The organism is Microbacterium sp. WCS2018Hpa-23 (assembly GCF_031843845.1).
In the GTDB taxonomy this organism is placed as follows: Bacteria; Actinomycetota; Actinomycetes; order Actinomycetales; family Microbacteriaceae; genus Microbacterium.
In genome coordinates this window covers 56,278-112,166 of record NZ_JAVTIZ010000011.1, presented here as the reverse complement: position 1 = coordinate 112,166, position 55,889 = coordinate 56,278, and the positions used below count along the sequence as shown (strand labels likewise).

At 68.0% G+C, this 55,889-nt stretch carries 54 protein-coding genes and 1 tRNA gene (2 of these 55 only partly in view); 30 read left to right on the top strand and 25 right to left on the bottom strand.

The window, feature by feature from the left end:
• The 10 genes from RQG77_RS17440 to RQG77_RS17395 form a co-directional block, all read left to right on the top strand.
• Positions 1 to 437, top strand: the 3' portion of a protein-coding gene (locus tag RQG77_RS17440) for a mannose-1-phosphate guanylyltransferase (protein WP_311245863.1). It extends 679 nt beyond the left edge of the window; only the last 437 of its 1,116 coding nucleotides appear in the window; its start codon lies off the left edge, out of view; the stop codon is at positions 435 to 437.
• A 148-nt stretch (positions 438 to 585) separates the two neighbouring features.
• Entirely contained in the window at positions 586 to 1,698 is a 1,113-nt protein-coding gene (locus RQG77_RS17435) for a BMP family ABC transporter substrate-binding protein (protein WP_311245862.1), read from the top strand.
• Positions 1,699 to 1,859: 161 nt separating this feature from the next.
• A complete protein-coding gene (locus RQG77_RS17430) occupies positions 1,860 to 3,374 on the top strand; it encodes an ABC transporter ATP-binding protein (RefSeq protein ID WP_311245861.1) in 1,515 nt (504 codons plus the stop codon).
• Positions 3,371 to 4,690 (top strand): ABC transporter permease, encoded by a 1,320-nt coding sequence (locus tag RQG77_RS17425; RefSeq protein ID WP_311245860.1) that lies wholly within the window; start codon positions 3,371 to 3,373, stop codon positions 4,688 to 4,690. The genes RQG77_RS17430 and RQG77_RS17425 overlap by 4 nt, the downstream gene beginning before the upstream one ends.
• Positions 4,687 to 5,973, top strand: a complete 1,287-nt coding sequence (locus RQG77_RS17420; protein WP_311245859.1) for an ABC transporter permease — start codon at positions 4,687 to 4,689, stop codon at positions 5,971 to 5,973. The genes RQG77_RS17425 and RQG77_RS17420 overlap by 4 nt, the downstream gene beginning before the upstream one ends.
• Before the next feature lie 7 nt (positions 5,974 to 5,980).
• Positions 5,981 to 6,379: a cytidine deaminase gene (locus RQG77_RS17415; protein WP_042536471.1), complete on the top strand. Its 399-nt coding sequence runs from the start codon at positions 5,981 to 5,983 to the stop codon at positions 6,377 to 6,379.
• Complete coding sequence (locus RQG77_RS17410; RefSeq protein ID WP_311245858.1) at positions 6,376 to 7,668, top strand: thymidine phosphorylase; 1,293 nt, start codon at positions 6,376 to 6,378, stop codon at positions 7,666 to 7,668. Before RQG77_RS17415 ends, RQG77_RS17410 begins: the two co-directional genes overlap by 4 nt.
• A 51-nt stretch (positions 7,669 to 7,719) precedes the next feature.
• Complete coding sequence (locus RQG77_RS17405) at positions 7,720 to 8,835, top strand: adenosine deaminase (protein WP_311245857.1); 1,116 nt, start codon at positions 7,720 to 7,722, stop codon at positions 8,833 to 8,835.
• 18 nt (positions 8,836 to 8,853) lie between these two features.
• Complete coding sequence (locus RQG77_RS17400; RefSeq protein ID WP_311245856.1) at positions 8,854 to 9,957, top strand: polysaccharide deacetylase family protein; 1,104 nt, start codon at positions 8,854 to 8,856, stop codon at positions 9,955 to 9,957.
• A 31-nt stretch (positions 9,958 to 9,988) separates the two neighbouring features.
• A complete protein-coding gene (locus tag RQG77_RS17395; protein ID WP_311245855.1) occupies positions 9,989 to 10,840 on the top strand; it encodes a PfkB family carbohydrate kinase in 852 nt (283 codons plus the stop codon).
• A 25-nt stretch (positions 10,841 to 10,865) separates the two neighbouring features.
• Here the strand turns inward: RQG77_RS17395 and RQG77_RS17390 are convergent, their stop codons facing one another.
• From RQG77_RS17390 to RQG77_RS17355, 8 genes are all read right to left on the bottom strand, one after another.
• The gene (locus RQG77_RS17390) at positions 10,866 to 11,615 is read right to left on the bottom strand and encodes an alpha/beta hydrolase (RefSeq protein WP_311245854.1); all 750 of its coding nucleotides are present in this window, start codon (positions 11,613 to 11,615) and stop codon (positions 10,866 to 10,868) included.
• Between the two features lie 48 nt (positions 11,616 to 11,663).
• Positions 11,664 to 12,971 carry an NAD(P)/FAD-dependent oxidoreductase gene (locus tag RQG77_RS17385; protein WP_311245853.1) on the bottom strand — a complete coding sequence of 436 codons (1,308 nt, stop codon included), beginning with the start codon at positions 12,969 to 12,971 and terminating at the stop codon, positions 11,664 to 11,666.
• An 85-nt stretch (positions 12,972 to 13,056) separates the two neighbouring features.
• Positions 13,057 to 14,214, bottom strand: coding sequence for a mannitol-1-phosphate 5-dehydrogenase (locus tag RQG77_RS17380; protein WP_311245852.1), 1,158 nt, complete (start codon positions 14,212 to 14,214; stop codon positions 13,057 to 13,059).
• Entirely contained in the window at positions 14,214 to 14,645 is a 432-nt protein-coding gene (locus tag RQG77_RS17375) for a PTS sugar transporter subunit IIA (RefSeq protein WP_311245851.1), read from the bottom strand. The genes RQG77_RS17380 and RQG77_RS17375 overlap by 1 nt, the downstream gene beginning before the upstream one ends.
• Positions 14,646 to 14,712: 67 nt before the next feature.
• Entirely contained in the window at positions 14,713 to 16,344 is a 1,632-nt protein-coding gene (locus tag RQG77_RS17370; protein ID WP_311245850.1) for a PTS mannitol transporter subunit IICB, read from the bottom strand.
• Positions 16,341 to 17,966 (bottom strand): phosphoenolpyruvate--protein phosphotransferase, encoded by a 1,626-nt coding sequence (gene ptsP, locus RQG77_RS17365; RefSeq protein ID WP_396653428.1) that lies wholly within the window; start codon positions 17,964 to 17,966, stop codon positions 16,341 to 16,343. Before ptsP ends, RQG77_RS17370 begins: the two co-directional genes overlap by 4 nt.
• A gap of 56 nt (positions 17,967 to 18,022) precedes the next feature.
• Positions 18,023 to 18,304: an HPr family phosphocarrier protein gene (locus RQG77_RS17360; protein ID WP_311245848.1), complete on the bottom strand. Its 282-nt coding sequence runs from the start codon at positions 18,302 to 18,304 to the stop codon at positions 18,023 to 18,025.
• Positions 18,301 to 18,618 (bottom strand): hypothetical protein, encoded by a 318-nt coding sequence (locus RQG77_RS17355; protein ID WP_311245847.1) that lies wholly within the window; start codon positions 18,616 to 18,618, stop codon positions 18,301 to 18,303. Before RQG77_RS17355 ends, RQG77_RS17360 begins: the two co-directional genes overlap by 4 nt.
• A gap of 169 nt (positions 18,619 to 18,787) precedes the next feature.
• Here RQG77_RS17355 and RQG77_RS17350 point away from each other — a divergent pair, with 169 nt between their 5' ends.
• Complete coding sequence (locus tag RQG77_RS17350) at positions 18,788 to 20,710, top strand: PRD domain-containing protein (RefSeq protein WP_311245846.1); 1,923 nt, start codon at positions 18,788 to 18,790, stop codon at positions 20,708 to 20,710.
• Between the two features lie 34 nt (positions 20,711 to 20,744).
• Here RQG77_RS17350 and RQG77_RS17345 read toward each other — a convergent pair whose 3' ends face one another.
• Genes RQG77_RS17345 through RQG77_RS17335 form a run of 3 tightly spaced genes read right to left on the bottom strand, consistent with a single transcriptional unit; the run spans position 20,745 to position 23,514 of the window.
• Complete coding sequence (locus tag RQG77_RS17345) at positions 20,745 to 21,008, bottom strand: HPr family phosphocarrier protein (RefSeq protein WP_311245845.1); 264 nt, start codon at positions 21,006 to 21,008, stop codon at positions 20,745 to 20,747.
• Positions 21,009 to 21,013: 5 nt separating this feature from the next.
• A complete protein-coding gene (locus RQG77_RS17340) occupies positions 21,014 to 22,684 on the bottom strand; it encodes a phospho-sugar mutase (protein ID WP_311245844.1) in 1,671 nt (556 codons plus the stop codon).
• On the bottom strand, positions 22,681 to 23,514 hold the full coding sequence (locus RQG77_RS17335) for a purine-nucleoside phosphorylase (protein ID WP_311245843.1): 834 nt from the start codon (positions 23,512 to 23,514) through the stop codon (positions 22,681 to 22,683). Before RQG77_RS17335 ends, RQG77_RS17340 begins: the two co-directional genes overlap by 4 nt.
• Before the next feature lie 48 nt (positions 23,515 to 23,562).
• Here RQG77_RS17335 and RQG77_RS17330 point away from each other — a divergent pair, with 48 nt between their 5' ends.
• Positions 23,563 to 25,017, top strand: a complete 1,455-nt coding sequence (locus RQG77_RS17330; RefSeq protein WP_311245842.1) for an NAD(P)H-quinone dehydrogenase — start codon at positions 23,563 to 23,565, stop codon at positions 25,015 to 25,017.
• 75 nt (positions 25,018 to 25,092) lie between these two features.
• Here RQG77_RS17330 and RQG77_RS17325 read toward each other — a convergent pair whose 3' ends face one another.
• The 4 genes from RQG77_RS17325 to RQG77_RS17310 are packed head-to-tail and all read right to left on the bottom strand — an operon-like array spanning position 25,093 to position 27,253.
• A complete protein-coding gene (locus tag RQG77_RS17325; protein WP_311245841.1) occupies positions 25,093 to 25,389 on the bottom strand; it encodes a WXG100 family type VII secretion target in 297 nt (98 codons plus the stop codon).
• A gap of 10 nt (positions 25,390 to 25,399) precedes the next feature.
• The gene (locus tag RQG77_RS17320; protein ID WP_311245840.1) at positions 25,400 to 25,831 is read right to left on the bottom strand and encodes a hypothetical protein; all 432 of its coding nucleotides are present in this window, start codon (positions 25,829 to 25,831) and stop codon (positions 25,400 to 25,402) included.
• A complete protein-coding gene (locus RQG77_RS17315; protein WP_311245839.1) occupies positions 25,821 to 26,189 on the bottom strand; it encodes a hypothetical protein in 369 nt (122 codons plus the stop codon). Before RQG77_RS17315 ends, RQG77_RS17320 begins: the two co-directional genes overlap by 11 nt.
• Positions 26,189 to 27,253, bottom strand: coding sequence for a hypothetical protein (locus tag RQG77_RS17310; RefSeq protein WP_311245838.1), 1,065 nt, complete (start codon positions 27,251 to 27,253; stop codon positions 26,189 to 26,191). The genes RQG77_RS17315 and RQG77_RS17310 overlap by 1 nt, the downstream gene beginning before the upstream one ends.
• 115 nt (positions 27,254 to 27,368) lie before the next feature.
• Here RQG77_RS17310 and RQG77_RS17305 point away from each other — a divergent pair, with 115 nt between their 5' ends.
• On the top strand, positions 27,369 to 28,250 hold the full coding sequence (locus RQG77_RS17305; RefSeq protein ID WP_311245837.1) for a hypothetical protein: 882 nt from the start codon (positions 27,369 to 27,371) through the stop codon (positions 28,248 to 28,250).
• A 54-nt stretch (positions 28,251 to 28,304) separates the two neighbouring features.
• Here the strand turns inward: RQG77_RS17305 and RQG77_RS17300 are convergent, their stop codons facing one another.
• Entirely contained in the window at positions 28,305 to 30,071 is a 1,767-nt protein-coding gene (locus RQG77_RS17300; RefSeq protein ID WP_311245836.1) for a biotin carboxylase N-terminal domain-containing protein, read from the bottom strand.
• 78 nt (positions 30,072 to 30,149) lie between these two features.
• A complete protein-coding gene (locus RQG77_RS17295) occupies positions 30,150 to 30,788 on the bottom strand; it encodes a Maf family protein (RefSeq protein ID WP_311245888.1) in 639 nt (212 codons plus the stop codon).
• A 23-nt stretch (positions 30,789 to 30,811) separates the two neighbouring features.
• Between RQG77_RS17295 and RQG77_RS17290 the strand changes: the two genes are divergently transcribed.
• The 5 genes from RQG77_RS17290 (at position 30,812) to RQG77_RS17270 (ending at position 36,469) form a co-directional block, all read left to right on the top strand.
• Complete coding sequence (locus RQG77_RS17290) at positions 30,812 to 32,041, top strand: TRAM domain-containing protein (protein WP_311245835.1); 1,230 nt, start codon at positions 30,812 to 30,814, stop codon at positions 32,039 to 32,041.
• A gap of 38 nt (positions 32,042 to 32,079) precedes the next feature.
• Complete coding sequence (locus tag RQG77_RS17285) at positions 32,080 to 32,742, top strand: response regulator transcription factor (protein ID WP_311245834.1); 663 nt, start codon at positions 32,080 to 32,082, stop codon at positions 32,740 to 32,742.
• Positions 32,732 to 33,964, top strand: a complete 1,233-nt coding sequence (locus tag RQG77_RS17280; protein ID WP_311245833.1) for an ATP-binding protein — start codon at positions 32,732 to 32,734, stop codon at positions 33,962 to 33,964. Before RQG77_RS17285 ends, RQG77_RS17280 begins: the two co-directional genes overlap by 11 nt.
• Complete coding sequence (locus RQG77_RS17275) at positions 33,961 to 34,971, top strand: hypothetical protein (protein WP_311245832.1); 1,011 nt, start codon at positions 33,961 to 33,963, stop codon at positions 34,969 to 34,971. The genes RQG77_RS17280 and RQG77_RS17275 overlap by 4 nt, the downstream gene beginning before the upstream one ends.
• A 298-nt stretch (positions 34,972 to 35,269) precedes the next feature.
• On the top strand, positions 35,270 to 36,469 hold the full coding sequence (locus RQG77_RS17270) for an ROK family transcriptional regulator (RefSeq protein WP_311245831.1): 1,200 nt from the start codon (positions 35,270 to 35,272) through the stop codon (positions 36,467 to 36,469).
• Positions 36,470 to 36,679: 210 nt separating this feature from the next.
• Here RQG77_RS17270 and RQG77_RS17265 read toward each other — a convergent pair whose 3' ends face one another.
• From RQG77_RS17265 to RQG77_RS17250, 4 genes are all read right to left on the bottom strand, one after another.
• Complete coding sequence (locus RQG77_RS17265) at positions 36,680 to 36,925, bottom strand: acyl-CoA carboxylase subunit epsilon (protein ID WP_311245830.1); 246 nt, start codon at positions 36,923 to 36,925, stop codon at positions 36,680 to 36,682.
• Positions 36,922 to 38,511 carry an acyl-CoA carboxylase subunit beta gene (locus tag RQG77_RS17260; RefSeq protein WP_396653427.1) on the bottom strand — a complete coding sequence of 530 codons (1,590 nt, stop codon included), beginning with the start codon at positions 38,509 to 38,511 and terminating at the stop codon, positions 36,922 to 36,924. Before RQG77_RS17260 ends, RQG77_RS17265 begins: the two co-directional genes overlap by 4 nt.
• Positions 38,512 to 38,613: 102 nt before the next feature.
• Positions 38,614 to 39,615 (bottom strand): hypothetical protein, encoded by a 1,002-nt coding sequence (locus RQG77_RS17255; RefSeq protein ID WP_311245829.1) that lies wholly within the window; start codon positions 39,613 to 39,615, stop codon positions 38,614 to 38,616.
• 80 nt (positions 39,616 to 39,695) lie between these two features.
• On the bottom strand, positions 39,696 to 40,388 hold the full coding sequence (locus RQG77_RS17250; protein WP_311245828.1) for a phosphocholine cytidylyltransferase family protein: 693 nt from the start codon (positions 40,386 to 40,388) through the stop codon (positions 39,696 to 39,698).
• A gap of 252 nt (positions 40,389 to 40,640) precedes the next feature.
• Between RQG77_RS17250 and RQG77_RS17245 the strand changes: the two genes are divergently transcribed.
• Genes RQG77_RS17245 through RQG77_RS17235 form a run of 3 tightly spaced genes read left to right on the top strand, consistent with a single transcriptional unit; the run spans position 40,641 to position 44,273 of the window.
• Positions 40,641 to 42,425 carry an ATP-binding cassette domain-containing protein gene (locus RQG77_RS17245; RefSeq protein ID WP_311245827.1) on the top strand — a complete coding sequence of 595 codons (1,785 nt, stop codon included), beginning with the start codon at positions 40,641 to 40,643 and terminating at the stop codon, positions 42,423 to 42,425.
• Positions 42,401 to 43,966 carry a hypothetical protein gene (locus RQG77_RS17240; protein ID WP_311245826.1) on the top strand — a complete coding sequence of 522 codons (1,566 nt, stop codon included), beginning with the start codon at positions 42,401 to 42,403 and terminating at the stop codon, positions 43,964 to 43,966. Before RQG77_RS17245 ends, RQG77_RS17240 begins: the two co-directional genes overlap by 25 nt.
• A 40-nt stretch (positions 43,967 to 44,006) precedes the next feature.
• Positions 44,007 to 44,273 carry a DUF3039 domain-containing protein gene (locus tag RQG77_RS17235; RefSeq protein ID WP_046013003.1) on the top strand — a complete coding sequence of 89 codons (267 nt, stop codon included), beginning with the start codon at positions 44,007 to 44,009 and terminating at the stop codon, positions 44,271 to 44,273.
• A 22-nt stretch (positions 44,274 to 44,295) separates the two neighbouring features.
• On the opposite strand, the gene RQG77_RS17230 is transcribed toward RQG77_RS17235, so the two are convergent.
• Positions 44,296 to 45,621 (bottom strand): nicotinate phosphoribosyltransferase, encoded by a 1,326-nt coding sequence (locus tag RQG77_RS17230; RefSeq protein ID WP_311245825.1) that lies wholly within the window; start codon positions 45,619 to 45,621, stop codon positions 44,296 to 44,298.
• 75 nt (positions 45,622 to 45,696) lie between these two features.
• Between RQG77_RS17230 and murI the strand changes: the two genes are divergently transcribed.
• The 5 genes from murI to RQG77_RS17205 all read left to right on the top strand — a co-directional run bounded on the left by murI (position 45,697) and on the right by RQG77_RS17205 (position 49,547).
• A complete protein-coding gene (murI, locus tag RQG77_RS17225) occupies positions 45,697 to 46,530 on the top strand; it encodes a glutamate racemase (protein WP_056513305.1) in 834 nt (277 codons plus the stop codon).
• 48 nt (positions 46,531 to 46,578) lie between these two features.
• On the top strand, positions 46,579 to 47,313 hold the full coding sequence (gene rph / locus RQG77_RS17220; protein ID WP_056312237.1) for a ribonuclease PH: 735 nt from the start codon (positions 46,579 to 46,581) through the stop codon (positions 47,311 to 47,313).
• Positions 47,313 to 47,906 carry an RdgB/HAM1 family non-canonical purine NTP pyrophosphatase gene (gene rdgB, locus RQG77_RS17215; protein ID WP_311245824.1) on the top strand — a complete coding sequence of 198 codons (594 nt, stop codon included), beginning with the start codon at positions 47,313 to 47,315 and terminating at the stop codon, positions 47,904 to 47,906. Before rph ends, rdgB begins: the two co-directional genes overlap by 1 nt.
• A gap of 61 nt (positions 47,907 to 47,967) precedes the next feature.
• Positions 47,968 to 48,543, top strand: coding sequence for a dihydrofolate reductase (locus RQG77_RS17210; RefSeq protein ID WP_311245823.1), 576 nt, complete (start codon positions 47,968 to 47,970; stop codon positions 48,541 to 48,543).
• Positions 48,544 to 48,626: 83 nt separating this feature from the next.
• Positions 48,627 to 49,547, top strand: coding sequence for a cation diffusion facilitator family transporter (locus RQG77_RS17205; RefSeq protein WP_056312233.1), 921 nt, complete (start codon positions 48,627 to 48,629; stop codon positions 49,545 to 49,547).
• Between the two features lie 4 nt (positions 49,548 to 49,551).
• On the opposite strand, the gene ligD is transcribed toward RQG77_RS17205, so the two are convergent.
• Positions 49,552 to 51,534 (bottom strand): non-homologous end-joining DNA ligase, encoded by a 1,983-nt coding sequence (gene ligD / locus RQG77_RS17200; protein WP_311245822.1) that lies wholly within the window; start codon positions 51,532 to 51,534, stop codon positions 49,552 to 49,554.
• Between the two features lie 59 nt (positions 51,535 to 51,593).
• Between ligD and RQG77_RS17195 the strand changes: the two genes are divergently transcribed.
• The gene (locus RQG77_RS17195; RefSeq protein WP_311245821.1) at positions 51,594 to 52,448 is read left to right on the top strand and encodes a Ku protein; all 855 of its coding nucleotides are present in this window, start codon (positions 51,594 to 51,596) and stop codon (positions 52,446 to 52,448) included.
• Positions 52,449 to 52,481: 33 nt separating this feature from the next.
• On the opposite strand, the gene RQG77_RS17190 is transcribed toward RQG77_RS17195, so the two are convergent.
• Positions 52,482 to 53,252 carry a VTT domain-containing protein gene (locus RQG77_RS17190; RefSeq protein WP_311245820.1) on the bottom strand — a complete coding sequence of 257 codons (771 nt, stop codon included), beginning with the start codon at positions 53,250 to 53,252 and terminating at the stop codon, positions 52,482 to 52,484.
• Between the two features lie 66 nt (positions 53,253 to 53,318).
• A tRNA-Leu gene (locus RQG77_RS17185) sits at positions 53,319 to 53,400 on the bottom strand.
• Between the two features lie 68 nt (positions 53,401 to 53,468).
• Between RQG77_RS17185 and RQG77_RS17180 the strand changes: the two genes are divergently transcribed.
• The 3 genes from RQG77_RS17180 to RQG77_RS17170 form a co-directional block, all read left to right on the top strand.
• Positions 53,469 to 53,714, top strand: coding sequence for a hypothetical protein (locus tag RQG77_RS17180; RefSeq protein WP_311245819.1), 246 nt, complete (start codon positions 53,469 to 53,471; stop codon positions 53,712 to 53,714).
• Between the two features lie 136 nt (positions 53,715 to 53,850).
• Positions 53,851 to 55,725, top strand: a complete 1,875-nt coding sequence (locus RQG77_RS17175; protein ID WP_311245818.1) for an N-6 DNA methylase — start codon at positions 53,851 to 53,853, stop codon at positions 55,723 to 55,725.
• Positions 55,722 to 55,889 carry the 5' end (the start) of a restriction endonuclease subunit S gene (locus RQG77_RS17170; RefSeq protein WP_311245817.1) on the top strand. Its footprint extends 786 nt past the window's final position, so the window shows 168 of its 954 coding nt (coding positions 1-168); its start codon is at positions 55,722 to 55,724; its stop codon lies beyond the right edge, outside the window. Before RQG77_RS17175 ends, RQG77_RS17170 begins: the two co-directional genes overlap by 4 nt.

Sequence of the window (55,889 nt, the reverse complement as noted above, 5' to 3'; positions counted from 1 at the left end):
GTCTGCTGGAGCTCGCCGAGGCGTGGGACGACCGCGACCGCCGCGGCCCGGCCGTCGACCGCATCTGGCCCGGGCTCAAGAAGATCGCGATCGACTACGCGGTCGCCGAGCCTGCCGCGCGGCGCGGACGGCTCGCCGTCGTGCCCGGCCACTTCGACTGGGATGACGTGGGCGACTTCGCCTCGCTCACGAAGCTGATCAACAACGGCCGCAAGAACGACCTCGCAGTGCTCGGGCCGAAGGCCCGCGTGCTCTCGGATGCCGCCAGCGGCATCCTGGTCAGCCAGACCTCTCGAGTGATCAGCCTCATCGGTGTGCAGGACATCGTCGTCGTCGACACTCCCGACGCGCTGCTGGTCACCACGGTGCAGCATGCGCAGCGGGTGAAGGGCGTCGTGGAGTCGCTCAAGCTCACAGGCCGGGGCGACGTGCTCTGATGAGCAGCGACGGCCGCTCATCGGCTGTCTTGGTTTCAGCTTTGTAACCATTCGATTGCCGCTCGGGTACTGGCATGCACAAAAGTCGAAACAGTAGGTAACTTTGATCGATCCGCGAGGGCCGCGGGATCGTTGAGGGAGGCATGAGTTGACCATCTCCACCACCAAGAAGCTGCTCGGCGCGACCATCGCCGCGGGCGTCGTCTTCGCACTCGCCGGCTGTGGCCAGGCTCCGACCGAATCGGGCGGCAACGGGGGCGGGGATGCAGCATCCGACTTCCTGCCCTGCCTCGTCTCCGACGCCGGCGGTTGGAACGACAAGTCGTTCAACCAGTCCGCCAAGGAGGGCATGGACGCCGCCGCTGACGAGCTCGGCGTCAAGCCGCTCGAGTTCGAGTCGGCCAACGACAACGACTACGCGCCGAACCTCGAGACCGCGGTCTCGGAGGGATGCTCGCTGATCGTCTCGGTCGGGTTCAAGCTCTCGGCCGCGACCGTCGAGTCGGCACTCGCCAACCCCGAGATCAACTACGCGATCATCGACGACTACGCGGACAACGACTTCGACGGCACCACCGATGCCCCGAACATCAAGCCGCTCGTCTTCGACACGGCTCAGGCCGCCTACCTCGGTGGCTACGCCGCCGCTGGCTGGTCGTCGGCCGCCGGCGTGAACAAGGTCGGCACCTTCGGCGGAATGCAGATCCCGTCTGTCGCCGTCTTCATGGACGGCTTCCAGCTCGGCGTCGAGAAGTACAACGAGGACAAGTCGGGCGCCGTCGAGGTCTTCGGCTGGGACACCGCGACGCAGAAGGGCTCCTTCACGGGCGGCTTCGACGCGAACGACACGGCCAAGCAGACCGCTCAGGGCGTGCTCGACCAGGGCGTCGACGTCATCCTCCCGGTCGGCGGTCCCGTCTACCAGAGCGCGGCTGCGGCGATCGCCGACAGCGGCAAGGACACGCTGCTCATCGGCGTCGACAGCGACCTCGCGGTCGCTGACGAGTCCGTGGCGGACGTCACGCTCTTCTCGATCATGAAGGCGATCGACGTCGCGGTCCAGGATGCGACGATCGCAGCTTCGAAGGGTGACTTCGATCCGGCTCCGTACGTCGGCACTCTCGAGAACGAGGGCGTGAAGCTCTCGGGCTTCGGCTCGTTCGAGGGCGACCTGCCCGAGGGCCTGCTCGACGAGATCACCGCTCTGCAGGAGCAGATCATCGCCGGCGACATCACGGTGGAGTCCCCGAACTCCCCGTAAGTCATCGAGTTCCAGCGCGGGGCGAGTGGTGCAAGCGGCCACTCGCCCCGCGCCGTGGATGGACGACGATGACTGTTCACGGCGCACCCGGGCGATCCCCGAAGGATGCGCCGCAGATTCTTCAGACTCTTCTGGATGACACTTCTGGATAAGGTGCAGATATGAAGCTCGAACTCCGCGGCATCACCAAGCGGTTCGGAACCCTGGTGGCCAACGACCACATCGACCTGGTCGTCGAACCGGGGCAGATCCATGCGCTGCTCGGCGAGAACGGCGCAGGCAAATCGACCCTGATGAACGTCCTCTATGGCCTCTATCAGGCGGACGAGGGCGAGATCCTTCTGGACGACGTGGTCCAGCGGTTCCGCGGCCCCGGCGACGCGATGAACGCCGGCATCGGAATGGTGCACCAGCACTTCATGCTCGTCCCCGTGTTCACGGTGGCCGAGAACGTCATGCTCGGTCACGAGCAGACGAAGGGCGTCGGCACCCTCGACATCGCGAAGGCGCGTGAGCATGTCCGCGCCGTCGCCGCGCGCTTCGGCTTCGACATCGACCCTGACGCGATCGTCGGCGATCTGCCCGTCGGTGTGCAGCAGCGCGTCGAGATCATCAAGGCCCTCTCGCGCGACGCGAAGGTGCTCGTGTTCGACGAGCCCACCGCCGTGCTCACCCCTCAGGAGACCGACGAGCTGATGGGCATCATGCGTCAGCTCCGCGACGAGGGCACCGCGATCGTCTTCATCACCCACAAGCTGCGCGAGGTCCGCGAGGTCGCGGACACCATCACCATCGTGCGTCTCGGCCGCATCGTCGGAGAGGCATCGCCCACGGCGACCAACGGCGAGCTGGCCTCGCTCATGGTCGGCCGTGCGGTCGAGCTCACCGTGCACAAGGACGCGCCGCACCTGGGTGACGGCGGCCTCGAGGTGAAGGGCCTGCGCGTTCTGACCTCCGCCGGCGCGATCGTCGTCGACAACGTGGACTTCACCGTGCGACCCGGCGAGGTCCTCGCCGTCGCCGGTGTGCAGGGCAACGGACAGACCGAGCTCGTCGAGGCCATCGTCGGCCTCGCGGCCAGGGTCGAGGGATCCATCTCCCTCGACGGCACCCAGCTCGTCGGCAAGAGCGTGCGAGCGATCCTCGACGCCGGTGTCGGCTTCGTCCCCGAGGACCGCACCGAAGACGGCCTCGTCGCCGCCTTCTCGGTCGCCGAGAACCTCATCCTCGACCGCTCAGGCGACCCCGAGTTCAGTCGCGGCGGCACTCTGCGCCGCGCGGCGCTCGAGGAGTTCGCCCACGCGCGCATCAAGGAGTACGACATCCGCGCGCAGGGACCGCACACCCCGGCGGGGACTCTCTCCGGCGGAAACCAGCAGAAGGTCGTGATCGCTCGCGAGATGAGCCGCGAACTCCGACTGCTCGTGGCTGCGCAGCCGACCCGTGGAGTCGACGTGGGATCGATCGAGTTCATCCACAAGCGCATCATTGAGACGCGTGACGCAGGCATCCCCGTCGTCGTGGTCTCGACGGAGCTCGACGAAGTCGCGGCTCTCGCCGACCGCATCGCGGTGATGTACCGAGGCACGATCGTCGGGATCGTTCCCGGCGACACCCCGCGCGAGACGCTGGGTCTGATGATGGCGGGCGCCGCCGAGGGAGAGGTGGCCGCATGAGCGGTTCGACGCCACATGCCGGGGGACCGGGCACCGAGGACTCCGGTGACCAGCTCTCGGTGAACACCACCACGACCCTCCGCGATCCCGTGGATGTGCCGCCGCCCCCTCGCGGCAACGTGATCCTCAAGGAGATGCTGCGCGGCAGCGCGGTGACCACCATCCTGGCGATCTTCCTCGCACTCGTCGTCGGAGGCATCCTGATCGCCTTCACCAACGAAGACGTGATCGAGGCCTCCGGCTACTTCTTCTCGCGTCCGACCGACACGATCGCCGCCGCGTGGAACGCGGTCTACAACGGCTATGAGGCGCTGTTCCGCGGAGCGATCTTCAATGCGCGAGGTGCCGACTTCGCCGCGCAGATCCGCCCGCTCACGAACACCCTCGGATTCGCGGCCCCGCTGATCGCCGCCGGTCTCGGCGTGGCACTCGCCTTCCGCGTCGGCTTGTTCAACATCGGTGCACGCGGCCAGATGCTCATCGGTGTCGCGGTCGCCGGACTGCTGACGTTCCAGCTCGACCTGCCGTTCTGGCTGCACATCCCCGTCACGCTGATCGCCGGCATCGCCGGCGGTGCTCTGTGGGGAGCGATCGCCGGTCTGCTCAAGGCGAAGACGGGCGCCCACGAGGTGATCCTCACGATCATGCTCAACTACGTGGCCTACTACCTGCTCCTGTGGATGATCCGCACCCCTGGCCTCCTGCAGAAGCCCGGCACGAACCAGGCGCTCGGATACGCGACCCCCGAGAGCGCGCAGTTCCCCTCGCTCCTCGGCCCGCAGTTCCCCCTGCTCGACCTCGGCTTCGTCATCGTCATCATCGCGACCCTGTTCGTCTGGTGGCTCATCGAGAGGTCGTCGCTCGGCATGCGCATGCGCGCCGTGGGTGAGAACCCGCATGCGGCTCGCGCCGCGGGCATCAGCGTGCAGCGCGTGTACGTCTACGCCATGCTGCTCGCCGGTGCTCTCGCCGGCCTCGCGGGGATGAACCAGGTCCAGGGTTCGGTCACGACCGGAATCACCGAGACCATCGATGCCGGCATCGGCTTCGATGCGATCACGGTCGCCCTGCTCGGACGCAGCCGGGCCTGGGGCACGTTCGCCGCCGGCATCCTCTTCGGCGCGCTCAAGGCCGGATCGTTCTCGATGCAGGCACAGGACATCCCGGTCGACATCGTGCTCGTCGTGCAGTCGCTCGTCGTGCTGTTCATCGCCGCGCCGCCGCTGCTGCGCACGGTGTTCTTCCTTCCCAAGACCGACGCGGAGAAGGCTGCCAAGGCGAGAGCCAAGGCCGCGAAGAAGGCGGTGACCGCATGACCTCCCTCGTCCAGAGTGAAGCCGCCGACGGAACCGTGCAGCTCGCCACCGTGCGCGAGCGGCACCTGAAGGCGCCGATCGTCCTCGCCGCAGCCACCGTGCTGCTGGCGCTGCTGTTCCTGCTGGTGCCGCGCACCGGCACCAGCAGCTTCCGCCTCAACGACCCGTCATCGCCGTTCGCGCTGCCGGATGTGGCGCTGCCGACCGGGCCGACCAGCTGGGTCGTCATCGTGATCCTGGCGCTGCTGTCGGTGCTCGCATTCCTGCGGGCCTGGTCGTATCGCAAGGCGTCGATCTGGCTGGTGATCGCGTTCAGCGTGCTCGCCGTCTTCGGGTTCCTCGTCTGGGCCGGCGCCGGCGGGCTCGTGCCCGTCAGCAGCCTGCTCTTCGGAGCCGTCTCGCTCTCCGTCCCGCTCGTGTTCGGTGCGCTCGGCGGCGTGATCGGCGAGCGTGCCGGTGTCGTCAACGTCGCGATCGAGGGTCAGCTGCTCCTCGGAGCGTTCTCGGCCGCGCTGCTCTCGAGCGTCACCGGGAGCCCGTTCATCGGACTCCTCGGCGCGATGCTCGGCGGCGTGCTCGTGGCCGCCGTGCTCGCCGCATTCGCCATCAAGTACCTCGTCGAGCAGGTGATCGTCGGTGTGGTGCTCAACGTCCTCGTCAGCGGTCTCACCGGATTCCTCTACGGCGCGCTGCTCGCGCCGAACGAGGCAGCCCTCAACACGCCGGTGCGCTTCAGCCGCATCGAGATCCCGCTGCTCAGCGACATCCCGATCATCGGCCCGGTGCTGTTCAACCAGACGTTCATCGTCTACCTCATGTTCATCACCGTCGCGATCGTCGCCTGGGGTCTGTACCGCACGAAGTGGGGACTCCGGGTCCGCGCCGTGGGTGAGCACCCGCAGGCCGCCGACACCGTCGGCATCAAGGTGAACGCGACGCGATTCTGGAACGTGCTGCTCGCGGGTGCGATCGCGGGCATCGGAGGCGCGTACTTCACGCTCGTCTCGGTGCCGCAGTTCGGCAAGGACATGACCGCCGGCCTCGGCTTCATCGCCCTCGCCGCGGTGATCTTCGGCCGGTGGGACCCGATCCGCGCGACGCTCGCGGCGCTGCTGTTCGGCTTCGCCACGAACCTGCAGAACCTGCTGTCGATCCTGAAGACGCCGATCCCGGGTGAGTTCATGCTGATGCTGCCGTACGTCGTCACGCTGCTCGCGGTCGCAGGCTTCGCCGGTCAGATCCGCGGACCCGCAGCCAGCGGCAAGCCGTACATCAAGTCCTAGGAGCGACATGACAGACATCGACTGGGATGAACTCCGCCAGGTCGCGACCGACGCCATGACGAAGGCGTACGCGCCGTACTCCCGTTACCGGGTGGGCGCGGCCGCTCTCGTCGGGGACGGACGCATCGTCGCCGGCTGCAACGTCGAGAACGCCTCCTACGGCGTGACGCTGTGCGCCGAGTGCGCTCTGGTCGGCGACCTGCACATGTCGGGCGGCGGCCAGCTCGTCGCCTTCGTCTGCGTCAACAACGACGGGCAGACGATCATGCCGTGCGGCCGCTGCCGCCAGCTGCTCTACGAACACGCGATGCCCGGGATGCTGCTGGAGACCGTCTCCGGCATCCGGACCATCGATGAAGTACTGCCGGATGCGTTCGGCCCCCGAGACCTGGAGGACGCCCGATGAGCGTTGAGCCCTTCGACGCCGTCGACGTGATCCGTGCCAAGCGCGACGGAGGCGTGGTGCCCGAGAAGGCGCTGCGCTGGATGGTCGACGCGTACACGCGCGGCTACGTGTCGGACGCGCAGATGGCGTCGTTCGCGATGGCCGTATTCCAGCGCGGCATGGAGCGCGATGAGATCCGCGTGCTCACCGACGCGATGATCGCGTCGGGGGAGCGGATGAGCTTCGCGACGCTCGGCAAGAAGACCGTCGACAAGCACTCCACCGGCGGGGTCGGCGACAAGATCACCCTGCCGCTCGCGCCGCTCGTCGCCGTCTTCGGCGTCGCTGTGCCGCAGCTCTCGGGCCGCGGCCTCGGCCACACGGGCGGCACGCTCGACAAGCTCGAGTCGATCCCCGGCTGGCGCGCGGCCCTCAGCAACGAGGAGATGTTCGCCCAGATGCAGGGCGACGTCGGAGCGGTCATCTGCGCCGCAGGCTCCGGCCTCGCGCCCGCCGACAAGAAGCTCTATGCGCTCCGCGACGTCACCGGCACGGTCGAGGCGATCCCGCTCATCGCCTCGAGCATCATGTCGAAGAAGATCGCCGAGGGCACCGACGCCCTGGTGCTCGACGTGAAGTTCGGCTCCGGCGCGTTCATGCAGGACATCGACCGCGCCCGCGAGCTGGCCCGCACGATGGTCGCTCTCGGCACCGACTCGGGTGTCGCCACGACCGCACTGCTCACCGACATGAACGTGCCGCTCGGCCTCGCCATCGGCAACGCGAACGAGGTTCGCGAATCGGTTGAGGTACTCGCCGGTGGCGGCCCCGCAGATGTTCGCGAGCTGACGATCGCCCTGGCGCGCGAGATGCTCGCCCTGGCCGGACAGCCGGATGCCGATGTCGAGGCCGCTCTCGACGACGGCCGCGCGATGGACAGCTGGAAGGCCATGATCCGCGCGCAGGACGGCGACCCGGATGCTCCGCTGCCGACGGCCCGCGAGACCCACGTGGTCACGGCTCCGTCCGACGGCGTCGTGTCGCAGATGGACGCGCTGCCGTTCGGCATCGCCGCCTGGCGTCTCGGTGCGGGGCGCGCTCGGGCGGAGGATCCTGTGGTCTTCGAGGCGGGCATCGATCTGCACGCGAAGCCCGGCGACCGCGTCGTGGCGGGTCAGCCGCTGTTCACTCTCTCCGCGGCTGACGAGGCGCGGTTCCCGCGGGCTCTCGAGGCGCTGGAGGGATCGTGGGCCATCGGCGACGAGGCTCCCGCCGCGGGCCCGATCGTGCGTGAACGCATCACGGCCTGATCCGCTGACCGCTAGCCTGAACTGAGCGAATCAGCGACCGAGAGGATTTTCATGTCGATCGACGCGAACGGTGATGTCACCATCCAGGGAGCATCCCTGCGCAGCCTTCCCAAGGTGTCGCTGCACGACCATCTGGACGGTGCCGTGCGCCCGTCGACGATCATCGAGCTGGCGGATGCGATCGGTCTCGAGGTGCCGGAGTCGAAGCCCGCAGCACTCGGCACCTGGATCGCGAAGAAGAGCGACTCCGGCTCGCTCGTCGAGTACCTGAAGACGTTCGATCTGACGACCGCAGTCATGCAGACGCAAGAGGGGCTGACCCGCGTCGCACGCGAGTTCGTGCAGGACCTCGCAGCCGACGGCGTGATCTACGGTGAAGTGCGCTGGGCTCCTGAGCAGCACCTCACCCGCGGTCTCACTCTCGAGCAGACCGTCGAGGCCGTGCAGCAGGGCATCGAAGAGGGTGAGGATGCCGCGGATCGCGCCGGCCAGAGCATCCGCGTCGGTCAGCTGATCACCGCGATGCGCCACACCGACCGTTCGCTCGAGATCGCAGAGCTCGCAGTGAGCTTCCGCGGTCGCGGGGCCGTCGGCTTCGACATCGCGGGCCCGGAGGACGGCTTCCCCGCCTCGAACCACCGCAAGGCCTTCGACTATCTCGCCGCGAACTTCTTCCCCGTCACGGTGCACGCCGGTGAGGCCGCAGGCCCCGCGTCGATTCGCTCGGCACTGCTCGACGGACGTGCGCTGCGTCTCGGCCATGGTGTGCGTATCGCGGAGGACCTGCAGGTCATCACGCAGGAGGGCGACGAGGTGCAGGTGCAGTTCGGCGACCTCGCCCGGTGGGTGCGCGACCGCGAGATCCCGCTCGAGCTGTCTCCGTCGTCTAACCTCCAGACCGGAGCGATCGCGGCATGGGGTGACACGCTCGCAGACCACCCGTTCGACCTGCTGTACCAGCTCGGCTTCGCCGTCACGGTCAACGTCGACAACCGCACGATGAGTGCGACCTCGCTCACGCGTGAGCTCGCGAACCTGGTCGAGACTTTCGAGTACGACCTCGACGATCTCGAGACCTTCCAGTTCAACGCCGCGGCAGCGGCCTTCCTGCCTGTCGAGGAGCGCGAGGAGCTCGTCGAGATGATCGCAGAAGGATTCGACGTCTGAGAGATGGTCAACTGAGTCATGGCTTCCGGGGGGAAGCGACGCCGAGCAGGCATCGCAGTCATCATCAGCGCCGTCATCGTGCTCGCAGGGGGTGCGGCCGCAGCATACGCGTGGGTCACCCGCGAGCCTGAGGAGGTCGTCCCGAGAACGACCGCGGCGGTCATCGAGCGTCCGCTGACAGCGGCCCAGCAGATCGTCGCCGATGCCGACGATCCGCTGGCGTGCGCCGTGAGCTTCATCGGTGACGGTGCACCGCTGGACCCGATGCTGCAGTGGCAGAACGCGCTCTACGCAGGCCTCCCGATCCCGGCGCAGGACGGACGCGTGTTCGCGGGCTGGTACGCGAGCGAGGCGGATGCGGCGGCGTTCACCGTCGCGGCACGGATCAACGGCGCCGACCCCGTCGTCTGCGTCGATCAGCAGGTCGACCTGTTCGCGGGGTGGACGACGCCTGAGGCGAACGCCGCGGCCGCCGTGCAGGTGCCGATCCTGATGTACCACCAGTTCACGGCGAACCCCGAGGGCGAGACGGGGTGGCTGCGAGGCAACTACGCGTACATCGGCGACTTCGACGCGCAGATGAACCACATCGCGACGACCGGCTTCTACCTCCCGACCTGGGACGAGCTCAGCGCGTTCATCGACGGTCGGCTCTCGCTGCCCGCGCGTTCGGTGATCATCACCGACGACGACGCCGATCAGACGTGGTTCGACCTGGCCGTGCCCGTGGTCGACAGGTACGGGCTGCTCTCGACGTCGTTCATGATCACCGCCTACCGTCAGGATCCGCCTCCCTCGATCTACGTGCTGCGCCGCTCGCACACGAACGACATGCATCAGGCCGGCGAGAACGGCAAGGGCCGGATGACGAACTGGACGGCCGACGAGATCGCCGCAGACCTCAACGCCTCGGGCGATGTGCTCGGCGTGCGCGAGGTGATCGCCTATCCGTTCGGTCACTACAACGACACCGCGAAGCAGGGCGTCGCCCAGGCCGGGTTCGAGATGGCCAGGACGATCGAGCCCGGCTACGTCGAGATCGGGACGGACAAGCTCGCGCTGCCCGTCGTCCGCATCGACTACGGCATGGGGCTGGACTCACTGATCAAGCGGATCGGCTGAACAGGCGCTCGGGCGCGGCATGATGGAGCCCATGACCGCATCCGTCTTCATCGCGGGCCCTGTCTCGTGGAACTCGATCGTCGTGCTCGACAGGCTTCCCGAGCCCGTACCTCACATGCAGTTCGCCGAGGAGAGCTGGGAGACCGTCGGAGGCACAAGTGCGGGCAAGGCTCTCAGCCTCACGGCTCTGGGCCGCCCGACGCTGCTGTATGCGCTGACGGCTGCGGATGAGCCGGGGGAGCGCGTGCGCGGCGCGCTCGGTGGGGCAGGCGTGCGCACGCTGTGGGGTGAGGGCGATGCCACCGAGCGACACCTCAACCTCATGACAAGAGAAGGCGGCAGGGTATCGCTCTACCTCGCGTCGCCGTCGGCCTCGGACGGAGCCGATGACGGCGCGATCGAGGCAGCGATGGCCGCATCCGACGTGATCGTGCTCGATCTCGCCGCGGAGCCGCTGAGGCTGCTGCCCGCGGCGAGGTCCACGGGTCGCCCGATCTGGGTCGACGTGCACGACTACGACGGGGAGGCCGACTTCCACCGTCCGTTCCTCGCCGCGGCCGACGCGGTGTTCTGCAACGCCGACCGGCTCGACGACCCGGTCGCGTTCCTCCGCTCGCGCATCGAGGCCGGGGCGTCGCTCGCGGTGTGCACTCTCGGCGCCGAGGGCGCGGTGGCGATCGATGCCGACGGTGCGGAGCACCGGGTGGCGGCGGCGCCCGCCGACGTGGTCGACACGAACGGCGCCGGTGACGCATTCCTCGCGGGTGTGCTCGACGCCCACCTCGAAGGTCTCGACGTGCCCACAGCGCTCGCGGCGGGGGCACGGACGGCATCCCTCGTGCTCGGCACCAGACACCTGCATCCGCTGCTCGAGCGCGACTGACGTCCTGCCCCTTCCGCCGGTTCGATCAGCGCGGCGGCAGCTCGGCCATGAAGGAGTTCAGGATCTCGGCGACCTGGGCGTGCATCTCTTCGTCCGTGATCGTCGGCTCGCCATCGCCCGACTGGGGGCCATAGTCACCGAAGGACGCGTGCGATGCGCCCTCGACCTCGACCATCTCGGCGTCAGCCGGGAGCAGGTCACGGGCCGCGTCGACCTTCTCGGGCGTCGACAGGCCATCCTCACTGCCCGAGATGCTCAGAACGGAGAGGTCGGTGTCGGAGACGTCGTTCGAGCAGTACGACCCGAACAGAACGAGCGCCTCGGCGTCTGCGGCGAGCTGGCATGCGCGCACGCCGCCGAGGGAGTGTCCGCCGATCGCCCAGTCGTCGATGTCGGGCGCAGCGGAGGTGAAGGCGTCGAGCCCGCGCAGGTCGAAGAATGCGAGGTTCAGCCACGGGCGCGTGATGACCACCGTGACGCCCTCCTCGGCGAGGCTCTGGAGGATCGCGGCGTACGCCCACGGGTCCACCTTCGCCCCGGGGATGAACACGAGACCCGTCTCGGACTCGCCATCCGCAGGCGTGAGCACGATGCCCTCATCGGCATCTTCGACGTGGATCGCGGGATTCTCGCGGACGCTCGCCAGGGGTGCCTTCTCGGCGGGCATCACCCCGATCTGGCTCCAGGCGACGATGCCGCCGACTCCGAGCACGAGGACGGCGACGAGCCCCCAGACGATCACCTTCAGGACACGACGGCCACGCTTCTTCTGCACAGGATCAACGTTAGGGCCTGCGCATGTGAACAGCCTCGGGGCCGAGGATCACCCGCGACCGTGAGGCACGGGGCTCTCGAGCGCTTCCCGCTCGCGGCGGACCGCAGCGCGGTAGGCGTCCTTGTTGACGTAGTAGGCCATCCGCGCGAGCCCGAGGTAGCGGTAGCCGCCGGTGAGGTCGGGCCACGGCTGCGTGGTCACCCGCTCGCGGAACCGTGCCGCGTTCGCGGCATCGTGCTCCACGGCATCGAGATAGCCGGCCAGCAGGTCGGCCTGCTCGTAGCGGCCCTGCCAGCCGATGCCGGAGGCCTCGATCATGCCCATCACGTACAGGCCGTTGAACGAGGCGGGGAAGACGTTGAGGAACAGTCGGGGCGCGGCACCCTGCCACTGCAGATGCCGTCGATCGACGAACGGGTAGTCGAGGGTGTAGCCGGTCGCGAGCATCACGAGGTCGTAATCGTCGGCCGTGCCGTCCCGGAACCGCACTGTCGATCCGTCGAAGCGGTCGATGTCCGGCCGGATCCGCAGATCACCCTGCCCCAGGTGGTTGAGGACCATGGTGTTGACGATCGGGTGCGATTCGTAGATGCGGTAGTCCGGCTTCGGGAACCCGAAGTGCACGGGGTCGCCCGTGAACGCCTTGAGCACACGGCTGTCGACGGCCTGCTTGATGCGGGCGGGAAGCGGTCTGCCCTGATTCAGCGTGTCGCTGGGCCTTCCGAACAGGTAGCGCGGCACGAAGTAATAACCTCGGCGCACGCTCATGTCGACGGAGGCGGCATGGTGCACGGCGTCGACCGCGATGTCGCATCCGGAATTGCCCGCACCGATCAGGAGCACCCTCTTGCCGGCGAGCTGCGAGGGAGACCTGTAGGAGCTCGTGTGCATCAGCTCGCCGCTGAAAGCACCGCGGAAACGCGGGATGTTCGGTTCGGCCAGAGTGCCGTTCGCGAGCACGACGCCCGCATACCGATGCGTCTCCTCGCCCGACGGCCCTGCGCACGTGAGATCCCAGCCGCCGTCTCGCGGCTCGAGGCGGGTGACCGTGGTCTCGAACCGGAACAGCGCGGTGAGCCCGAAGTGCTCGGCGTAGTCCTCGAAGTACTCCCGCAGCACGCGGTGGCCCGGGTAGTCGATCGTCGAGCGCATCGGGAACTCGGTGAACTCGGTCGTGGTGCGGGAGGAGATCAGGTGCGCGGACTCGTACATGGTGCTGCGCGGGTTGTCGATGTCCCAGAGTCCGCCGACGCCCGATGAGGCCTCGTACCCGTCGATGCCGATTCCGCGCCTCGTGAGCGCGCGGGCGGCAGCGAGTCCTGACGGCCCCGCGCCGATGACGGCGTATCTGTTCATGCTGCTCCCGCACCTCGCTGTGCGCGCACCTGCGCCCTCCGCCGATCGTATCGGCAGAGGGCGCAGGTGACGCGTGCGGCGACGCTCAGGAGGCGTGCAGCGCCGTCTGGCGCGCGACGACCGCATCGCGGATCGCGGGGAACAGCGGATGCTCGGGGTCGAGGCCCGTCGTGCGCGAGGTGAACGCGAGAGCGTCCTCCGTGCGCAGGAGCTCCTGCAGCTCGACGGCCTGCTCGTCGTCGGGCTCTTCGAACTCGAGCGCGGCGGTGACGGCGCCGACCAGCGCGACCGTGGGAAGACCGCGCTCGGCTGCCATGGCGGCGGGGCCGATGAACCGCTCGTGTCGCGAGATCTTGCGCAGCGGCTGTCGGCCGACGCGCTGGACCGTGTCGACGAGGGCAGGGTTGCGGAACCGCTCGAGGATCGTCGCACGGTACTCGGCGAGGTCGGTGGGGTCGAGCCCGTGCTCGGCCACCAGCACCGAGGAGGTCTCCTCGAGGGCCGCCGACACGCGAGCCGCGATGTCGGGATCGGCGAGAGCATCCGAGATGCGCTCGATTCCGGCGCGGGCGCCGAAGTACGCCGTGGCCGCGTGGCCCGTGTTCACCGTGAACAGCTTGCGCTCGATGTACGGAGCCAGGTCATCGACGAAGTGCGCTCCGGGGATGCTCGGCAGCGTGCCGCCGAAGGCTCCGGATTCGATCGCCCACTCGAAGTACGGCTCGACCGTGACATCGACGCCGCCGTCCGCGGGCTGGCCGGGGACGATGCGGTCGACGGCGGTGTTCGCGAACACGGCGCGCGAGAGCAGCTCGGCGGCATCCGCTCCTGCGGCCTTCGCGACCTCGGCGCGCAGGGTGTCGGTCGCGCCGATCGCGTTCTCGCAGGCCATGACCTGCAGAGGTGCGGAATCGGGGGAGCGGCGTCGAAGGCCCTCGACGATCGTGGGGGCCACGAACCGCAGCACGGTCGGCCCGACAGCGGTGGTGGCGACGTCCGCGGTCGCGACCTCGTCGGCCACGGCATCCGGATCCGTCCTGCTGTTGACCGCGCGGAAGCCGGTCACGACGTGATCGGTGCCACCGGGGCCGGCCTCGTGCACGATGTACGAGTCGACCGCGTTGATCGCATCGACGAGCGCGTCGGCGACGTCGGAGAAGACGACCTCGTAACCGCCCTCGTGCAGCAGGAGCCCGACGAAGCCCCGACCGATGTTGCCCGCTCCGAAGTGGACGGCCTTCATCAGTCGTTCACCGCCGAGAGCAGTGCGTACAGCTCGTCGGGGGTTTGCGCGGCGTTGAGCTTCGCGACGTCGTCCTCGTCGGAGAAGAGGATCGCGATCTGCGACAGGATCTCGAGATGCTCGTCGCCGCGGCCGGCGATGCCCACCACGAAGGTCGCGGGCTCGCCCGCCCAGTCGACGCCGCCGTCGTATCGGACGACCGACAGCGCGGATCCGAGGATCGCGTCCTTCGTGTCGTTGGTGCCGTGCGGAATCGCCAGACCGTTGCCCATGTAGGTCGACACGGTCTCTTCGCGCTGACGCATCGCGTCGACGTAGGCGGGAGTGACGGCGCCGGCCGACACGAGGATGTCTGTGGCTTCCTGCAGAGCGGCATCCCGGGTGCTGCTGCCGGTGTGGATGCGGACCTGGTCGAGGGTGAGAACGCTCATGGTGATTCCTTCTTTCTGAGAATGTGGGGGCGGGGCGGATGCCGTGGCATCCGCCCCGCCCGGTCTGTCATGCGTCGGAGTCGCGCTGCCCGCGCACCATCTCGACGACCTCTTCGTACTTCGGAGAGTTCATGAAGTTGTCGACCGACACATGGACGGAGTTCGGCGACTGCGCCTTCGCGCGGTCGGTCAGCTGCTGCTGTGTGATCACCAGGTCGGCGCTGCCGTCGAGGTTCGCGATCGCCTGATTGGTGACCGTGACCCCGTCGATCTCGGCCTTCTTGAACTTGTTGCGCAGCACGCTCGCGCCCATGGCCGAGGAGCCCATGCCGGCGTCGCACGCGAACACGATGTTCGCGATACGGCGGTCGGTGGCGACTCCCACCCCTGCGGCTGCGGCGCCTGCGGCACCCGCACCGGATGAGGCGCGGAGCGCGTCCATCGCGGCGGAGGACTTGCCCTTGTTCGCCTCGGTCTGGGCGATCGCGTCGCCGAAGCTGTCGCCCTCTGCGGCGAGGTCACGCTTGCGCGAGGCCCGCAGAATGACTCCGGTGATGAGGAAGGTGACGACGGCGGCGATGACGACCGAGAGGTACACGACCAGCAGGTTGCCGACTCCGGGGCCGACAGCAGCGGCGGTGACGGCGATGATGCTGCCGGGGGCTGCGGGGAAGGCCAGCCCGCCACCGAGGACCATGTTCGTCGTGACACCGGCCGCGCCACCCGCGATCAGCGCGAGGATGGTGGTCGGCTTGCTCAGCGCGTACGGGAAGTAGATCTCGTGGATGCCGCCGAAGAACTGGATGATGGCAGCTCCCGGCGCGGAGGCCTTCGCCGCACCGACGCCGAAGAAGGTGAAGGCGAGCAGCAGGCCGAGACCCGGACCGGGGTTCGCCTCGATCAGGAACAGGATCGACTTGCCGGTCTCCGCGGCCTGCTCGATGCCGAGCGGCGTGAACACGCCGTGGTTGATGGCGTTGTTGAGGAACAGCACCTTGGCGGGCTCGACGATGATCGAGACGAGCGGGAGCAGGTTCAGCGAGACGAGCCAGTCGACAGCGCCGCCGAGGACCGCGCTGATGCCGAGCATGACCGGGCCGAAGGCGAAGAAGCCGAAGATGGCGAGGAGCATGCCGAGGATTCCGGCCGAGAAGTTGTTGACGAGCATCTCGAAGCCGGGGCGGATCCTGCCGTCCCACAGCTTGTCCATCTGCTTGGTGATCCAGGCCGCGAGCGGTCCCATGATCATCGCACCGAGGAACATCGGGATGTTCGTTCCGACGATGACGCCCATCGTGGCGATCGTCGCCACGACGCCGCCGCGCTCGCCGTAGACCATGCGGCCGGCAGTGTTGGCGATCAGCAGAGGCAGGAGGTAGGTGACCATCGGGCCGACGAGGCCCACATAGCCGAAGAAGTTGCCGTCGGCGCCTTCGGCCACCGCGGTCATCGCGCCCTGCCAGCCGACGATCGCGGAGTCTCCGCCGCCGCCGACGATCTCGGCGACCGGGTACCAGTGCCAGCCGAACGGGCTGTCCGCGCCGAAGAAGCCGGCCGGAATGAACAGCATGGTGATGAATCCCCACGCGATGAACGCGGCGATGTTGGGCATGATCATGCCCGAGAGGAACGTGCCGAAGCGCTGCACGCCCGTTCGGAGGCCGCCTGCCTTCGTGGCGGCGGGTGACGTCGTCGTCATGATGTCGTCTCTTTCTGGTGAGGGGGAAGGGTTGCTGTGGCATCGGCCACGGCGAGGCGGGCTCCGGCGGCGTCGTCGGCCGCCAGCGCCAGTTCGGCGAGGTTGCGGGCCTCGTCGAGGGTTCGGGTGGAGAGCATCTGGCGCACGTCCGCGAGCGCCGATGGAGCCATCGAGAGGCTCGTCGCGCCGAGGCCGACGAGCACCACGGCGAGCATCGGGTCTGCCGCTGCCTCGCCGCAGATCCCGACCGGCTTTCCGAGGCGGGCGCCTGCCGCACCGACTTCGCGCACGAGGCGGAGCACGGCGGGGTGCCAGGGGTCCTGGAAGCCGGCGACAGAACCCAGCATGCGATCGGCGGCCATCGTGTACTGGGTGAGATCGTTCGTGCCGATCGACGCGAAGTCCGCGTGCGCGAGGATTCGGTCGGCGAGCAGCGCGCTGGACGGAATCTCGACCATGACGCCCGCGGTCTTGAGGCCGTATTCGCGAGCGAGTGCAGTGAAGTACTGCGTCTCCTCGACGGTCGCGACCATGGGAGCCATGACCCAGAGGTCGGCCGAGGTCGCGGCATCGGCCTCGGCGAGAGCGGTCAGCTGCTCGCGCAGGATGTCTTCGCTCGCGCGCAGGGCTCGGAGGCCGCGGAGCCCCAGCGCCGGGTTCTCCTCGTGTGCGTCGTTGAGGAAGGCCAGGGGCTTGTCGGCCCCGGCGTCCAGCATCCGCACGACGACCTTCTTGCCCGGGAAGGCCGCGAGCAGCTCCCGATACGACTCGCGCTGCTGCTCCACCGTCGGTGCCTGGGCCGACGAGAGGAACAGGAACTCGGTGCGGAACAGCCCGACGCCCTCGGCCCCGCGTTCGACGGCATCGGATGCGTCTGCAGGTTTCCCCAGATTCGCCAGCAGCGGGATCAGCGTGCCGTCGGCGAGGGCGCCGGGAGTCAGTGGTGCGTCGTCCGCAGAGCGTCGGGCGGCGGCGCGCTGCTCGGCGCGCTCCTTCTCGTCGTCGGTCGGGTCCAGGGTCACGAGTCCGGCGGCCGCATCGACGATCACCGACTGACCCGTGGCGAGTGCGGATGCCGAGGCCGCGCCGACGATCGCGACGATGCCCTTCTCACGGGCGAGGATCGCCGTGTGCGACGTGGGTCCGCCGTCGAATGTGATGAGGGCGAGCACCTGATCGAGGTTCAGCAGCGCCGTGTCGGCCGGAGCGAGGTCACGGGCGACGAGGACGAACGGATGCCCGGGGTCGGGCACGCCGGGCGCATCCACGCCGCGAAGGCGTGCGAGCACCCGCTGGGCGATGTCGTCGAGATCGGCCGCGCGCTCGCCGAGGTAGCCCCCGACCGCCTCGAGCGTGGCGCGGAAGCCGGCGAAGGCGTCGTGCACGGCCCACTCGGCGGTGGCGCCGTCATCGATCCTCGCGTCGACCTCGTCCTGCAGTGTGGGGTCTTCCGCGATCATCGCCTGGGCCTCCAGCACCTCCTGGGCCGAGCCTCCGGCCGTCTCGCCTCGGGCTGTCAGCTCCTGAGCCACCGCGGCGACGGCCTCGCGCACCCTGGTGCGCTCGGCATCGATGCCCTGCGTGCTCGGTGTGTTCTCCGGAGCGGGCAGCGCCTCGGTCATTCGCACGACGACGCCCTGGGCGACGCCGAGACCGATCCCGACCCCTCGCAGTTCGCTCACGCGCCGGCATCCTGATCGTGGTCGGTCGTCAGCAGCTCGGTGAGCGTGTCGAGGACTCCTTCGGCGCTGTCGCCGTCGGCGGTGAGCGTGACGTAGTCGCCGTGTTCGATCGCGAGCGCGATGACGCCGAGGATGCTGGCCGCGTTGACCGCCTTGCCGGAGTCCTTCGCGATGGTCACGGGGATGCCGGAGTCCTTCGCCGCCTGTGCGAACAGCTTCGCGGGGCGGGCGTGGAGTCCGTGGGATGAGCCGATGCGTACGGTGCGGGAGACGGTCATGATGTTCCTTTCGGGGTGGTCCTGGCGTCGGCGAGGATCGAGCGGGCGAGCGCGAGGGTGCGGGTGCCGTCGCGGTCGGCGAAGACGTCCTCCGGGAGGACGACCACGGGCACGGCGGCCACATCGCGGATGGCGTCGAGGCGGTCGGCGAGGTGCGGGCCGACGAGGACGAGGTCGTGATCGCCGCCGGTGACGGAGTGCTCCATGCCGGCTGCCGCGTCCCAGTCGAGACCGGCGTTGGAGGCCGCTCTGCGCAGTCGCTGTGCGACGAACGTGCTCGACGCGCCGGCGCCGCACACCACGAGGATCTTCATCGATGCCCACTACCTTTCCTGAGAACAGTCTGGGAACTGGCGCGGGCGCTCGCCAACAGGTTCCTTTCCGCCCCTGCGGAACATCGGTTTCGGAGCGGCGCCACGCGCTTACTGACATCATGGGAATCACGTCAGGACAGTGCAGTCGGCACGGAGGAGGGGGAGGATCATGTCGCGTCAGCGCCAGGACCAGCTCCTCTCGACCCTGCTGCGCCAGGGCGACTGGGCGACCGCCGCGAGCCTCGCCGATCAGCTCGGGGTCACCCCCCGCAGCATCCGCTCGTATGTGGCGGCGCTGAACGCCCGGACGGGTGGCGCGGACGCGGTGGAGTCGGGGCCCGCCGGCTACCGGGCGGGCTCAGCCGCGCGCGATGCGCTGCGAACCAGGCAGGGTGGCGAATCCGCCCCCAGAGACCGGCTGCACGGCATCGTCCGCACCCTGCTCGACCTGCCGGGCGGCGTCGACGTGTTCGCGATGGCCGACGAGCTGCATGTCAGCGAGGCGACCCTCGAATCGGACCTCTCCCGGGTCCGCGCCCTGCTGGAAGGCACCGAGCTGACGCTGGAGCGCGACCGCGAGATCGCGCGCCTGCGCGGCAACGAGGCGGCACAGCGCCGGCTTCTCAGCCGGCTCGCGCACGACGAGATGGACGCCGCGTCCTTCCACCCCGAGACCTTCCGCCGGGCCCTCGCCGGCACTGCCGTCGCCGCCGGCTCCGTCGCCCCCTTCAAGTCCGAGCTCGTGCGCGAACTCGGCGAGCTGGGCTACTACGTCAACGAGCTCGCGATCTCGGACGTCCTCCTGCACATCGCGATCGCCGCCGAGCGGGTCGCCGCCGGTCACTCTCTCGAGGCCGGTCCCGCCGGCGCGCGCGAGGAGATCCCGCGAGTCGGCGCGATCATCGCCCGCCTCGCCCAGGAGCACTTCGCCGTCGCGCTGGGCGACGGCGACAGCGGTCACCTGGCCTCCCTCGTCCTCACACGAATCGTGGCCCCGGGGGAGGACGCCGCCGGCGACGTCGCTCGCAGCGGCGTCGCTCCTGCCGTGGAGGCCGCGGTCCGCGCCGAGATCGCCCGGGCGGCCGACGACTTCCAGGTCGATCTGGTCGACGAGACCTTCGTGCTCCGCCTCGCACTGCACGTGCAGAACCTGCTGCGCCGTGCTGAAGAGAGCGCCCTCACCCGCAATCCGCTCACGAGATCGCTCAAGACCTCCTATCCGATGATCTTCGAGGTGGCAGTGTCGATCGCGAGCGGTCTGCACGACCGGCTGGGGACGCCCATCCACGACGACGAGATCGCCTACATCGCGATGCACGTCGGCGGACGGCTCGAGCGCAGCCGGAAGGCCGAGTCGATCCTCACGGCGACCATCGTCTGCCCCGGGTACTACGAGCTGCATGAGCTGCTGCGCTCCAGCGTCGACCGCTCGCTGGGATCCGCCATCGAGGTCACCAGTGTCGTCACGAACGTCGACCCGGAATGGGCCTCCTTCGACACCGATCTGGTGCTCAGCACGATCGAGCCGGGTGCGACCGGAGACCGGTTCGTGCGCATCCAGCCTTTCCTCACCGATGCCGACATCGATCGCATCCAGCAGGCCGCGGCACGGGTCAGAAGAGGGCGGCGCCTGACGCGCCTGCGCGCGGAACTCGCACGGTACTTCGTCGCGGATGCGTTCGTCTACCCGCTCCCGGACGAGGGCGAGGAGGCGATCATCCGTCGCCTCGGCGGACTCCTCGTGACCGCGGGGCTCATCGGCGAGGACTACGTCGAGAACACGATCCTGCGAGAGCGGATGTCGTCGACGGCGTTCACAGACTCCCTCGCCGTGCCCCACGCGCTGCAGATGACGGCGTCGAGAACCGCGATCGCGATCGGCGTCGCCGACGGGTCGGCGGCGTGGGGCGAGGGCCGGGTTCAGGTGGTCGCCCTCGCCGCGTTCAGCGAGAGCGACCGTGCCGCATTCCAGACCGTCTTCGAGCAGCTCGTCGAGGTGTTCAGCGAGCGCGACAGCGTGCAGCGCATCCTTCGCCGGGGCACCAGCTTCGAGGCGTTCCTCGACGAGCTCGTCGCCGTGATCGACGGCTGACCGCTCAGGCTCAGGCTCAGGCTCAGGCTCAGGCTCAGAGCCGAGGGTTGAGCACGCCCGCCAGGGTGTCGAGCACGGAGTCGGCATCCGCCGACTCCGCCGTCTCGAGCACCACGGCGTCGCCGGGCGCGAGCGCGAGGTCCATCAGCGCGAGAACGCTGCTGAGGTCCACGACCGCGCCCGACGACGTGCGCAGGGTCACCGCGTGCGGGTGCGCCTGCACGACGCGCACCAGCTCGGCGACGGGGCGCGCGTGCACCCCGTTGTGCGCGCTGATGACGACATGTCTTCTCGGCATGCGACCTACGAGCGTTCTTCCAGGAGGGTCCGCACGGCGGCCTCGAGTTCGCGCACGATCTCGGCGGCGCGTGCAGCCGACTCGGCCTTCGCGTCGATGTAGACCTTGAGCTTGGGCTCGGTGCCGCTGGGCCGGACGATGATCCGGGATCCGTCGGTGAGGCGGAAACGCAGCACATCTCCGGAGGGCTGTCCGGGGTCCGCCTGCAGCAGATCCTCGGCCGAGGCGACGGTGTCCCCGCCGAACTGCGACGGCGGCAGCGTGCGCAGCGACAGCATCACTGTGCCGATCACCGAGAGGTCATCGACGCGCACCGACACCTGGCCGCTGGCGAAGTGGCCGTAGGTGTCACCGAGCTCCGTCAGGAGATCGGCCAGCGACTTGCCTCGCTCGTGCGCCTCGGCCGCGAGACCGAGGATCGCCACGGCGGCCGAGATGCCGTCCTTGTCGCGGACGGTCTCGGGATTCACGAGGTAGCCGAGGGCCTCTTCGAATCCGAAGACGATCCCAGGGGCTCGCGAGATCCATTTGAAGCCCGTGAGCGTCTCATGGAAGTCGAGTCCGTGGTGTGCCGCGACCGCGCCGAGACCGGGGGACGACACGAGCGAGCAGGCCAAGGACGCACCGAGTGTGCCCGCGGCCGCTTTCGCCGCGCGCGCTCCGAGCAGGAGGCCCACCTCGTTGCCGGTGAGGCGACGCCAGCCGTTCTCGGACGACGCATCGGGGATCGCGACGGCGAGGCGGTCGGCGTCCGGATCGTTCGCGAGGATGAAGTCCGCCTGCACTCGCCGGGCCCGGGCGAACGACAGATCCATCGCCCCCGGTTCCTCCGGGTTCGGGAACGACACCGTGCGGAACGTGGCGTCGGGCTTCAGCTGCTCTCCGACGACCATCGGCTGAGGGTAGCCGGCGGCGGCGACGATCTTCGACAGGGTCTCCCATCCGACGCCGTGCATCGCGGTGTACACCCACCGGATGTCCGATGCGGATGCGGGAGCGGGCGCCACAGCGGCGGTCGCTGCGACATAGGCGTCGACGACGTCCTCACCCGCCGTCTCGTAGACGGTCGACCGGGGGAGAGCGCTGACGTCATCCGCATCGGCGATCCGCTGGATGTGCGCGGCGATCTCGGCATCCGCCGGTGCGACGATCTGCGAGCCCTGATCCGCGCCGCCCAGGTACACCTTGTAGCCGTTGTCGTTCGGGGGATTGTGCGATGCCGTCACCATGACCCCGGCATCCGCCCCGAGGTGCCGTACCGCGAACGCGAGCACCGGTGTGGGCAGAAGGCGGGGGAGGAGGATGGCGCGGAGCCCGGCGCCGGCGAACAGCTCGGCGGAGTCGGTGGCGAACACCCGCGAGTTGCGGCGCCCGTCGTAGCCGATGATCACGGTCGGGGTGCCGCCGTGCGCCCGCTCGCGCAGGTACGAGGCGAACCCGGCCGCCGCCTGGGCGACGAGCACGCGATTCATGCGGTTGCTGCCGGCCCCGAGAGCGCCGCGGAGCCCTGCGGTGCCGAACGCGAGGCGCGCGCTGAAGCGATCGTCGAGATCGGCGATCGCTGTCTCGTCGCCGCTCGCTGCGCGGGTGATGACCGCGGCGAGCTCGTCGCGGGTCTCATGGTCGGGGTCCTGCCTCATCCAGGCTCGGGCCTGTGCGAGGCGCTCGTCACTCACAGCGCCTCGACCACTCGGGCCAGCAGCGCCGAGATCACAGGCTCCGCCTCGCGGCCGGCCTCGATCACCTCAGCATGGCTGAGCGGCGTCTTCTGAATGCCGGCGGCGAGGTTCGTGATGAGCGAGAAGCCGAGGATCTCCATGCCGGCTTCTCGTGCGGCGATCGCCTCGAGGGCGGTGGACATGCCGACGATGTGGCCGCCGATGTGCTTCGCCATCTGCACCTCGGCCGGCGTCTCGTAGTGCGGGCCGCGGAACTGCGTGTAGACGCCCTCGTCGAGCGAGGGGTCGACGCTGCGAGCGATGTCGCGCAGGCGCTTCGCGTAGAGATCGGTCAGGTCGATGAAGGTCGCGCCCTCGAGCGGAGAGTCGGCAGTGAGGTTGATGTGGTCGCTGATCAGCACGGGCTGTCCGGGCGTCCACGTCTCGCGGATGCCGCCGGCACCGTTCGTGAGGACCATGATCTTTGCCCCCGTGGCCGCGGCGGTGCGGACCGAGTGCACGACACGGCGGACGCCGTGGCCCTCGTAGTAGTGGGTGCGGGCGCCGATGACGAGCACGTTCTTGCCGTCGGGGGTGCGGATGCTTCGGAGAGTGCCGACGTGGCCCTCGAGAGCGGGCTTCGAGAAGCCTGTGACCTCGGTGGCGGGGATGGTCGCGATGGTCTCGCCGATGATGTCGGCGGCCTTGCCCCAGCCGCTGCCGAGCGTGAGGGCGATGTCGTGCTTCTCGACTCCGGTCAGGCGCGCGATGTCGGCGGCTGCGTCGGCTGCGACCTCGAACGGGTTCGCATTCGGGTCGTCGAGGGGGTTGCTGTGTGTTTCAGGCATGGATCCACTCTAGGAAGGTGCAGGCTCAGGGGCCAGGATTGCGGAAGAATGGAGATCATGTCTTCCACCCCTTTTGAGCGCACTCAGCGCGTCGCCGTCCTCGGTGGCGGTCCCGGCGGTTACGAAGCGGCACTCGCAGCCGCTCAGCTCGGAGCCGAGGTGACCCTGGTCGAGCGCGTCGGCGTGGGTGGTGCGGCAGTGCTCACCGACGTCGTCCCCTCGAAGAGCCTGATCGCCACGGCGGATGCCGCGGTCGCGATCTCCGAGGCCTCGGATCTCGGTGTGCAGTTCTACGCCAAGGGCGAGCACGGCAAGCCGCTCAAGCCCGAGATCGCGATCAACCTCGCCGCGGTGAACAAGCGCCTCATCGCCCTCGCCGGCCAGCAGTCCGAGGACATGCGCACCACTCTGCTCGAAGCCGGTGTGCGCATCCTCTCGGGACACGGCAGGCTCGAGGGTCCGAACGCGATCATCGTGTCGACGGGGCAGCAGGGCACCGACTTCGACCGCGTCGAGGCCGACACGATCATCGTCGCGGTGGGCGCTTCGCCGCGTGAGCTGGACTCGGCGAAGCCCGACGGCAAGCGCATCCTCACCTGGACGCAGCTGTACGACATGAAGGCGCTGCCCGAGCACCTCATCGTCGTCGGCTCCGGTGTGACCGGCGCCGAGTTCGCCTCCGCCTATATGAACCTCGGCGCGAAGGTGACGCTCGTCTCCAGCCGCGACCAGGTGCTGCCGGGCGAGGATCAGGACGCCGCACGCGTGCTCGAGAAGGTCTTCAAGCGCGGCGGCATGACGGTGCTCTCAAAGGCGCGAGCCGAGAAGGTCGAGGTCACCAAGGACGGCGTGACCGCGACGCTGTCCGACGGTCGCACGGTCGACGGCAGCCACTGCCTCATGGCGGTGGGGTCGATCCCCAACACCGCGGGCATCGGCCTCGAGGATGCGGGAGTCGAACTCGACGAGACCGGACACGTCCGCGTCAACCGCGTGGCTCGCACGTCGGTGCCGAACGTCTACGCCGTCGGCGACTGCACGAACTTCTTCCCACTCGCATCCGTCGCGTCGATGCAGGGGCGCACAGCGGTGTTCCACGCTCTGGGTGACATCGTGATCCCGCTCGAGCTGATCAAGATCACCTCGAACATCTTCACGGCTCCCGAGATCGCGACGGTCGGCTACTCCGAGAAGGATGTCGAAGACGGCGTCGCGGACGGCCTGGTCTTCAAGCTGCCGCTGGCCGCGAACCCGCGCGCGAAGATGATGGGCATCAAGGACGGCTTCGTGAAGCTGATCGCACGCAAGGGCTCGGGCACGGTCATCGGCGGCGTGATCGTCGCGCCGAAGGCCTCCGAGCTGATCTACCCGATCGCGGTCGCCGTCGAGCGTCGTCTGACGGTCGACCAGGTCTCGCGAGTGTTCGCGGCGTATCCCTCGCTGTCGAGCAGCATCACCGATGCGAGCCGGGCGATGCACCTCGTCAACGCGAACATCTCGTAGCTCATCGGGATGGCCGCACCGCGGCCGGTACCGTCGTCGGCGATGACGGTACCGGCGCGAGTCGGATTGCTCTTCTCAGCGCGCCCAGACGGCGGCGTCGCGGCGATCCTGTGTACGGAAGCTGTTGTTGCCCCGATGGGCGATCGCGGACAGCGCATGTGCGATCGCCGTCATCTCGCGCATCGACTGGTGCCATTCGCGCTGCGCCACACGATAGGCGACCTGCGCCTCTCCTGACCACTGCCAGGACAGCGCGTCCGCGGCAGCCTCGAGTCGATCGAGTTCAGCGTCGATCTGCCTCACGCGCTCCGAGATCTCGGTGCACGCGTCGTCGACGCGGTCGTGCTCGAGCGAGATGATTCGACTGTCCATTCCACTCCCCTCAGAAGTCGTTCTGTGCTGTGCAGGTCAGTTCGCCGTCGATCGTCGCCGACGTCTCGAGTTCGGCCGGATACCCCTCGGAGGACGTGCCGATTCTGGCTTCGGCGTCGTCGAACGTCACCGCGCCATCATGCTCGAACACTTCCGTCGTCAGCAGCCACCGGTCGTCTCCGAGGCTGACCCAGGTGATCGCGTCCTCAGCGCCGGAGATGGATGCGGTGAACGCCGAGAGCTCGCCGACACGGTCCTGGCTGCTGGATGCGGTGAATCGATCGCCCGAGGTGACGCACTGCAGATCGGAGACCGAGACGGTCTGCCCTTCGCCTCCTTCGACCTGCACGGTCAGCGTCGATTCCGCGGGAGGTGAGCAGCTGCTGAGGGCGATCACGGCGAGTGCCGTCGCGACGACCGCGAGCGCGCGCTCAGCGCGCACGGTCGTCACCCGAACCGGTCGAGTCGGAGCGGTCGCCCGGTCCGTGCAGGAAGGCTGTCCGCACGGCTTCTCGCTGCTCGTCGTCCATGTCGGCGAGAGCGGCCTTGAGCAGGCGACCCGCCTCTTCCATCCGGGCGGCGAATGCCGGGGTCTGGGCGACGTCGCGGAGAGTCGCGCGTCCGGCGAGCGCAGCCTGAGCGCGATTGCGCACCGACTCGTCCATCTGCGGATCGCGGCTCAGGCGTGCGAGCAGTTCGCGGGCGCGGAGGTCAAGGGGGCTTCCGGCCTGGGCGGTGCCGAGCACGCGGGGCTGGCCGGGGACTTCGCCTTCGGGAGAAATCGTGGGGTCGTCGCTCATCAGTTCACCTGCGCATTGTCGTATCCGACGGGGAGGGGGAGGTCGGTGCCGCCCGCGAGCAGCGAGCTCAGCACTCCCACCGACGCGTTCAGGGCATCGAAGAAGGTCAGCACGGACTGCACGGTGTCGTAGGCGGACTTGGCGAGCCACAGGGCGTATCCGATCTCGATGCCACCGCAGAGGTAGCCGAGGATTCCACCGACGACCGTCTCGATCGTCACTGTGCCTGCCGCGATGCAGACAGCGGCGATGAGTGCGGCGTCGAGGATCTTCGAGAAGATGCCGCTCACGAGAGCAGCCGTGCTGATCATGCCCCGCGCCACCATCTCGAACTCCGGTCCGAGCTCGGCGATCTTGGTTCCCGCTTCGCGGAGGAGATCCGCCAGTTCGGTGAAGAACGCGTTGGCGGCTGTCGCCGCTTCCCCGGTCCAGGATCCCGCGGTCACGGCCATCTCGTAGGCCACGTTGTCGCCCTGGGTGCCGGTGTACGCGCCGAGCTTGCGGAGCGAGTCGGAGACTTCATACAGCTTGTTCCAATCGCCGCTGAAGTTCTTGGAGATGACGTCCAGGTAGTTCCAGTCGAAGATCCAGTCCAGCACCTGGGCCAGCACCGACGACGGGCTCAGCCAGTCGGTCGTGAGGATGGTGGAGACCAGATCCTCCGGCGTCTCCGTGGCCGGAGGGGACAGCTCGTCCGCTGCGTTGTGGGGCGAACCGGACGATGCGTCGTCCGCCGATGTCGTTGCGCCGCTGCCACCCCCGCCGGGATAGCTCCGGTCGAGGTCGGCTTCGATCGCGTCGTCGAGTTCGAGTGACCGGGTCGCCGTGCCCTGCAGCTCGGTCGCGGATGCGGTCAGCGCGGTGTTCAGCGCGCCGAAGTAGCTGTTGAGCGCCTCCACCGTCTCGTTGGCCGCGAACAGGGCCTTCGAGTAGACGAAAGAGGTGTCGAGGTACTCGAGCGTGATGTGGTCGGAGGTGTAGGTCGTGGCGGTGGCCGTCGATCCGGAATCGTCGGTCAGCGCGCTCGCGTGCGCCGTGAGTCGCGCGGGGTCGATCCGATACATGCGATCCTTCCTCGGTTGTGGTCCGGCGATCAGCCTACTTCGAACGCGCTGCGATAATGGTGGCCATGCCGCCTGCTGTCGCTGAAACACCGCTCCTCGTCGAGGAAGGGATGCTGTGACGGATTCGTTCGCCTCGCCACGGGTGCAGGGATGGCCGGCGAAGTGGGGTGAACGTCGACCCGGACGCAACACCGGCATGTTCTGGCTCGGCGTCGTCCTCTTCGCGGGCGCGGCCGCCATGATCGGATTCTCGGGCGGCGCCGCCGGCCCGCTGTGGTCGGGTGCGTTCGTCGCGCTGTTCGGTCTCACGGCCCTCGCCGTCGCTGCCCGCAGACCTTTCGTCGAAGGGCGCGCGCGTCTGGTCGACGCGGCGACGCTGACGCGCGGGCGGATAGGAAGCCCGGATGCACGCGTGCACTTCGTGCCGGAGCGGCGGCCTGGCGTCGTCACCCTGACGCTGTGCGTCGCGTGGGCCGTCGTGCTCACGGCCGCGACGATCGTGGCGATCGGGATCGGGCTGACCGGCAGGCCCGAGGCCTTCCTCGGAGTAGCAGTGCTCGCGGCGACCGCCGCGCTGTTCGTCTACACGGCCGTGCGCGCAGCCATCACGCAATACCGCTCCGATTCCTTCGGCCGTCGACCGATGGGGCTGGGCATCGGCCACGACGGGGTGCTCCTGATGCGTGTCACCGAGACCCTGTACGTGCCGTGGAGCGCGATCCGCCGCGTGGAGCCGGACATGACCGAGCCTCGACGCGGCATGGACGCGCTCCCGCTCGTCAGACTCCGCGTGGATCCGAGTCGCGTGACCGCATCCGACGGGATGCGTGTTCCCGCCACGGTGACCGTGGCCCCGGCGATGTTGAAGACGCACCCGCAGGTCGTCTGGTCCGCGCTGCGGGGGTTGCACGATTCGCCGGCGGCACGCGCTGCTCTCGGCACACCGACAGGGCAGCGGATGTTCGACGAGTGGTGCGCATCTGCCGCGGCGGACTGAAGGAATGACGAAGGCCCCGCCTCGAGGCGGGGCCTTCGTCGTGACTCTGTGCGATCAGCTGATCGTGAGCAGCTGGTGGCCTGCGGCGACGGTCGCACCGGCAGTGGCCGCGATGCTGCCGACCGTGCCGTCCTTGTGCGCTTGCAGCGGCTGCTCCATCTTCATCGCCTCGAGGACGACGACGAGGTCGCCCTTGACGACCTGCTGCCCCTCTTCGACGGCGACCTTGACGACGGTGGCCTGCATGGGCGACTTCACGGCGTCACCGGATGCGCCTGCGCTGACCGAGGTGGCGTGGCTGCGACGAGACGGCGGCACGGCGGCCGGTCGTCCGGCGGTTCCTGCGGCGACCGCGACACGGTCGGGCAGGCTCACCTCGAGCCGCTTTCCGGCGACCTCGACGACCACGGTGTGGCGGTTCTCGGCGGCGGCGGGAGACTCGAGCTCGCCGTCCCACGCGGGGATGTCGTTCTCGAACTCGGTCTCGATCCAGCGGGTGAAGATGCCGAACTCGCCGTCGTCGGCGGTGAAGGCAGGGTCGCGGACGACCTTGCGGTGGAACGGCAGAACGGTCGGGAGCCCCGCGACCTCGAACTCGTCCAGGGCGCGGCGCGAGCGCTCGAGCGCTTCGGCGCGGTCCTTGCCGGTCACGATGATCTTCGCGAGCAGCGAGTCGAACGCCCCCGAGACGGAGTCGCCTGCGGTGACGCCGGAGTCGAGACGGATGCCGGGGCCGCCGAAGGTCTTGAAGACGTGGATCGGGCCCGGCTGGGGAAGGAAACCGCGACCCGGGTCTTCGCCGTTGATGCGGAACTCGATCGAGTGTCCGGTCGGCTTCGGGTCGTCGTAGTCGATGGTGCCGCCGGCGGCGATGCGGAACTGCTCGCGCACCAGGTCGATGCCGGTGACCTCTTCGGAGACGGGGTGCTCGACCTGCAGGCGGGTGTTGACCTCGAGGAACGAGACGGTGCCGTCGGCGCCGATCAGGAACTCGCAAGTGCCTGCGCCGACGTAGCCGACCTCCTTGAGGATGGCCTTCGACGCCGAGTACAGCAGGTCGTTCTGCTCGTCCGTGAGGAACGGTGCAGGCGCCTCCTCGACGAGCTTCTGGTGACGGCGCTGCAGCGAGCAGTCACGGGTCGAGATGACGACGACGTTGCCCTCGGAGTCCGCCAGGCACTGCGTCTCGACGTGGCGGGGCTTGTCGAGATACTTCTCGACGAAGCACTCGCCGCGGCCGAAGGCCGTGACGGCCTCGCGGGTCGCGGATTCGAACAGCTCGGCGACCTCGTCGAGCTCACGGGCGACCTTGAGACCGCGTCCGCCGCCGCCGTAGGCGGCCTTGATCGCGATCGGCAGACCGAACTCCTTCGCGAATGCGACGACCTCGTCGGCACCGGCCACGGGGCCGGGGGTTCCGGGGGCGAGCGGGGCGCCCACCTTCTCGGCGACGTGACGAGCGGTGACCTTGTCTCCGAGCGCCTCGATGGCCTCTGGCGAGGGGCCGATCCAGGTCATTCCCGCACCGATCACGGACCGTGCGAACTCGGCGTTCTCGGCGAGGAAGCCGTACCCCGGGTGCACGGCATCTGCGCCGGCACGGCGGGCGATCGAGAGGATCTTCTCGATCTGCAGGTAGGTCTCGGCGCTCGTCGCTCCGCCGAGGGCGTAGGCCTCGTCGGCGAGGCGGGTGTGCAGAGCGTCGCGATCCTGGTCGGCGTACACGGCGACGGAGGCGATCCCCGAGTCGCGAGCGGCACGGATGATGCGGACGGCGATCTCGCCGCGGTTGGCGATGAGCACCTTGGCGATATCAGGCATGGTTGCCAGCCTAGCGAGAAGGCCCCCGATCTCTTTGACGACTCTCCACAAGAAAGAGAGAGAAACGTCGACGAGACCCTACGACCAGAGGTCGGTCCACGCGACGCCCAGCTCCGTGGTCAGGCGTCGTACGGTCGACAGCGACATCCCCACGACGGTCGACGGATCGCCGTCGACACGGGTGATGAAGGCTCCGCCGAGGCTGTCGACCGTGAATGCGCCCGCGACGTGCAGGGGCTCGCCGGACGCGACGTAGGCGGCGATCTCGGCATCCGTGATGTCGTCGGCGAACGTCACCGCCGCTTCGGCGGTCGCGGTGGCCTCGACGGGGGTGACACCGGGGGAGACCCGGAACACCGAATGGCCGGAGTGCAGGATGCCGGTGGCGCCGCGCATCTCGTGCCAGCGCCGGGTGGCCTCCTCCGGCGTGTAGGGCTTGCCGTACACGCGGCCCCCGAGCGCGAACATCGAGTCGCCGCCGATCACGATGCCGTCGAAGAGGCCTTCCGAGGCGAGCTTGTGCGCGACGTCCGCGGCCTTCGCACGAGCGAGGAGCAGCACGAGCTCCGTCGGGGGCAGGTCGGCGCCGCGCGCGGCTGCGGCGAGGGCGGCCACGGCATCCTCATCCACATCCGGCGACTGCGTGAGGGGCTCGATTCCGGCCTGCCGCAGCAGCATCAGACGGGCGGGGGAGGTGGAGGCGAGGCAGACGCGCATGTGCACCACCGTATCCTCGAAGGATGACTTCTTCTCCAGCCCTGCTCGATCTGGACATCACCGGCATCGCGCACGGCGGTACGTTCATCGCCCGCCACGAGGGACGCGTCGTCTTCGTCTCCGATGCGATCCCCGGAGAGCGGGTGCGTGCGCGGCTGACCGAGGACTCGACGGATGAGTCGAAGAGCTTCTGGCGCGCGGAGACGGTCGAGGTCCTCGAGGCGTCCCCGCACCGTCGCCCGCACATCTGGTCGGAGGCCGACGTCTCGCGCGCGCCCGAAGACCGCCCGGGAGGTGCGGACCTCGGGCACATCGACCTCGTGCATCAGCGGGTCCTGAAGCGTCAGGTGCTGACCGAGGCCCTCGACCGTTTCGCGGGTGCGGGTCTCGAGGCCCCCGAGATCGAGGCGGTCGACTCCTCCGATGGCACCGGATGGCGAACCAGGGTCACGCTGCACGTCGACGATGACGGACAGGTCGGGCCCTACGCCGCTCGCAGCCACCGCGTGATCCCCGTCGGCTCGCACCCGCTGGCGCGTCCGTCGATCGCCAGGGCCGCGCTCGCGCTCGCCGGCGGCGAAGCAGGCAGTGTCGACCTGGTCGAACCCGGCGACGGCAGGGTGCGGATCATCCGTCGCGAACGCCTCGATGCGCGCCCCGCGCGAGGGCAGGGTCGGCGTCCCGCGCCCGAGGTCGTCTACGAGCAGGTGGGCGACCGGCGCTTCCAGGTCGATGCCGGCGGCTTCTGGCAGGTGCATCCGCGCGCCGCATCGGTGCTCGACGGTGCCGTGTACGGCATCCTCGACGGCCATGTCGATCCCGAGAAGAAGCACTTCGATCTCTACGGAGGCGTGGGACTCTTCGCCGCATCGCTCGCGGACCTCGGCGGCACCGACATCGTCACGGTCGAATCCAGCAGGCGCGCGACGGCTCATGCGCAGCAGAACCTCGCGCAGCTCGGCGTCAGCGCGGTCACCGCGCGTGTCGACCGCTACATCGCGGGAGCTCCCGCGGGAACGAAGGCGGGTGCTGTGGTCCTGGATCCGCCGAGAGCCGGTGCCGGACGCGCGGTGGTCGATGCGCTCGACGCGCTCGCACCGGAGGCGATCGCCTACGTCGCCTGTGACCCGGTCGCACTGGCGCGCGACCTCGGCACCTTCCGTGAGCGAGGGTGGAACGTGGGGGCTCTCCGCGGTTTCGATCTGTTCCCGCACTCGCATCATTTCGAGGTCGTCGCTCTGCTCACACGCTGACGGGGATCGGCACCCGCGAGAATCACTAGGCTGGGTGGATGAGCAGGGTCGCACTCATCGACGATCACGAATCCGTCCGCCTCGGTCTGGAGGCCGCGTGCGCCCGGGACGGCGCTCAGACGGTCGTCTTCTCCGGCAGCACAGTCATGTCGTACCTCGAGTGGCGATCCGATTCCTCCGCGCCGCCCGCGGATGTGGTCGTCCTGGACCTCACGCTGGGTGACGGCACGACGGTCACCGAGAACGTCAGGTCGCTCGTCTCTGCCGGTGCGAGCGTCGTGATCCACAGCGTCGCCGACCGCCCTGCGGCCGTTCGTGAGGCGCTCGCGGCCGGTGCCGCCGGCGTCGTCAGCAAGTCGTCGGCGCTCGACGACGTGCTCGATGCGATCCGCACGGTCGCCGACGGCGAGGCTCTCAACAACGTCGAATGGGCGAGCGCCGTCGACGGCGACCGAGATTTCGCGGATGCGCAGCTCTCTTCTCGCGAGCGCGACGTGCTGCGCCTGTATGCAGCGGGTCTGCCGTTGAAGGCGGTGGCCGAGCGTCTCGGCGTCGCGTACTCGACAGCCAAGGAGAACATCACCCGGATCAGGGTGAAGTACGTCGAGGTCGGACGCCCGGCGCCGACCAAGGTCGATCTTCTCCGCCGCGCGATGGAGGACGGGATCGTCGCCGCAGACGGGGCGCCGAGTGCCCACTGACCCGCTCAGCATCCGTGATGCCTGGAGCAAGATCCCTTCCCCGGGCAGTGTGGAGACGGAATTCGAGCGATTCACCGGCAAGCGCATGGAGCGCATCCTCGCGACGGTCGTCGCGATCGGATCGGCGATCCTCGGAGCCCAGGCGCTGATCGCCGGGATCACGACGATGTCGTGGTCGGACGGTGCGCGGATCGCGATGCTGCTGGTGGTCTTCATCCCCCTCGTGGTGATGCTGATCGCCTGCGTCGTCGGGCGAGGGGTGCGCACCGCATCGGGTGCGTTCGCGATCATCTACACCCTGGCGCTGGGAGCCTGGCCGACGTTTGTCGACCCGGTGGGAAAAGCGGCCGATCAGCCATGGATCTTCTTCCTCGTCAACGTCGGCGTCGTCGCCGCGATGCTCGCGTTCCCGCTGTGGCTGCAGTTCGCCTGGGCGGTCGGTCTCCCGTTCGTCTACGGGTACGTGCGGCTCGTCGAGGGTGAGTTCTCGCGAGACTTCTGGGTGACCACGGCGTTCGACGTGTCCTTCACACTGATCCTCGGCATCGTGATCATCTCGCTGGGCTGGATGTTCCGATCCGTCGCCGCCGGTGTCGACGAAGCGCGTGCACACGCCGTGGCCTCGTACGCCTCCGCCGCCGCGGCTGCCGCCGCCGAGGAGGAGCGGGCGACCATGTCGGCGCTCATGCACGACAGCGTCCTCGCTGCCCTCATCGCCGCGGAGCGGGCCGAAGGCGAACGCGCCCAGGATCTCGCCGTCGGCATGGCGCGCGAGGCTCTCACCAGACTCGCGAACACCGAGGCCGCGGTGGCGCAGGAGGGGAGCGACGAGCCGGTCGGAGCCGCGCAGATCGTCGTCGAGCTGCGGCGGGCGCTCTCCGAGCTCGGAGCGGATGCCATCGTCGAGGAGCGCGGAGGGATCGGACTGATCCCCGGCCGTGCCGCGCGGGCCCTCGTGCTCGCCGCCCGGCAGGCGCTCGGCAACGCCGTGACGCACGCGAACGGACGGGGCCTGCACATCCTCGCGGAGGGGAAGGGCGACGAGGGCATCAGCGTGACGATCACCGACACCGGTCCCGGGTTCGATATCACAGCCATCGGTGCCGACCGCCTGGGTATCAGCGCCTCGATACTCGCGCGCATGGCCGGAGTCGCCGGTACGGCGGAGATCGACTCGAGCGAGTGGGGAACCACCGTGACGCTCGGTTGGGAGCAGCCATGAACCGGACCGTTCGCAGCGTCGCGACCTCGCTCGCGGTCGGATTCGCGATGTACTTCGCCGCCAGGGGGGTCTGGTGGATCGACCAGCCCACCGGACCTCTGCTGATGGTCGCGGCGATCGGTCTGTACCTCGTGGTCGTGAACGCGGCCATCCTGTGGGATTCGGCGACCTCGGTCCGGATGCCTCTGTGGGTCGCACTCGTCACGCTGGCGTCCAGCGTGCTGATTCCCATCCTCGTGACGTCGTCGCTCGATCCTCTGATTCTCACCGCGCCGTTCGCCACCTGGTACATCGGTGCTCTCGGGCTGCTGGGGATCGTGTGCATCGTGCGTCGCCGATTCGTGATCGGGTGGCTCGTCGTCCTGATCCTGGTGGTCGCCTCTTCGGCGTTCCTGGGGTTCTTCGTGGCGTTGTCGCTCGGCCTCGTCGGATCATTCATGTGGGTCGCTGTGGCCCACCTGCTGGTGATGTTCTGGGATCGGGCGGTGCGTGACACCGAGCGACTCGCCGGCATCCAGCAGGCGGTGTCCGCGTGGCACGCGACACAGCAGGTGCGGCAGAAGGAGCGGCGCCTGCGCACACAGTTTGCGCTCGCCGTCGCCGGCCCTGTGCTGAGTCGCGCCGTCGCGTCCAGGGGCGCGCTCGACGCCGAAGAACGGCTCCAGGCGCGGCTCGCCGAGGGGCGGTTGCGTGACGAGCTGCGCGGCGCTGATCTGCTCAACGACGCGGTGCGGGATGCGATCGAGGATGCCAGGCGGCACGGCGCCGTCGTCACCGTCTTCGACGAGGGCGGTCTGGCCGACGTCGACGAGGTGCGGCGTGCTGTGATCCGTGACGAGCTCGCGCGGGTGCTTCGCGAGGCCGACGCCGAGCGATGGATCATCCGCGCCGCCCTGGACCCTGTGACGGCGGTGACGGTGGTCGGACGGGCTGGCGCCGGCGGTCAGAGCGACGACGACGCCGTGGACGTCTTCCACGAGATCCCCCGTGAGGTGCCGGAGCACTGAGTGCCCCTGCCCTCGGCTCTGGCCGGGGGAGGAGGTCAGAGTCGAGGTCAGACAGAGTGGGCGAGGGGCGGCGAATCCGCCAGCCCCTCGCCATGCGGACAGTTACCCGAAAACCATCCGCTGGTGGCCGGTCTGCGTCTATCTACCCTGGGACAGAGAGACCAGCCGAACGCGAAGCGTCTTACTCAGTCTCATGGTTATTCAAATCGTTGTCTGTAGGTATTTTGGGGGACACGGGGATGGCCCCCATGCGAGAAGATGGGGCATGGGAATGCGTCGAGGAACCAACCTCCCCCGAATGGGTGACTTCAACCAGTCGGTGATCCTCGAGGCCATCCGCCGCTCGATCGAGGGGCTCAGCCGGATCGAGCTCGTCGAGGCGACGGGGCTCTCCGCCCAGACGATCACGAACATCACCCGCCGCCTGCTCGACGGAGGGTTCATCGCCGAGGCCGGCCGGACGATCAACGGACCGGGCAAGCCCCGTGTCACTCTGCGTCTGGTCGCGGAGAGTCGCTTCTCGGTCGGCGTGCATCTCGATCCGGCCGTGATCACGTTCGTGCTGCTGGACATGTCGGGCGCGGTGGTGCACCGGCGAGTGGTCCGGACGCCTGACAAGGATCCTCGACGCATCGTCGAGACCATGGCCCAGACGATCGATGCGCTCATCGACGAGGCGGGAGTCGACCGTGCTCGCGTCGCGGGTGTCGGGGTCGCGGCTCCCGGCCCGCTCGACGCGCGGAAGGGAACGGTGATAGACCCGCCGAAGCTGCACGGGTGGCATCGTGTTCCGCTGCGCTCGGTGCTCGCAGAGGCGACAGGGTTCGACGTCACTCTCGAGAAGGACACGACCGCCGCTGCGGTGGGCGAGCTCTGGACGGGCACCGATGCCACCGAGGGGTCGTTCCTCTTCATCTACCTCGGCACCGGGCTCGGCATGTCCGTGGTGCGCGAGGGCGGTGTGGTCACGGGCAGCTCCCACAACTTCGGCGAGATCGGCCACATCATGGTCGATCCGGAGGGGCCGGTGTGCTCGTGCGGCTCCCGCGGATGCGTCGAAGTGGTGTGCACGCCTCAGGCGATCGTCGAACAGGCCGAGGCTGCGGGACTGTTCCAGGATGATCGACAGGCCAACGACGAGCGTGCGGTCGATGAGCGATTGACGCTGCTGTGCGAACGCGCAGTTGCCGGCGATACGCCCGCGCTCGGAGTGCTCCGGCGTTCGGCGGCACACCTCGTGGTTCTGATCTCGGCGCTGACGAACGTGCTCGACGTCGACCGTGTCGTGTTGGGCGGGCCGTTCTGGGGTCGTCTGTCCGAGGTGTATCTGCGCGAGATCCCCGAGCCTCTCAACCGGCGCAGTGCGACACGAGCGGTGCATCTGCTTGCTGTGGACGGAACGGTGGTGGGTGATGACGTGGCTGCCGTCGGAGCGGCCTGCGTGGTCCTCGACGCCGTCCTCACGCCCCGGGCATCGGACCTCTACCTCGAGGACTGAACGCTCCCTCAACCGCCATACCGGTATATCGGTGATCGGCTCGTGCCTATAATTCCAATCGATGTACTATCGAAGGGATGCGCCGACTGGGGTGCTCCGACAGCGGGGACGACGGTCCCGCGTCGACCGGGGGAGACTGTCTGCGTGGCCCGGGAGCTGGGGGGCTCCGGGCCTCGCAGACCTCGTCCGTCGCCCGCTCGGTGGCGGCGCTCAGCGTGAGAAGCGGCCCCAGGGGATGTCTCGCCGAAGCGGCGTGCGCAGCGGGCGCTGCGTGCGAGTCCACGCCGAGACGCGAGGCTCGTCGGCGACAGCATCCGCCGATTCCTGCGCGTATGCGTCGCTGACCACCGCGATGAGTGCGGCGAGCTCCTCTTCCGTGGCGGAGCCGCGCGTGATCTCGATCGTCGGCGGACGCTCTGCCTCCGCCGCCGCTCCCGATGCGTCCTGCCCGCTCACAGCGGGATGTTCCCGTGCTTCTTCGGCGGCAGCTCCGCCCGCTTGCCGCGTAGGGCGCGGAGAGCCTTGGCGATGGAGACGCGGGTGTTCGCCGGCTCGATGATGCCGTCGATCTCGCCGCGCTCCGCAGCGAGGAACGGTGAGGTGACGCTGTACGTGTACTCGTTCGCGAGACGGGTGCGTACGGCGGCGACGTCTTCGCCGGCCTCTTCGGCGCGCTTGATCTCGCCTCGGTAGAGGATGTTGACCGCACCCTGTCCGCCCATGACGGCGATCTCGGCGGTGGGCCAGGCGAGGTTCACGTCGGCGCCGAGCTGCTTCGATCCCATGACGATGTACGCGCCGCCGTAGGCCTTGCGCAGGATCACGGTGACCAGCGGCACGGTCGCCTCGGCATACGCGTAGATGAGCTTCGCGCCGCGGCGGATCACACCGGTCCACTCCTGGTCGGTGCCCGGCAGGTAGCCGGGCACATCGACGAGCGTGACGATCGGGATCGAGAACGCATCGCAGAAGCGCACGAACCGGCTGGCCTTCTCGCCGGCCTCGATGTTGAGAGTTCCTGCCATCTGCGACGGCTGATTGGCGATGATGCCGACCGAGCGGCCTTCGACGCGGCCGAAGCCGATCACGATGTTCGGTGCGAAGAGCGGCTGGACCTCGATGAAGTCCCCGGCATCGACGACGTGCTCGATGACCGTGTGGATGTCGTACGGCTGATTGGGGGAGTCCGGGATGATCGTGTTCAGCGTGCGATCGGCATCCGTGGTCTCCCACTCGAAGCCGCTCTCGTAGCCGGGGATCTCCGCCATGTTGTTGTCGGGCAGGAAGCCCAGAAGCGTGCGTGCGTAGTCGATCGCATCGTCTTCGTCTTCGGCGAGGTAGTGCGCGACGCCGGAGCGGGTGTTGTGCGTGAGGGCTCCTCCGAGCTCCTCCATGCCCACGTCCTCGCCGGTGACCGTCTTGATGACGTCCGGGCCGGTCACGAACATCTGACTGGTCTTGTCGACCATGATCACGAAGTCGGTCAGTGCGGGGCCGTAGACGGCTCCACCGGCGGCCGGACCCATGATGATCGAGATCTGCGGGATGACACCTGACGAGCGGGTGTTCAGGCGGAAGATCTCGCCGTACTTGCTGAGCGCGAGCACGCCTTCCTGGATCCGCGCGCCACCCGAGTCGAGGATGCCGATGATCGGCATGCCGCCCGAGAGGGCGAATTCCATGATCTTGATGATCTTGTCGCCGGAGACCTCGCCGAGCGAGCCGCCGAAGGTGGTGAAGTCCTGCGAGTAGACCGCGACCGTTCGTCCGTGGATCGTGCCGACGCCCGTGACGACCGAGTCGCCGTACGGGCGGTTCTTGTCCATCCCGAAGGCCGTGGTGCGGTGGCGCACGTATTCGTCGAACTCGACGAAGCTTCCTGGATCGACGAGCAGTTCGATGCGCTCACGGGCGGTCATCTTGCCCTTGGCGTGCTGCTTGTCGTGCGCGACCTTCTCAGCGTCGACAACGGCTTCGTTGTAGCGAGCGCGGAGGTCAGCGATTCTGCCGGCGGTGGTCGAGAGTTCGGGCTTGTCCGTCACGGATTCCACCCTATCGTCGGCTCGGCCCCGTCCGTTGGATGCTCGCCACAACGGGTCGCCGGATCCTTTGGCGGCTCTCTCGCGTCCGGCGTCCGCGCGGAGTCAGTCGTTCCGAGTGGGATCCGCGTTCGCGCCGAGCGCACCCGACAGGTCGTGGGTTCCAGACTGCTCGTCCGTGCCGCCTTCGATCTCGGCCGCGTCCTTCTTGCGCCCGCGACCGACCGAGGCGATCTTCCGACCCGCCCAGCCGACTCCGCGCGCCGCCGTTCCCGCAGCACCGGCGACGGCGCCACCGACGTACTGTGCTCCGTGCAGCATCCGCAGCTCCAGCTTCTCGGAGCCGTCCACAGGTTCGAGGTCGAGCGGCAGATCCATCGGAGCCGCGCCGAACGCGCGGTGCGAGGTCGTGAGCACGCGGCGTCCGAGGATGTGGTTGCCGGCCCCACCCACCGCAGCGCCGACGCCGAACGGCAGGGCCTTGCCGATGAACGAGGCGCCGCCCTTCGCGGCGAACTGCCTGACGAACATGCTCTTGAGCCGGTCGACCAGCGGCCCGACCGCGGCGCGGGGGAGCGACTTCGTCACCATCTCGCCCCAGTATGTGGATCGGCTGCCGCCCTTGCCCGTGGCCTCCCCGGCGAGCTGACCGACGAGGGCAACTCCCTCCTTGCCGAGCATCAGGGTCATCACAAGAGCTCTCGCCCTGTCGGGATTCGAGACCGCGATGCCGTGCACCTCGGCGACCGATTGGGCGAACAGCGCGGTCGATTCGACGAAGCCGACGGTCTCGACTCCGGACAGCGCGAGGGTGATGCCCGTGCCGATCCCGGGGACCACGGCTGTCGCACCGACGGCCGCGCCGCCGGTGGTCACTGCGGCCAGGTAGCGGCGTTCGAGGATGCGGATGATCTGTTCGGGCGACGCGTGGGGGTTGCGCAGACGGATGCTGCGGATGTGCGCGAGCACGAGCGGGCGCTGGATCGCGAGGACGCGATCCAGGCCCCGAACCATGAACGGATGCTCGGTGGAGCCCACCGGCGGCACGCCCCTGTCCCACGGGGAGTCGTCGGGGAGGGAGTGGATCTTGTGCACCTTGGGGGCCATGGATCGATCCTAGGAACACAGCCCGCGAAAACGCCGAAAGCCCGGCACCCTTGACGGGGCCGGGCTTTCGTGAAAGAAGATCAGACGAACAGGTTCGCCCGCTCGAGGTCTTCGGCGAAGTCGACCTCGACCGCGTAGAGATCCGAGACGTCCATCGGCTCGAGCAGGAGGCCGTCCTCGGCGATCGCGAGTTCGAGGCCGCGCTCGAAGTAGTCCTGGTCCTCGACGCGCTGCAGCTGGCGCATGAACGCCTTCTTGTTCGCGGACGAGATGTAGTTGATGCCGACGGCCTCGCCCAGTCCGCCCTTGACGGTCTTGGAGAGCTCATTGATGAAGCCCTCGGCGGTCACCGTGTACTTCACCTCTTCGTCGCTGACCTTGGAGGTGTTCACCGTGACGAACGACTGGTCGCGCTCGATGTAGGCCGCGGCGCGACCCAGGATCATCGGGTCGAAGACGACGTCACCGTTCATCCAGAGCACGCCGGACTTTCCCGTCGCACCCAGGGCGCGGAGGAGGCTCTTCGAGGTGTTCGTCTCGTCGTAGCGCTCGTTGTGCACGTAGTTGACGTTCGGGAAGGCCTCGATGATGGTCTCGGCGCGGTAGCCGACGACGGCGGTGATGCGCGCGTCGGTGCCGAAGGCCGCGCGGATGTTGTCGTGCTGCTGGCGCATGATCGTGCGGCCGTCGCTCAGCTCGGTGAGCGGCTTCGGCAGCGCGCGGCCCAGGCGTGAGCCCATTCCTGCTGCGAGGATGACGGTCTGAAGAGTCACGAGTGCTCCTAAAGGAAGTATGTGTTCACGGTCGGTTCACCGACCAGACACTTCGTCGTGCCGAGAGTCATGCTAGCGATCGAGCCTGGGAACCCCCGGGTGTTGTCGTCGCTGTTGCCAATTCGTGATCCAGTACACACCCAACACTCAGATTCGTCCAGATCGGTGCCTGAGACGGACCGATCTGTGATTCCGAGGGCCAATTGTTGCGGCGACCCTAAGAAAGTGGGCGCCCGTTGATACCGTAGGACGGTGACTGCTTCCCCCGACGACCGCACCGATCAGGTGGCCGACACCGCGCCCTCGACCGCCAAGAAGACGCCGGCTCGGAAGACGCCGGCCAAGAAGGCGACGAGCGCGCGAACGCCCGCGAAGTCGGCCGCCGACAAGGCTGCGGCGACGATCGAGGTGGTGGTCGAGCCTGCGCTGAAGATCGATCGAAGCGCCGCTCCTGCGGCCTCGCGTCCCGCCACGGCGAACAAGGCCCCGTCGACGACTGCACGCACGGCTGCAGCAAAGAATTCGGCACGTCCCTCGGCTGCTCGCGGCACCGCCGCGAAGACGACTGCAGCGCGCTCGACGACGGCTAAGACGACTGCAGCGAAGAGCGCTGCAGCGAAGACGGCAGCCACGAGGACGACCGCCGCGAAGACGACTGTGGCAAAGACCACTGCGGCAAAGACGACGACGGCGAAGACCACTGCGGCGAAGACCACTACGGCGAAGACCGCTGCGGCGAAGGCTGCGGCCGAGAAGAGCGCCGCAGCGAAGGCCACAGCTCGTACGTCTGCCGCGAAGACCGCTTCGGCCCGGACAGCTGCGGCGAAGACAGCTGCTGCGAAGACGGCGGCAGCCAAGGCCGCAGCTGCGAAGGCTGCAGAGGTCGAGGCGGAGGAAGCGAAGGCCGCAGAGGCGCAGGCCGCCGAGGTGCAGGCCGCGGAGGCGCAGGCCGCGGAGGTTAAGGCCGCGGAGGTGCAGGCCGCGGAAGAGACCGCGATCGTTCCCGATGACGTGACTGCCGCTCGTGCGGACGCCTCGGAAGAGGTGTCTCCTGTCGTCGGAGAATCGCGCCCCGACGAACTCGACACGCCACCGATCGAGTCCCCGGCGGCGGACGCGGCTCCACTCGACGGGGTGACCTCCGATGTCGTCGACGTCGACGAAGGCCCGACAGCGGAGGACGCGGTCGACGAGAGTTCCGTGTCCGAGGTCGGCGACGCCGTCTCCGACGCGGATGCGACGGAAGAGGCCGTCAGTGGTGTCGAGGCGGCATCCGTCTCCGAAGCGATCCGCATCCGTGGTCTGGTCAAGAGCTTCGGCGACCACACGGCTGTCAACGGCATCGACCTGACCGTGCCCGCGGGATCCTTCTACGGAATCGTCGGCCCCAACGGAGCGGGCAAGACGACGACGCTCTCGATCGTCGCGGGTCTTCTGCGCGCCGATGAGGGGAATGTCGTGATCTGCGGCATCGACCAGGCGGCCAAGCCCCTCGCGGCGAAGCGGATGATGGGTGTGCTGCCCGATCGGCTGCGCACGTTCGATCGCCTCACCGGTCGGCAGCTGCTCTACTACTACGGTCTGCTGCGAGGTCTCGCCTCGAACGTCATCGAGAAGCGCGTCGGCGATCTCGCACGCGCCTTCGACCTCGGGGAGGCGCTGAACCGCGTCGTCTCCGACTACTCGGCCGGTATGACGAAGAAGATCATGCTCGCGGGAGCGATGATCCACTCGCCGCGCGTCCTGGTGCTGGACGAGCCCTTCGAAGCGGTCGATCCCGTGTCGTCCGCGGTCATCCTCGACATTCTGCGCGCATACGTCGACCACGGGGGAACCGTCATCCTCTCCAGCCACGGCATGGATCTCGTCGCGCGCGTCTGCTCGCGGGTCGCGATCATCGTGGGGGGAGAAGTCCTCGCCGAGGGCACGATCGACGACGTCCGCGCAGGACAGACGCTCGAGGCACGATTCGTCGAGCTCTCCGGCGGTATCAGCGAGGTGGAGGGTCTCGAGTGGCTGCACACGTTCTCCGACTGAGGGCGGCGCTCCTGATCGGATCGCTCCGCGGCGAACGTCGGGTGCGCACGCTGGTCATGCTCGCCCTGATCCTCGTCTTCACGGTCGTGGTCTGCGCCGCGGTCCTGAGCCTCGACGACGCGCCGGTCGCCGTCGCACGCACGGTCATCGTGCTCGGCAGCGCCGCACTGCTGTTGGGGTTCCTGGTCGGGCCGATCCTCGTGGGCGCCGTCGATCAGCTCGACCCCCGGCGATTCGCCGTGTTCGGAGTCGACGAGCGGCAGATGCCATGGATCCTCGCCCTCGCCTCGTTCATCAGCGTTCCGAGTCTGGCGCTGCTCGCGGTGAACATCAGCGTCTGCATCGTCGCGATCAGGCTGGGCGCTCCGTGGCTCCTCGCTGTGCTGATGAGCTTCATCAGCCTCGTGTCGACGATCCTGGCGGCGCGGATCGGAATGGCCGTCAACGCGCTCGTCCTGCCCGAACGCCGATCGCGGGAGCTCACCGCGCTCTTCGCGCTCGCCCTCATCGTCATCGCGTTCCCCGTGGCCGTCTTCCTGGCCTCCCTGAAGTGGGACGGCGAGGTGCCCGCTGCGGTCGGCACTCTCGCGGCAGCGGTCGGAGTCACTCCCTTCGCGGCATCCTCGCGCTTCCTCTTCTCCTTCGCGACGGACGACAGCACCGGCGCCTGGATCAGCGGTGTCGTGGCGTTCGCGACCGCTGTGGTCTTCTGGGCGCTGTGGACGTGGCTCGTGCGTCGACTGCTGACCACCACGGAGCGCCCCGTCACGTCGCGCGAGCGATCCGGGCTCGGCTGGTTCGGCCTGCTCCCGTCGAACGCATTCGGTGCGATCGCGTCGCGGAGCCTCGTCTACTGGCTGCGCGATCGTCGGTACATCATGAACCTGATCGTGGTCCCCGTCGCCGGCGCGCTCACGGTTCTCCCTCTCCTCGTCGCCGGCGTGCCGCTCGAGATCGCGGCGCTCGTCCCGGTCCCGGTGATGGCGCTGTTCTTCGGCTGGCTTCCGCACAATGACGTCGCCTACGACTCGACGGCGCTGTGGACCCACGTCGCGAGCGGCGTGCGCGGCATCCCCGATCGCCTGGGACGGCTGGTTCCCGTCGTGCTGGTCGCGGTTCCCGTGCTGGCGATCTCCGTGCCGCTGACGCTGCTGTGGATCGACGACTGGCGTCTCCTGCTCCCGCTCACGGGACTCGGGGCCAGCCTGCTGCTCTCGGCGCTCGGGTTCTCGAGCATCGTGTCGGTGATCGCGCCCTATGCGGTGTCCCGTCCTGGAGACAGCCCGTTCCAGCAGCCCCAGCGTCCGACCTCGCGCGGCGCATACGGCCCGGCCGCAGCATTCCTCGGCGCCATCGTGGTGAGCATCCCGACGATCTGGCTGTTGGTGCTCACGATGCTCGAGGGATCGCAGTTCGCCCCGGCGACGTTCTGGGCAGGGATCGCCACCGGCGTCGTCGTGCTCGCCGTCGGTGTGACGGTCGGCGGTCGGATCTTCGAGCGTGGGGGCGAGCGCCTGATGGAGTTCGTCGAGACCGCGTGACCGCTGCCCACCAGCGGCTGTGCACGGCTAGACTCTCGGCATGAGTACTCCGCTGGACAGCCCCGATCAGGGCGGCGTGGCAACGCTTGATCGCGAACTGGAAGAGCTCCTCCGGGAGGAGAATCTCGAACCGGGCGACCACGAGCGCTTCTCGCATTACGTGAAGAAGGACAAGATCCTCGAGTCCGCCATCACCGGCAAGCCGGTGCGCGCGCTGTGCGGCAAGAAGTGGACCCCGGGTCGCGACCCGGAGAAGTTCCCGATCTGCCCCACGTGCAAGGAGATCTACGAGTCGATGATCAGCTGAACCGCGCAGGTTCAGCGGTGGCTCAGCTCGCGTCGACGAACACGGTCGGGATGGCAGGGTCCGACTTGCTCAGCGCGAGGGCTCGGACCGGAAGCTCTTCGCGCACGCGCAGGTGATGCGCCCGAGCGGATGCCGTGCCCTCGGGCCCCTCGAACGCGGTGTCGATCTCGCCGGCCTCGATGAACGTCGTCTGCAGTGCACGGCCCTCCGGGTGCTCCGCGGGGGTGTCCAGCTGCTCGAAGCCGTCCGAGACCACGACGGTCTCGGTCTCGGCCACGCCGTCGACGAGTGTGCGGAAGGCGGCTTTGCGCCCTCCCTGCGATGCCTTGTCGGTCGAGGCCTTCGCCACGCCGATCCACGCTCCCGTCGGGTCCTGCCGTGCGACGAGCTTGTAGACCATGCTCGCAGTGGGGTATCCGGAGCCGGTGACGACCGATGTCCCGACGCCGTACGCGTCGACCGGTGACGCCGCGAGGGCCGCGATGGCATACTCGTCGAGGTCGCTCGTGACTGTGATCCGCGTGCTCGTCGCGCCGAGCTCGTCGAGCTGAGCCCGCACCTCCGCCGCGACGATCGGCAGGTCGCCGGAGTCGATGCGCACTCCACCGAGGCCGGTGCCGGCGACGCGGACGGCCGTCTCGACGCCCGTGCGGATGTCATAGGTGTCGACCAGCAGTGTTGTGCCGGTTCCGAGGCTGTCGATCTGCGAGCGGAACGCCTCCTCCTCCGTCTCGTGCAGAAGCGTCCACGAGTGTGCGGCCGTTCCCATGGTCGGGATGCCCCATCGGCGGCCAGCCTCGAGGTTGCTCGTCGCCCCGAAGCCGGCGATGTACGCGGCGCGGGCGGCAGCGACAGCGGACTGCTCGGCGGCCCGGCGCGATCCCATTTCGGCGAGCGGTCGCTCACCCGCGGCGATGCTCATGCGGGATGCGGCGGTGGCGACGGCAGAGTCGTGGTTCAGGACGCTGAGCGCGAGGGTCTCGAGCACGACGGCGTCGGCAAAGGTGCCCTCGACGGTGAGGATGGGGGAGCCGGGGAAGTACAGTTCGCCCTCGCGGTAGCCGCGGATGGAGCCGGTGAAGCGGTAGTTCTCGAGGTATGTCAGCGAGTCGGCATCCACCACGTCGTTGTCGCGCAGGAAGCGCAGCTCGTCGTCGTGGAAGCGGAACTGGCGCAGGAGCGTGAGCAGGCGTCCGGTGCCGGCGACCACGCCGAAGCGGCGTCCGCCGGACAGCCGCCGCGAGAAGAGCTCGAACACGCTCGGCCGTGAGGCCGTTCCGTCGCGCAGCGCGGCGGCGAGCATCGTGAGTTCGTAACGGTCGGTCAGAAGCGCCGTGGACGTCGTCATGCGCTCAGCTTATCGACGACATCCGCACGGGTTGCTGAGCGTGACGCGGGGTGCGCGCGGGTAGGCTGGTGAGTCATGAACGACGCCCCGATCGGAATCTTCGACTCCGGTGTCGGCGGACTCACGGTGGCCAGAGCCATCCGAGCCCAGCTGCCCCGGGAATCGTTCGTCTACATCGGCGACACCGCGCACTCGCCGTACGGGCCGAAGCCCATCGCCGATGTGCGGCGATACAGCCTCGAAGTGCTCGACACGCTCGTCGATCAGGGCGTCAAGATGCTCGTGATCGCCTGCAACACGGCATCCGCTGCCATGCTCCGTGATGCGCGAGAGCGCTATGACGTCCCGGTCGTCGAGGTCATCGGCCCTGCCGTCCGCCGGGCCGTGTCGACCACGCGCAACGGGAGGGTCGGTGTCATCGGCACGGTCGGGACGATCGGCTCACGTGCCTACCAGGACATGCTCGAGGTGAACGAGCGTCTCGAGGTCTTCACCGCGGCGTGCCCCCGCTTCGTGGAGTTCGTCGAGGGTGGCATCACCGGCACGCCGGAGGTCCTCGCCACAGCCGAGGAGTACCTCGCGCCGCTGCGTGACGCTGGTGTCGACACCCTGGTGCTCGGATGCACGCACTACCCGTTCCTCCGGGGCGCGATCAGCTACGTGATGGGGGAGGGCGTCACGCTCGTCTCCAGCGACGACGAGACCGCGGGCGATGTCTACCGCCAGCTGGTCCGCGGCGATCTCCTCGCATCGCCCGATGCCACTGCGTCCTATGTCTACGAGGCGACGGGAGACTCGACCACCGAGTTCACCGCGCTCGCCAACCGTCTGATGGGCCGGGAGGTGCGCGACGTGCAGCTCGTGCAGACCGGTGTCATCACTCTTCCGGAGTCGGCCGCAGGGCTCTGACTCCTCCGCAGCATCCATCCGATTCTTCCACCCCACCGAAGGAACCCCATGACCAGCATCGTCCGCGCCGACGGCCGCTCCACCGACCAGCTCCGCGAGATCACGATCGAGCGAGGCTGGAGCAGCCATGCCGAGGGATCGGCACTGATCAGCTTCGGCGGCACCAAGGTTCTGTGCACCGCATCGTTCACGAACGGCGTGCCCCGCTGGCTCACCGGCAAGGGCAAGGGCTGGGTCACGGCCGAGTACTCGATGCTTCCTCGCGCGACCAACAGCCGGAATGACCGCGAGAGCGTGAAGGGTCGCATCGGCGGACGCACGCACGAGATCTCGCGCCTGATCGGCCGCGCGCTGCGTGCTGTCGTCGACACCAAGGCACTCGGCGAGAACACGATCGTCATCGACTGCGACGTGCTGCAGGCCGACGGCGGAACGCGCACCGCCGCGATCACCGGTGCCTACGTGGCGCTGGCCGATGCGATCGAGTGGGGCAGGGAGAAGAAGTTCATCGGCAAGAACTCGACACCGCTGCTCGACTCCGTCGCCGCCGTCTCGGTCGGGATCATCGACGGTGAGCCCATGCTCGATCTCGCATATGTCGAGGACGTCCGCGCCGAGACCGACATGAACATCGTCGTGACCGGTCGTGGCCTGTTCGTCGAGGTGCAGGGCACCGCCGAGGGCGCGCCGTTCGACAAGCGAGAGCTCGACGCGCTGCTCGAGCTGGGCGTCGCGGGGTGCGCCGACCTGAAGGACCAGCAGCTGAAGGCGCTCGCGGGCTGATGAAGGTCGTCCTCGCCACGCACAACCCGCACAAGGTCGCGGAGTTCCAGCAGATCGTCGCGGCCACGCGTCCCGATCTCGAGGTCGTCGGATACGACGGCCCGGAGCCGGTCGAGGACGGCGTGACGTTCGCTGCGAACGCGCTCATCAAGGCGCGGGCAGCCTGCCTGCACACGGGACTCGCGGCGCTCGCCGACGACTCCGGCATCTGCGTCGACGTGCTCGGTGGGTCGCCCGGGGTGTTCTCCGCCTACTGGGCGGGACAGAAGAAGGATGCTGTCGCCAATCTCGAGCTGCTGCTCGACCAGCTCCGTGACGTCGCGGATCCGCACCGCGCCGCTCACTTCAACTCGACCATCGCGCTGGTGACGCCCGAGGGCGCCGAGCATGTGGTCGTCGGGAACTGGCCGGGGCGCCTGGCCTCCGAGGCCTCCGGCGGGGGTGGGTTCGGCTACGACCCGATCTTCATCCCGGACGGACAGCCGGAGGGCGCCGAGCGCACCGTGGGGGACTTCACCGCCGACGAGAAGCAGTCGCAGTCGCACCGCGCCCGCGCGTTCGCAGAACTGGTGCCGTTGCTCGCCGACCTCTGACCCGCCGACACGTAACCACTACGCTTGACCTACTTCATGCGTAGTGGTTACTCTGGTCGACATGCGAGAACTCACCTATTACATCGGCGTCACCCTCGACGGCTTCATCGCGGGCCCCGCAGACGAGGTCGACTTCTATCCCGTGACCCCGGCGTTCGCCGAGATGATGGGAACCGAACTCGCCGACATCCAACCCGCATTCGTGCGCGCCGACCGCGGAGGCGTCGACGAGCCGCTGACCCGATTCGACACCGTGCTGATGGGCCGTCGCACCTACGAGCCCGCGCTGCAGGTCGGTATCACCGATCCGTACTCGCAGTTGCGGACCGTCGTCTTCAGCGGCTCGCTCGACGACACGGGCGAACCGAATGTCGAGATCGTCCGCACGGATCCCGTCGCGCGGGTGCGCGAGCTCAAAGCGGAGCCCGGTCTCGGCATCTACCTGGCCGGCGGTGCCGTGCTCGCCGGCGTGCTCCTCGACGAGATCGACCGACTGATCGTGAAGAAGTATCTGGTCATCGCCGGCTCCGGCATCCCTATGACCCGTCACGACTTCGCCCCGGCTCAGTTCGGCCTCGATCAGGTGCGCTCGTTCGACAACGGCTGCGTCGTGCTCGAGTACACCCGACTGCGCTGAGGACGCGGTTACTGAGAATCATCACCATTCCCGACTGCGCGCAGACCCGCCGAACGGCACGATGGCCGGTCTAGCCTGGAGGCATGCACGATCACGCGCCCGCCGCCGGCGGCATCCGCTCCGCGAGTCATCGCCGTCTTCTCGCGATCTCGCTGAGCCTGACCGCGACCATCATGGTCGTGCAGGTCGTGGGTGCGATCCTCACCGGTTCGCTCGCGCTGTTGGCTGATGCGGCACACATGTTCACCGACGCGTCAGCGCTCGTGATCGCGCTGATCGCCGCCGCTGTAGCCGCGCGACCGGCCGACGACCGCCGTACCTTCGGGTATCAGCGCGCCGAGGTGTTCGGGGCGCTGATCAACGCGATCATCCTGATCCTCCTCGCCGGATGGGTCGGCATCGAGGCCGTCGGCCGTCTGATCGACCCGGGCGAGACCGAGGTCGCCGGAGGGCTGATGCTCATCGTCGCGATCGTGGGCCTCGTCGCCAATGCGATCTCGATGTGGCTGCTGAGCCGTGCCCAGCGGACCAGCATCAACGTCCGCGGCGCGTACCTCGAGGTGATGGGCGACCTGATCGGCTCGGCGATGGTGATCATCGCCGCGATCGTGATCGTGACGACGGGATGGATGCCGGCAGACGCGCTCGCGTCGATCATGATCGCCGTGCTGATCATCCCGCGCGCGATCGCGCTGCTGCGTGAGGTCTTCTCCGTGCTCTCCGAATCGGCTCCGGAGGGCACGGCGGTCAGCGACATCCGCCAGCACCTGCTCGACTACGACGGCGTCGTCGGAGTGCACGACGTGCACGTGTGGCAGCTGACCCGCGGTGCTCCGGTGTTCAGCGCGCACGTCAGCGTCGAGCCGGCGCTCCTCGCCGACGGGCGATCCGCGAAGCTGCTGAGCGACCTGCAGTCGTGTCTCGCCCACCACTTCGACGTGGAGCATTCGACCTTCCAGATCGAACCCGCCGAGCAGTCGGACTGCGAACCGCATCACGCGTGACCGGTCAGCTCTCGACCACGACCTCGTCGGGAGATTTGTCGGGTCGTAGGCCCCGCCAGCGGGAGTGGCGGAGGACGCCGTCGGGGGTCCAGTTGGCGAACTCGACCTCGCCGACCAGCTCCGGGTCCACCCACAGCGCGTCCGATGCGTCGAGCGCGGGCACTCCGTCCAAAGCGGCTGATTCGATGCGCAGCGGCGCGAGGCGTGCGAGCAGATCGCGGAGCATCCGGTCGGTGAAGCCGGTGCCGACGCGTCCCACGTACCGCAGCCGTCCGGAGTCCGGGACCGCGAGCAGCAGCGAGCCGAACGTGCCCTCGCGGTCGCCTTTGCCTGGGCGGATGCCGACGATCACGACCTCCTGCATCCGGGTCAGCTTTAGTTTGAGCCAGGCGGGGGAGCGCTGCCCCGCGCGATAGCGGGACGCGGGGTCTTTCACGACCACGCCCTCGAGACCGAACTCGTCGCTCGCGGCCAGCGCGGCGTCCACGTCGTCGAACACCGGCGGCACCTGCATCGGGGCCTCCAGGTCCGAGACCACCTCTTCGAGCAGAGTGCGTCGCTGCGACAGCGGCATCGAGCTGAGGTCGTGCCCGTCGAGGCGCAGCAGGTCGAAGACCATGTAGACGATCGGGGTGCGCACGACCTCGCGTTCGATCTCGCGGGGCCGCGTGAGGTGCATCCGATTCTGCAGCAGCGAGAAGCTCGGCCTGCTGTGCGAGTCGAACGCGACGATCTCTCCGTCGACGATCGCGTCGGCGACTGGGAGGAAGGGGGCGCCGTCCGCGGTGAGCTCGGGGTAGCGGGCGGTGATATCGGTGCCGCTGCGGGCATGCAGCAGCATCCGCCCGTCCGCCCAGGTGCCGATCGCCCGGATGCCGTCCCATTTCACCTCGACCCAGGAGGGCGAGCTGAGCCCGCGGGCGATCGCGGGTGTGCCGTTCTCGGCGAGCATCGGAGATACGGATGCTGGAGACACGGACGCCGGGGCGTCTGCCGCTCCGGAGATCCGCGGGCGGTGTCGCGCAGATTCGGTCGGTTGTGCGGAGGCGGCGTCCTCATCGAATGCTGCGGGGCTCGTCGTCTGCACGTGCGGCGCGTGCTCGGTGCGCAACGGTGCGAGGGGATCGATCCCTGATTCCGCGCGCTCCAGCACGGTCGCGAAGTCGAGATGAGCCAGGTCGGGGTCGTCGAGCTCTTCCCAGGTGCGCGGTGCAGCCACCCAGGGATGTGCTCGGCCGCGCATCGAGTACGGCGAGATGGTCGTCTTCTTGCCGTTGTTCTGGCTCCAGTCGAGAAAGACCTTGCCGCCGCGGGCAGCCTTGGCCATTGTGCTGGTGGCGAGGTCGGGGTGCTCGGTCTCGATGAGCCGAGCGATCTCCTTCACGACCGCGGAGATCTCGTCGCTGGTCTGCTGACCGGGAAGAGCGGCATACAGGTGGATGCCCTTGCTGCCGCTGGTGACGGGAACGGGGTCGAGGCCGATGTCGGTGAGCAGACCACGGGCGATCCGGGCGACCTCTGCACACTGGGCGAGACCGACGCCGGGGCCGGGGTCGAGGTCGAGCACGAGGCGGTCGGGTTTGCCCGGCAGGCCGTCCGATGCGAAGCGCCACTGCGGCACGTGCAGCTCGATCGCGGCGACTTGAGCGAGCCAGACGAGGGTCGGCACGTCGTCGACGAGCGGATACTCCTTCGGGCCGTCCGAGTGGCGGATCTCGTGCCGCGGGATCCAGCTCGGTGCTCCGGGCTCGAGCTGCTTCGTGAAGAAGGAATCAGCGGGATGCTCAGCGGTTCCGACCCCCTCGACCCAGCGCTTGCGGGTGACCGGGCGCCCCTCGAGGAGGGGGAGGATGTGGGGCGCGATCGCCGTGTAATACGCGATGATCTCGCCCTTGGTCGTGCCGGTCTCGGGGTAGACGACCTTGTCGAGGTTGGTGATGCGCAGGCGGCGGCCGTCGATCTGCACGTTCTGCGCCTCGGCAACCATGACGCCCAGCGTAGTCAAGGTACTGGCCTCGACCCGGGCGCCTGGTGTTCACTGGGGGCATGAGAACGATCTGGAAGGGCGCGCTGACCTTCGGTCTCGTGAATGTGCCGGTCAAGGTGTACTCCGCGACGGAGGACCACGACGTGCCGCTGCATCAGGTGCACGAGAAGGACGGTGGCCGCATCCGCTACCAGCGCACGTGCGAGGTGTGCGGCGAGACCGTGGCGTATGCCGACATCGATCGCGCCTACGTCGATGAAGGCCAGACCGTCGTGCTCACCAAAGACGACCTCGCGGCGCTGCCCGCCGAAAAGAGCCGCGAGATCGACGTGGTCGAGTTCGTGCCGTCGGATCAGGTCGATCTGCTGACTCTCGACAAGCCGTACTATCTCGAGCCCGACTCGAAGTCGCCCAAGGCCTACGTGCTGCTGCGCAAGACCCTCGAGCAGACCGATCGCACGGCGATCGTGCGGTTCACGCTGCGCCAGAAGACCCGTCTTGCCGCGCTCCGCGTGCGCGGCAAAGTGCTGGTGCTGCAGACGCTGCTGTGGGCCGACGAGGTGCGCGAGGCGGAGTTCCCGGCGTTGGATGAGGATGTCCGGATCTCGAAGAAGGAGCTCGAGCTCTCGGCATCCCTCGTCGACAGCTACTCGGCCGACTTCGACCCCGAGTCGTTCGTCGACGAGTACCAGAAGGAACTGCGCACCCTGATCGACGCCAAGATCGAGGCGGGTGACACGTTCGACGTGTCGGAGACGTTCGGCGAGGCCGAGGGCGACGCCAAGAGCGGCGAGGTCATCGACCTGATGGAGGCGCTGCGGGCCAGCGTCGCGCGCACCAAGGCCGCGCGGTCGGAGAAGACCGACGAGAAGGCGAGCGCCAAGAAGACCCCGAACAAGAAGAAGGCGGGCTGAGAACTCAGCCCGCCTCCTCTCACTCGTTCGAGGTCAGTGCTTGCCGTCTCCGTCGAAGTCGGGAGCACGGTCGAAGACCTCGGGGTCGAGCGCGAGCTCTTCCGCCTCGGCTGCGTCGGTCTCGCCTTCGCCGGCAGCGGCCTCCTTCTTGGCCTTATGGCGCTCGGAGAAGTAGTGCCAGACGGTGATCAGCGCGGTGCCGCCGACGGCGGCGAGCAGGATCAGGTCGATGTAGCTCTCGACGAACTCTGCGATCGGGGGGATGAAGCCGATCGCGTAGCCGAACATCGTGAGGCCGAAGCCCCAGAGGATCGCGCCGATGAGGTTGTAGAGCGTGTAGCGGCGCCACGGCATGTGGCCGACGCCGGCAGCGACCGGCGCGAACGTGCGGACGATCGGCACGAAGCGGGCCAGGATGACGGTGATGCCGCCGAAGCGCTCGAAGAACGCGTTGGTGCGCTCGACGTTCTTCTTGCTGAAGAGGCCCGATTCCTTGCGTTCGAAGACCGCAGGCCCGCCCTTGTGTCCGATCAGGTAGCCGACTTCACCACCGACGAAAGCGGACAATCCGATGAGCAGAGCGACGATCCAGACGTTGATGCCGAAGACGCCGTGCTCGGAGCCGGCGATCGGGTGCGACAGCAGACCCGAGATCACGAGCAGCGTGTCACCCGGCAGCAGGAAGCCGACCAGCAGGCCGGTCTCGGCGAAGACGATGAAGCACACCACGAGCAGCGCCCAGGGGCCGGCCGAGCCGATGATGGTGGCGGGGTCGAGCCAGGGGATGAGAGCGGCGTGATGCATGGATTTCCCGTCGTAGTGCGCTGTGCGGCGGTCAAGTCGTCGGCCGCACGGCATGCGACTGATCGGTGCGGAAGGTGGGACTTGAACCCACACGCCCTAGGGCACAGGAACCTAAATCCTGCGTGTCTGCCAATTTCACCACTCCCGCGCGGTGAAATCAGTCTACTGACCGGGGGATCCGTCGATGCTGGGGATCCGCCCGCAGGTGCGCCGCGGGTGGTGTTCGACGTCGGCACGGGATCACCGCTGGCTGATGCGCTGGGAGAGATGTCGGGCCGGTTGCAGCTGCCGGGTCTCACCCGCGCCATCGATCAGGTGGTCGCCGCGATCGAGCACGGAGCCCCACTGTCCGGAGTCCTGCACGCACAGGCGGGAGACTCACGCGAAGACGCGAAGCGCGTCCTCATCGAGCAGGCAGGGCGAAAACAGATCCTGATGCTCCTGCCTCGCAAAATCGCGTAAACGTGCTATGAAGCTTTCGAATGCTCGGGCAGGCGACACGCTCGATCTGCTCGGGTGTCCGGGCACGATGCTCGCCTACGGCAGGATGGAGTTTCCGACCATGGGAGAGCAATGACCGACGCCGCTGGGTACCGCGATGGCTAACGAACGGATCACGGAAGACCTCGTCGAGGCTCGCATGCGCGACCTCGGTTACTACGACGATCCCGACGCCATTGTCGTCGAGAAACAGCAGTCGGTAGTTCAGGACATCCGCAAGGGTCTCTCGAAGGCCTCGAAGACTGGCAAGGGCAAGGCGGCTGGTTACCCGGAGTTCATAATCACCGATCCTGGCACGCCGGACATGGTGGTGTTGATCGAGTGCAAAGCGGACATCAAGCACCACCAGTCCGCGAATCGTGATCAGCCGAGAGACTTCGCGGTCGATGGAGTCATCCACTACGCGAGGCACCTCTCGCCGGTGTACACGGTGATCTCGATTGCGGTGTCGGGGACGCCCCAATCAAACGAGTGGTCGTTCTTTGTAACTCCTAAGGGGTCGTCGCAGGAACACAATCTCGTCTCGCCTACTGGCGCTGCGATCACCTCGATGGTCGGGCTTGGCGACCTGTTCGCCGCAGCGTCGTTCGACCCGCGGGTTCAGCGCCAACGAGAGCGGGACCTCATCGCGTTCTCCATGGAGATGCACGAGTTCATGCGCGACGAAGCCGAGCTTGAAGAGAAGGAAAAGCCGCTCGCTGTAGCTGGAACGCTAATCGCGCTCAACGACCTGATTTTCGCCAAGACGTACGACTCATACCCGGCGACAGAGCTACCCGAATTCTGGATCCAGTCCATCAAGCGAGTTATCCGGGAGGCCAAACTGCCGGTCGCCAAACTCGAGAATATGACTCAGCCGTTTACCGGCATCCAAGTGCATCCCGAGCTGCGCAAGCCGACGAAGGGGTATCCGAAGGGCCTGCTGAACGAGATCGTCACGATGCTTGCCGACAAGGTGATGCCCTTCCTGACGATTTATCACGACTTCGACGTCGTGGGTGCGTTCTACGGCGAATTCCTCAAATACACCGGCGGGGACGGCAAGGGTCTCGGCATCGTTCTGACGCCTCGACATGTCACGGAACTCTTCGGTCTGATTGCGAATGTCAGCAAGGACGACAAGGTACTCGACATCTGTGCCGGTACCGGCGGATTCCTTATTTCATCTATGGTGCAGATGATCAAGACGGCGACGACAGAGACCGAAGTCGACGACATCAAGAGGCACCGGTTGATTGGCGTCGAACAGAATCCGAGCATGTATGCTCTGGGCGCGTCGAACATGATCTTGCGCGGCGACGGTAAGGCGAATCTCTACCAGGGATCGTGCTTCGATACCGCCATTGCCAAGGGTGTGAAGGCGCACAAGGCCAACATCGGAATGGTCAACCCGCCTTACGCGAAGTCGAAGGAGGACCTCCACGAATTACGGTTCGTTGAGCAGATGCTCGACTGCTTGGAGCCTGGCGGAACGGGCATTGCTATCGTCCCGGTGTCTTGCGCAACAGCACCGAGCATCCACAAGAAGAATCTGCTGAAAAAGCATACGCTCGAAGCCGTCATGTCCATGCCTCCGGAAGCGTTCTATCCCGTCGGCGTCATCACCTGCATCATGGTGTTCAAAGCGCACGAGGCGCACGCGAGGTCGAACCGGAAGACGTGGTTCGGCTATTGGCGAGAGGACACCTTCGTCAAGGTCAAGAACCTCGGACGTGTGGACAAGAATGGAACTTGGCCGGACGTTCGCGACCGATGGGTCGAGCTCTATCGTAACCGTGAGGTCCACGCCGGAGAGTCGGTCATGCAGCGCGTAGATGCTGACGATGAGTGGGTTGCCGAAGCCTACTTGGAGACGGATTATTCGCAACTCGGTGCATCGGATTTCCAGCGGGTGTTGTTCGACTACGCCCTGTTTTCACTCAGCAACTCTGTGGCTGACCCACTCGAAGCGGTGTCAGGAAACGACGAATGACCACGCTGGCTGAAGTGTTCGACGTCGAGTACGGCAACAAGCTCGATATGAACAAGATGGTCGCTGTGCCACGCTCGCACGGAGTGGCGTTTGTTGGGCGCATTGGTGGACTAAACGGTAGGTCTGGTGTCGCCGGGTTTGTGAAGCGACTCCCAGGCGTCGAG

Excerpts from the sequence above, each read along its gene's own strand:
- RQG77_RS17430 (WP_311245861.1), top strand. The coding sequence starts at position 1,860 with ATGAAGCTCGAACTCCGCGGCATCACCAAGCGGTTCGGAACCCTGGTG.
- RQG77_RS17425 (WP_311245860.1), top strand. The coding sequence starts at position 3,371 with ATGAGCGGTTCGACGCCACATGCCGGGGGACCGGGCACCGAGGACTCC.
- RQG77_RS17420 (WP_311245859.1), top strand. The coding sequence starts at position 4,687 with ATGACCTCCCTCGTCCAGAGTGAAGCCGCCGACGGAACCGTGCAGCTC.
- RQG77_RS17415 (WP_042536471.1), top strand. The coding sequence starts at position 5,981 with ATGACAGACATCGACTGGGATGAACTCCGCCAGGTCGCGACCGACGCC.
- RQG77_RS17410 (WP_311245858.1), top strand. The coding sequence starts at position 6,376 with ATGAGCGTTGAGCCCTTCGACGCCGTCGACGTGATCCGTGCCAAGCGC.
- RQG77_RS17405 (WP_311245857.1), top strand. The coding sequence starts at position 7,720 with ATGTCGATCGACGCGAACGGTGATGTCACCATCCAGGGAGCATCCCTG.
- RQG77_RS17400 (WP_311245856.1), top strand. The coding sequence starts at position 8,854 with ATGGCTTCCGGGGGGAAGCGACGCCGAGCAGGCATCGCAGTCATCATC.
- RQG77_RS17395 (WP_311245855.1), top strand. The coding sequence starts at position 9,989 with ATGACCGCATCCGTCTTCATCGCGGGCCCTGTCTCGTGGAACTCGATC.
- RQG77_RS17385 (WP_311245853.1), bottom strand. The coding sequence starts at position 12,971 with ATGAACAGATACGCCGTCATCGGCGCGGGGCCGTCAGGACTCGCTGCC.
- RQG77_RS17380 (WP_311245852.1), bottom strand. The coding sequence starts at position 14,214 with ATGAAGGCCGTCCACTTCGGAGCGGGCAACATCGGTCGGGGCTTCGTC.
- RQG77_RS17375 (WP_311245851.1), bottom strand. The coding sequence starts at position 14,645 with ATGAGCGTTCTCACCCTCGACCAGGTCCGCATCCACACCGGCAGCAGC.
- RQG77_RS17370 (WP_311245850.1), bottom strand. The coding sequence starts at position 16,344 with ATGACGACGACGTCACCCGCCGCCACGAAGGCAGGCGGCCTCCGAACG.
- ptsP (WP_396653428.1), bottom strand. The coding sequence starts at position 17,966 with ATGACCGAGGCGCTGCCCGCTCCGGAGAACACACCGAGCACGCAGGGC.
- RQG77_RS17360 (WP_311245848.1), bottom strand. The coding sequence starts at position 18,304 with ATGACCGTCTCCCGCACCGTACGCATCGGCTCATCCCACGGACTCCAC.
- RQG77_RS17355 (WP_311245847.1), bottom strand. The coding sequence starts at position 18,618 with ATGAAGATCCTCGTGGTGTGCGGCGCCGGCGCGTCGAGCACGTTCGTC.
- RQG77_RS17350 (WP_311245846.1), top strand. The coding sequence starts at position 18,788 with ATGTCGCGTCAGCGCCAGGACCAGCTCCTCTCGACCCTGCTGCGCCAG.
- RQG77_RS17345 (WP_311245845.1), bottom strand. The coding sequence starts at position 21,008 with ATGCCGAGAAGACATGTCGTCATCAGCGCGCACAACGGGGTGCACGCG.
- RQG77_RS17335 (WP_311245843.1), bottom strand. The coding sequence starts at position 23,514 with ATGCCTGAAACACACAGCAACCCCCTCGACGACCCGAATGCGAACCCG.
- RQG77_RS17330 (WP_311245842.1), top strand. The coding sequence starts at position 23,563 with ATGGAGATCATGTCTTCCACCCCTTTTGAGCGCACTCAGCGCGTCGCC.
- RQG77_RS17325 (WP_311245841.1), bottom strand. The coding sequence starts at position 25,389 with ATGGACAGTCGAATCATCTCGCTCGAGCACGACCGCGTCGACGACGCG.
- RQG77_RS17315 (WP_311245839.1), bottom strand. The coding sequence starts at position 26,189 with ATGAGCGACGACCCCACGATTTCTCCCGAAGGCGAAGTCCCCGGCCAG.
- RQG77_RS17310 (WP_311245838.1), bottom strand. The coding sequence starts at position 27,253 with ATGTATCGGATCGACCCCGCGCGACTCACGGCGCACGCGAGCGCGCTG.
- RQG77_RS17300 (WP_311245836.1), bottom strand. The coding sequence starts at position 30,071 with ATGCCTGATATCGCCAAGGTGCTCATCGCCAACCGCGGCGAGATCGCC.
- RQG77_RS17295 (WP_311245888.1), bottom strand. The coding sequence starts at position 30,788 with ATGCGCGTCTGCCTCGCCTCCACCTCCCCCGCCCGTCTGATGCTGCTG.
- RQG77_RS17290 (WP_311245835.1), top strand. The coding sequence starts at position 30,812 with ATGACTTCTTCTCCAGCCCTGCTCGATCTGGACATCACCGGCATCGCG.
- RQG77_RS17285 (WP_311245834.1), top strand. The coding sequence starts at position 32,080 with ATGAGCAGGGTCGCACTCATCGACGATCACGAATCCGTCCGCCTCGGT.
- RQG77_RS17275 (WP_311245832.1), top strand. The coding sequence starts at position 33,961 with ATGAACCGGACCGTTCGCAGCGTCGCGACCTCGCTCGCGGTCGGATTC.
- RQG77_RS17270 (WP_311245831.1), top strand. The coding sequence starts at position 35,270 with ATGGGTGACTTCAACCAGTCGGTGATCCTCGAGGCCATCCGCCGCTCG.
- RQG77_RS17255 (WP_311245829.1), bottom strand. The coding sequence starts at position 39,615 with ATGGCCCCCAAGGTGCACAAGATCCACTCCCTCCCCGACGACTCCCCG.
- RQG77_RS17235 (WP_046013003.1), top strand. The coding sequence starts at position 44,007 with ATGAGTACTCCGCTGGACAGCCCCGATCAGGGCGGCGTGGCAACGCTT.
- RQG77_RS17230 (WP_311245825.1), bottom strand. The coding sequence starts at position 45,621 with ATGACGACGTCCACGGCGCTTCTGACCGACCGTTACGAACTCACGATG.
- murI (WP_056513305.1), top strand. The coding sequence starts at position 45,697 with ATGAACGACGCCCCGATCGGAATCTTCGACTCCGGTGTCGGCGGACTC.
- rph (WP_056312237.1), top strand. The coding sequence starts at position 46,579 with ATGACCAGCATCGTCCGCGCCGACGGCCGCTCCACCGACCAGCTCCGC.
- rdgB (WP_311245824.1), top strand. The coding sequence starts at position 47,313 with ATGAAGGTCGTCCTCGCCACGCACAACCCGCACAAGGTCGCGGAGTTC.
- RQG77_RS17210 (WP_311245823.1), top strand. The coding sequence starts at position 47,968 with ATGCGAGAACTCACCTATTACATCGGCGTCACCCTCGACGGCTTCATC.
- RQG77_RS17205 (WP_056312233.1), top strand. The coding sequence starts at position 48,627 with ATGCACGATCACGCGCCCGCCGCCGGCGGCATCCGCTCCGCGAGTCAT.
- ligD (WP_311245822.1), bottom strand. The coding sequence starts at position 51,534 with ATGGTTGCCGAGGCGCAGAACGTGCAGATCGACGGCCGCCGCCTGCGC.
- RQG77_RS17195 (WP_311245821.1), top strand. The coding sequence starts at position 51,594 with ATGAGAACGATCTGGAAGGGCGCGCTGACCTTCGGTCTCGTGAATGTG.
- RQG77_RS17190 (WP_311245820.1), bottom strand. The coding sequence starts at position 53,252 with ATGCATCACGCCGCTCTCATCCCCTGGCTCGACCCCGCCACCATCATC.
- RQG77_RS17175 (WP_311245818.1), top strand. The coding sequence starts at position 53,851 with ATGGCTAACGAACGGATCACGGAAGACCTCGTCGAGGCTCGCATGCGC.